The 56,837-nt window shown below is 64.3% G+C and carries 50 protein-coding genes and 3 pseudogenes (1 of these 53 running past the window's edge); 37 read left to right on the forward strand and 16 right to left on the reverse strand.

The window, feature by feature from the left end; genetic code table 11:
* The first annotated feature begins 157 nt into the window (after positions 1–157).
* The 7 genes from rbsK to ABQJ48_RS01785 all read left to right on the forward strand — a co-directional run bounded on the left by rbsK (position 158) and on the right by ABQJ48_RS01785 (position 12,196).
* Entirely contained in the window at positions 158–1,087 is a 930-nt protein-coding gene (rbsK, locus tag ABQJ48_RS01755) for a ribokinase (RefSeq protein ID WP_367835552.1), read from the forward strand.
* A 427-nt stretch (positions 1,088–1,514) separates the two neighbouring features.
* Positions 1,515–3,368 carry a methyl-accepting chemotaxis protein gene (locus ABQJ48_RS01760; RefSeq protein WP_367835553.1) on the forward strand — a complete coding sequence of 618 codons (1,854 nt, stop codon included), beginning with the start codon at positions 1,515–1,517 and terminating at the stop codon, positions 3,366–3,368.
* A 425-nt stretch (positions 3,369–3,793) separates the two neighbouring features.
* Positions 3,794–4,555: a 2-keto-4-pentenoate hydratase gene (locus tag ABQJ48_RS01765; RefSeq protein WP_367835554.1), complete on the forward strand. Its 762-nt coding sequence runs from the start codon at positions 3,794–3,796 to the stop codon at positions 4,553–4,555.
* Between the two features lie 777 nt (positions 4,556–5,332).
* The gene (locus ABQJ48_RS01770) at positions 5,333–7,255 is read left to right on the forward strand and encodes a PrkA family serine protein kinase (RefSeq protein WP_367835555.1); all 1,923 of its coding nucleotides are present in this window, start codon (positions 5,333–5,335) and stop codon (positions 7,253–7,255) included.
* A 372-nt stretch (positions 7,256–7,627) separates the two neighbouring features.
* A complete protein-coding gene (locus ABQJ48_RS01775; protein WP_367835556.1) occupies positions 7,628–8,899 on the forward strand; it encodes a YeaH/YhbH family protein in 1,272 nt (423 codons plus the stop codon).
* Positions 8,896–10,611, forward strand: coding sequence for a SpoVR family protein (locus tag ABQJ48_RS01780; protein ID WP_367835558.1), 1,716 nt, complete (start codon positions 8,896–8,898; stop codon positions 10,609–10,611). The genes ABQJ48_RS01775 and ABQJ48_RS01780 overlap by 4 nt, the downstream gene beginning before the upstream one ends.
* A 280-nt stretch (positions 10,612–10,891) precedes the next feature.
* Positions 10,892–12,196 (forward strand): MFS family transporter, encoded by a 1,305-nt coding sequence (locus ABQJ48_RS01785; RefSeq protein ID WP_367835559.1) that lies wholly within the window; start codon positions 10,892–10,894, stop codon positions 12,194–12,196.
* 367 nt (positions 12,197–12,563) lie between these two features.
* On the opposite strand, the gene ABQJ48_RS01790 is transcribed toward ABQJ48_RS01785, so the two are convergent.
* From ABQJ48_RS01790 to ABQJ48_RS01800, 3 genes and pseudogenes are all read right to left on the reverse strand, one after another.
* Positions 12,564–12,743 (reverse strand): hypothetical protein, encoded by a 180-nt coding sequence (locus ABQJ48_RS01790; protein ID WP_367835560.1) that lies wholly within the window; start codon positions 12,741–12,743, stop codon positions 12,564–12,566.
* 335 nt (positions 12,744–13,078) lie between these two features.
* Positions 13,079–13,567: pseudogene (locus tag ABQJ48_RS01795) on the reverse strand (LysR substrate-binding domain-containing protein); the annotation flags it as partial.
* Positions 13,450–13,887: a carboxymuconolactone decarboxylase family protein gene (locus ABQJ48_RS01800; RefSeq protein ID WP_367835561.1), complete on the reverse strand. Its 438-nt coding sequence runs from the start codon at positions 13,885–13,887 to the stop codon at positions 13,450–13,452. The pseudogene ABQJ48_RS01795 and the gene ABQJ48_RS01800, both read right to left, overlap by 118 nt.
* A gap of 233 nt (positions 13,888–14,120) precedes the next feature.
* Between ABQJ48_RS01800 and ABQJ48_RS01805 the strand changes: the two genes are divergently transcribed.
* The gene (locus tag ABQJ48_RS01805) at positions 14,121–15,182 is read left to right on the forward strand and encodes an NAD(P)/FAD-dependent oxidoreductase (RefSeq protein ID WP_367835562.1); all 1,062 of its coding nucleotides are present in this window, start codon (positions 14,121–14,123) and stop codon (positions 15,180–15,182) included.
* Between the two features lie 125 nt (positions 15,183–15,307).
* Here the strand turns inward: ABQJ48_RS01805 and ABQJ48_RS01810 are convergent, their stop codons facing one another.
* On the reverse strand, positions 15,308–15,523 hold the full coding sequence (locus ABQJ48_RS01810; protein ID WP_367835973.1) for a hypothetical protein: 216 nt from the start codon (positions 15,521–15,523) through the stop codon (positions 15,308–15,310).
* A 232-nt stretch (positions 15,524–15,755) separates the two neighbouring features.
* Here ABQJ48_RS01810 and ABQJ48_RS01815 point away from each other — a divergent pair, with 232 nt between their 5' ends.
* Positions 15,756–17,732 (forward strand): PAS domain-containing hybrid sensor histidine kinase/response regulator, encoded by a 1,977-nt coding sequence (locus tag ABQJ48_RS01815; RefSeq protein ID WP_367835563.1) that lies wholly within the window; start codon positions 15,756–15,758, stop codon positions 17,730–17,732.
* 459 nt (positions 17,733–18,191) lie between these two features.
* Here ABQJ48_RS01815 and ABQJ48_RS01820 read toward each other — a convergent pair whose 3' ends face one another.
* Positions 18,192–19,592, reverse strand: a complete 1,401-nt coding sequence (locus ABQJ48_RS01820) for an MFS transporter (RefSeq protein WP_367835565.1) — start codon at positions 19,590–19,592, stop codon at positions 18,192–18,194.
* Between the two features lie 222 nt (positions 19,593–19,814).
* On the opposite strand from ABQJ48_RS01820, the gene ABQJ48_RS01825 reads away from it, so the two are divergent.
* From ABQJ48_RS01825 to ABQJ48_RS01840, 4 genes are all read left to right on the forward strand, one after another.
* Positions 19,815–19,961, forward strand: a complete 147-nt coding sequence (locus ABQJ48_RS01825; RefSeq protein ID WP_367835567.1) for a hypothetical protein — start codon at positions 19,815–19,817, stop codon at positions 19,959–19,961.
* A 540-nt stretch (positions 19,962–20,501) separates the two neighbouring features.
* Positions 20,502–23,096 (forward strand): bifunctional lysylphosphatidylglycerol flippase/synthetase MprF, encoded by a 2,595-nt coding sequence (gene mprF / locus ABQJ48_RS01830; protein ID WP_367835568.1) that lies wholly within the window; start codon positions 20,502–20,504, stop codon positions 23,094–23,096.
* Positions 23,093–24,358, forward strand: a complete 1,266-nt coding sequence (locus tag ABQJ48_RS01835) for a virulence factor family protein (protein WP_367835569.1) — start codon at positions 23,093–23,095, stop codon at positions 24,356–24,358. Before mprF ends, ABQJ48_RS01835 begins: the two co-directional genes overlap by 4 nt.
* Positions 24,359–24,849: 491 nt before the next feature.
* The gene (locus tag ABQJ48_RS01840; protein ID WP_367835570.1) at positions 24,850–26,028 is read left to right on the forward strand and encodes a 4-hydroxybenzoate 3-monooxygenase; all 1,179 of its coding nucleotides are present in this window, start codon (positions 24,850–24,852) and stop codon (positions 26,026–26,028) included.
* 30 nt (positions 26,029–26,058) lie between these two features.
* Here the strand turns inward: ABQJ48_RS01840 and ABQJ48_RS01845 are convergent.
* Positions 26,059–26,672, reverse strand: a pseudogene (locus ABQJ48_RS01845) (AraC family transcriptional regulator); the annotation flags it as partial.
* Positions 26,673–26,873: 201 nt separating this feature from the next.
* Between ABQJ48_RS01845 and ABQJ48_RS37785 the strand changes: the two are divergent.
* From ABQJ48_RS37785 to ABQJ48_RS01860, 3 genes and pseudogenes are all read left to right on the forward strand, one after another.
* Positions 26,874–27,434, forward strand: a complete 561-nt coding sequence (locus ABQJ48_RS37785; protein WP_473094085.1) for an SDR family NAD(P)-dependent oxidoreductase — start codon at positions 26,874–26,876, stop codon at positions 27,432–27,434.
* Between the two features lie 72 nt (positions 27,435–27,506).
* A pseudogene (locus tag ABQJ48_RS01855) lies at positions 27,507–27,848 on the forward strand (MFS transporter); the annotation flags it as partial.
* Positions 27,849–28,033: 185 nt separating this feature from the next.
* A complete protein-coding gene (locus ABQJ48_RS01860; protein ID WP_367835571.1) occupies positions 28,034–28,291 on the forward strand; it encodes a hypothetical protein in 258 nt (85 codons plus the stop codon).
* A 95-nt stretch (positions 28,292–28,386) separates the two neighbouring features.
* On the opposite strand, the gene ABQJ48_RS01865 is transcribed toward ABQJ48_RS01860, so the two are convergent.
* From ABQJ48_RS01865 to ABQJ48_RS01875, 3 genes are all read right to left on the reverse strand, one after another.
* Positions 28,387–28,635 carry a hypothetical protein gene (locus tag ABQJ48_RS01865; protein WP_367835572.1) on the reverse strand — a complete coding sequence of 83 codons (249 nt, stop codon included), beginning with the start codon at positions 28,633–28,635 and terminating at the stop codon, positions 28,387–28,389.
* A 78-nt stretch (positions 28,636–28,713) separates the two neighbouring features.
* The gene (locus tag ABQJ48_RS01870) at positions 28,714–29,091 is read right to left on the reverse strand and encodes a hypothetical protein (protein ID WP_367835573.1); all 378 of its coding nucleotides are present in this window, start codon (positions 29,089–29,091) and stop codon (positions 28,714–28,716) included.
* Between the two features lie 53 nt (positions 29,092–29,144).
* Entirely contained in the window at positions 29,145–29,273 is a 129-nt protein-coding gene (locus ABQJ48_RS01875; RefSeq protein ID WP_367835575.1) for a hypothetical protein, read from the reverse strand.
* Between the two features lie 536 nt (positions 29,274–29,809).
* Between ABQJ48_RS01875 and ABQJ48_RS01880 the strand changes: the two genes are divergently transcribed.
* Positions 29,810–30,358 carry a cytochrome b gene (locus ABQJ48_RS01880; RefSeq protein ID WP_367835974.1) on the forward strand — a complete coding sequence of 183 codons (549 nt, stop codon included), beginning with the start codon at positions 29,810–29,812 and terminating at the stop codon, positions 30,356–30,358.
* A 245-nt stretch (positions 30,359–30,603) separates the two neighbouring features.
* Here ABQJ48_RS01880 and ABQJ48_RS01885 read toward each other — a convergent pair whose 3' ends face one another.
* Complete coding sequence (locus ABQJ48_RS01885) at positions 30,604–31,203, reverse strand: GNAT family N-acetyltransferase (RefSeq protein WP_367835576.1); 600 nt, start codon at positions 31,201–31,203, stop codon at positions 30,604–30,606.
* A 175-nt stretch (positions 31,204–31,378) separates the two neighbouring features.
* Entirely contained in the window at positions 31,379–32,824 is a 1,446-nt protein-coding gene (locus tag ABQJ48_RS01890) for an NAD-dependent succinate-semialdehyde dehydrogenase (protein ID WP_367835577.1), read from the reverse strand.
* Positions 32,825–33,236: 412 nt separating this feature from the next.
* Here ABQJ48_RS01890 and ABQJ48_RS01895 point away from each other — a divergent pair, with 412 nt between their 5' ends.
* From ABQJ48_RS01895 to ABQJ48_RS01915, 5 genes are all read left to right on the forward strand, one after another.
* Positions 33,237–33,440: a cold-shock protein gene (locus ABQJ48_RS01895; RefSeq protein WP_007181784.1), complete on the forward strand. Its 204-nt coding sequence runs from the start codon at positions 33,237–33,239 to the stop codon at positions 33,438–33,440.
* Positions 33,441–33,602: 162 nt separating this feature from the next.
* The gene (locus tag ABQJ48_RS01900) at positions 33,603–33,995 is read left to right on the forward strand and encodes a hypothetical protein (protein WP_367835579.1); all 393 of its coding nucleotides are present in this window, start codon (positions 33,603–33,605) and stop codon (positions 33,993–33,995) included.
* Between the two features lie 251 nt (positions 33,996–34,246).
* Complete coding sequence (hpnJ, locus tag ABQJ48_RS01905) at positions 34,247–35,668, forward strand: hopanoid biosynthesis associated radical SAM protein HpnJ (RefSeq protein ID WP_367835580.1); 1,422 nt, start codon at positions 34,247–34,249, stop codon at positions 35,666–35,668.
* Complete coding sequence (gene hpnI / locus ABQJ48_RS01910) at positions 35,665–36,825, forward strand: bacteriohopanetetrol glucosamine biosynthesis glycosyltransferase HpnI (RefSeq protein WP_367835582.1); 1,161 nt, start codon at positions 35,665–35,667, stop codon at positions 36,823–36,825. Before hpnJ ends, hpnI (ABQJ48_RS01910) begins: the two co-directional genes overlap by 4 nt.
* Positions 36,826–36,986: 161 nt before the next feature.
* Complete coding sequence (locus ABQJ48_RS01915; protein ID WP_367835584.1) at positions 36,987–38,033, forward strand: lysylphosphatidylglycerol synthase domain-containing protein; 1,047 nt, start codon at positions 36,987–36,989, stop codon at positions 38,031–38,033.
* A gap of 72 nt (positions 38,034–38,105) precedes the next feature.
* Here ABQJ48_RS01915 and ABQJ48_RS01920 read toward each other — a convergent pair whose 3' ends face one another.
* Together ABQJ48_RS01920 and ABQJ48_RS01925 are read right to left on the reverse strand one after the other, a co-directional pair.
* A complete protein-coding gene (locus tag ABQJ48_RS01920; RefSeq protein WP_367835586.1) occupies positions 38,106–39,521 on the reverse strand; it encodes an ATP-binding protein in 1,416 nt (471 codons plus the stop codon).
* A complete protein-coding gene (locus ABQJ48_RS01925) occupies positions 39,518–40,177 on the reverse strand; it encodes a response regulator (protein WP_367835588.1) in 660 nt (219 codons plus the stop codon). The genes ABQJ48_RS01920 and ABQJ48_RS01925 overlap by 4 nt, the downstream gene beginning before the upstream one ends.
* 335 nt (positions 40,178–40,512) lie before the next feature.
* Here ABQJ48_RS01925 and ABQJ48_RS01930 point away from each other — a divergent pair, with 335 nt between their 5' ends.
* The 4 genes from ABQJ48_RS01930 (at position 40,513) to ABQJ48_RS01945 (ending at position 44,336) form a co-directional block, all read left to right on the forward strand.
* The gene (locus tag ABQJ48_RS01930; RefSeq protein WP_367835590.1) at positions 40,513–40,854 is read left to right on the forward strand and encodes a hypothetical protein; all 342 of its coding nucleotides are present in this window, start codon (positions 40,513–40,515) and stop codon (positions 40,852–40,854) included.
* Positions 40,855–40,866: 12 nt separating this feature from the next.
* Positions 40,867–42,159: a bacteriohopanetetrol glucosamine biosynthesis glycosyltransferase HpnI gene (hpnI, locus tag ABQJ48_RS01935; RefSeq protein ID WP_367835592.1), complete on the forward strand. Its 1,293-nt coding sequence runs from the start codon at positions 40,867–40,869 to the stop codon at positions 42,157–42,159.
* On the forward strand, positions 42,149–42,970 hold the full coding sequence (gene hpnK, locus ABQJ48_RS01940; protein ID WP_367835593.1) for a hopanoid biosynthesis-associated protein HpnK: 822 nt from the start codon (positions 42,149–42,151) through the stop codon (positions 42,968–42,970). The genes hpnI (ABQJ48_RS01935) and hpnK overlap by 11 nt, the downstream gene beginning before the upstream one ends.
* Before the next feature lie 460 nt (positions 42,971–43,430).
* Positions 43,431–44,336, forward strand: a complete 906-nt coding sequence (locus ABQJ48_RS01945; RefSeq protein WP_367835595.1) for a ProQ/FinO family protein — start codon at positions 43,431–43,433, stop codon at positions 44,334–44,336.
* 16 nt (positions 44,337–44,352) lie between these two features.
* Here the strand turns inward: ABQJ48_RS01945 and ABQJ48_RS01950 are convergent, their stop codons facing one another.
* Entirely contained in the window at positions 44,353–45,705 is a 1,353-nt protein-coding gene (locus tag ABQJ48_RS01950) for a TAXI family TRAP transporter solute-binding subunit (RefSeq protein WP_367835596.1), read from the reverse strand.
* Positions 45,706–45,915: 210 nt separating this feature from the next.
* On the opposite strand from ABQJ48_RS01950, the gene ABQJ48_RS01955 reads away from it, so the two are divergent.
* From ABQJ48_RS01955 to ABQJ48_RS01965, 3 genes are all read left to right on the forward strand, one after another.
* Entirely contained in the window at positions 45,916–46,341 is a 426-nt protein-coding gene (locus tag ABQJ48_RS01955; RefSeq protein ID WP_367835976.1) for a DUF2946 domain-containing protein, read from the forward strand.
* Positions 46,342–46,446: 105 nt separating this feature from the next.
* Positions 46,447–47,343: a hypothetical protein gene (locus ABQJ48_RS01960; protein WP_367835597.1), complete on the forward strand. Its 897-nt coding sequence runs from the start codon at positions 46,447–46,449 to the stop codon at positions 47,341–47,343.
* A gap of 15 nt (positions 47,344–47,358) precedes the next feature.
* A complete protein-coding gene (locus ABQJ48_RS01965; protein ID WP_367835598.1) occupies positions 47,359–47,751 on the forward strand; it encodes a copper resistance CopC family protein in 393 nt (130 codons plus the stop codon).
* 184 nt (positions 47,752–47,935) lie between these two features.
* Here ABQJ48_RS01965 and ABQJ48_RS01970 read toward each other — a convergent pair whose 3' ends face one another.
* Positions 47,936–48,823, reverse strand: coding sequence for a LysR family transcriptional regulator (locus ABQJ48_RS01970; RefSeq protein ID WP_367835599.1), 888 nt, complete (start codon positions 48,821–48,823; stop codon positions 47,936–47,938).
* A gap of 251 nt (positions 48,824–49,074) precedes the next feature.
* Here ABQJ48_RS01970 and ABQJ48_RS01975 point away from each other — a divergent pair, with 251 nt between their 5' ends.
* The 8 genes from ABQJ48_RS01975 to ABQJ48_RS02010 all read left to right on the forward strand — a co-directional run bounded on the left by ABQJ48_RS01975 (position 49,075) and on the right by ABQJ48_RS02010 (position 56,500).
* The gene (locus ABQJ48_RS01975; protein ID WP_367835601.1) at positions 49,075–49,803 is read left to right on the forward strand and encodes a FadR/GntR family transcriptional regulator; all 729 of its coding nucleotides are present in this window, start codon (positions 49,075–49,077) and stop codon (positions 49,801–49,803) included.
* 486 nt (positions 49,804–50,289) lie between these two features.
* Entirely contained in the window at positions 50,290–51,378 is a 1,089-nt protein-coding gene (locus ABQJ48_RS01980) for a sugar ABC transporter substrate-binding protein (RefSeq protein ID WP_367835603.1), read from the forward strand.
* Entirely contained in the window at positions 51,375–52,376 is a 1,002-nt protein-coding gene (locus ABQJ48_RS01985; RefSeq protein WP_367835605.1) for an ABC transporter permease, read from the forward strand. The genes ABQJ48_RS01980 and ABQJ48_RS01985 overlap by 4 nt, the downstream gene beginning before the upstream one ends.
* The gene (locus ABQJ48_RS01990; protein ID WP_367835606.1) at positions 52,376–53,146 is read left to right on the forward strand and encodes an ATP-binding cassette domain-containing protein; all 771 of its coding nucleotides are present in this window, start codon (positions 52,376–52,378) and stop codon (positions 53,144–53,146) included. The genes ABQJ48_RS01985 and ABQJ48_RS01990 overlap by 1 nt, the downstream gene beginning before the upstream one ends.
* Before the next feature lie 312 nt (positions 53,147–53,458).
* Positions 53,459–54,616: a muconate/chloromuconate family cycloisomerase gene (locus ABQJ48_RS01995; protein ID WP_367835608.1), complete on the forward strand. Its 1,158-nt coding sequence runs from the start codon at positions 53,459–53,461 to the stop codon at positions 54,614–54,616.
* Positions 54,617–54,740: 124 nt separating this feature from the next.
* Complete coding sequence (catC, locus tag ABQJ48_RS02000; RefSeq protein ID WP_367835609.1) at positions 54,741–55,031, forward strand: muconolactone Delta-isomerase; 291 nt, start codon at positions 54,741–54,743, stop codon at positions 55,029–55,031.
* A 306-nt stretch (positions 55,032–55,337) separates the two neighbouring features.
* Entirely contained in the window at positions 55,338–55,466 is a 129-nt protein-coding gene (locus tag ABQJ48_RS02005; protein ID WP_367835610.1) for a hypothetical protein, read from the forward strand.
* 287 nt (positions 55,467–55,753) lie between these two features.
* Complete coding sequence (locus ABQJ48_RS02010) at positions 55,754–56,500, forward strand: glucose 1-dehydrogenase (RefSeq protein ID WP_367835611.1); 747 nt, start codon at positions 55,754–55,756, stop codon at positions 56,498–56,500.
* Between the two features lie 165 nt (positions 56,501–56,665).
* Here the strand turns inward: ABQJ48_RS02010 and ABQJ48_RS02015 are convergent, their stop codons facing one another.
* A protein-coding gene (locus ABQJ48_RS02015) for a LysR substrate-binding domain-containing protein (RefSeq protein ID WP_367835612.1) crosses the window boundary here: on the reverse strand, positions 56,666–56,837 show its final stretch. It continues 710 nt past the right edge of the window; 172 of the gene's 882 nt are visible here — the last part of the coding sequence; its start codon lies off the right edge, out of view; it ends in the stop codon at positions 56,666–56,668.

Raw genomic sequence — 56,837 nt, forward strand, 5'->3', positions numbered from 1 at the left:
CATGGACCCACGCCGCATGGAACCGCGCCGCATCGAGCCGCGCTGTAAACCGCGCTGGACGAACCGGCCTGCATCAACTGCGCGGCATGAGCCGCCACATCAGCCGTAGCATCAGCGCTGCGGCGCGACCACGCTGCGCGACATCAAGGAGAAGCAAGTGGCAAGTAACGAACCGCATTCGCGCGTGACCGTGGTCGGCAGTCTGAACATGGACCTCGTGGTGCGCGCACCGCGTCTGCCGCATCCCGGCGAAACGCTCGCCGGCCGCACCTTCACGCAGGTAGCGGGCGGCAAGGGCGGCAATCAGGCGGTCGCGGCGGCGCGGCTCGGCGCGCGCGTGTCGATGCTCGGCTGCGTCGGCGCCGATGCGAATGGCGCACAACTGCGCGCCGGGCTAGAAGCGCAAGGCATCGACTGCGCGGCGGTCGAAACCGGCAAAGAAGCGACCGGCGTGGCGCTGATCGTCGTCGACGACGCCAGCCAGAACGCGATCGTGATCGTGGCGGGCAGCAACGGCGAAGTCACGCCCGAAACGATCGCCCGTCACGAGGCGCTGCTGGCCGCCGCCAACGTCGTCGTCTGCCAGCTGGAAACGCCGCCGGCCACGGTGCGCGCGGCGCTCGCCGCAGCGCGGCGGCTCGGCAAGACGGTCATCCTTAATCCGGCGCCGGCCACCGGCCCATTGCCCGCCGACTGGTTGCCGCTCATCGACTACCTGATTCCGAACGAACTGGAAGCGGCCGCGCTGACCGGGCTGCCGGTCGACTCTCCCGAGGACGCGGCGCGCGCATGCGCGGCCTTGCGCGCGGCCGGCGCGCGCAACGTGCTGGTGACGCTCGGCGCACGCGGCGTGCAGGCGGCGCTCGATGGCGCGGTCGCGGCGCTGTATGAAGCGCCGCAAGTGAAAGCGATCGATACCACCGCGGCGGGCGATACGTTCATCGGCGGATTTGCGGCGCAATTGGCGCAGGGCGCGAGCGTCGATGCGGCGATCCGCTTCGCGCAGCGAGCCGCGGCGCTGTCGGTCACGCGCGCCGGTGCGCAGCCGTCGATTCCGACCAGGGCGGAGCTCGACGCATTGGACTGATTTCGACCGCGGCTCGGAGGACGGCGCCGATGCCGTCCCGATCGTCGTGCTCGCGCTGGACCAGGCTGTCGCGCAAATTCTTTCCCCGGCGCTACGCGTGGCCGGGTTTCCGGGTCCGTGAAGCCCGCCGCGGAGCGCGTCCAAACCATCTCTCAAACCGGCAACGCCCGCGCTCCTTGCGCGCGCGGCGATACGCAGCACCGGCGGTCAACGCCGCAAGCACAGCCGGCCGCCGCTTGGCTGTTCAGCGCTTTGTAATTTTTCCCAAATCCCTCGGCCGATATCGTCATAAATGCTTCAAGGATGCGCCGCCTGCGCCGTAAACGGATGAACTAGAGCGGCGCTTCCAAAAGCGCCGGAATGCCTTGCGGGCGAAGCTGCTTCACAGCGCGCAGGCAGCCTCTCATTCCCAGGCACAGGAACAAACATGTTGAACAAGGGCATTACGATCAAGGCGCGGATTGGCCTGACGATGGGTTTTCTCGCTGCACTGCTGGTCGCGATCGGCGTTTTCGGTCTCTTCGGCATGAGCCGCACCAACAACGCTTATAGGGACACCTTCACCGACGCGATGCCAAGCGCAGTCGATATCGGCAACGCGGAGCTGTACGCGGCCCGCGAACGCCTCACGCTCGACCGCGCCGCGTTCATGGCCGGCACGCCGGAAGCCACCTCGACGCTGGAGCGCGCACGCATGATGCGCGCGACGTCCGACGCCTGGTGGAAAAAGTATCTCGACCTGCCGCGCGACGCCGCCGAGGACCGGATTGCGCAGGATGTCGCCGCCAAACGCGAAACGCTGCATGGGCACCTGGACGCGTTCGCGGCGATCGTCTCCGCGAACGACCAGGGCAAGCTGATCGACGGGGCCAAGCTGCTGCAGTCGAGCTACAACGAGCTTGCCACCGCCGACGAAGCGCTGCGCAAGGTCCAGTTCGACTCGGCCCAGCAAGGCTATGACGCGGCGCAAAGCAGCTTCGAGGTGTTCCGCGCGGTCAGCATCGGCGCGCTGGCGCTTGGCATCCTGGCCGCCGCGCTGTCGTATCTGACGCTCAGCCGCGCGATTGCGAGGCCGCTCGGTGAAGCGCTCGGCCATTTCGACGCGATTGCCGCCGGCGATCTGCATCGTCCGGTCGTTGTCACGTCGCGCGACGAAATGGGGCAACTGCTGGACGGCATCGCCAAAATGCAGCGCAGTCTCACCGAAACGGTGCGCGCGGTGCGCGGCGGCACGGAGTCGATTGCGACCGCAACGCGCCAGATCGCCGCGGGCAATATCGATCTGTCCGCGCGCACCGAGGAACAGGCGTCGGCGCTGCAGGAAACCGCAGCGAGCATGGAAGAGCTGACGGGCACGGTCAAGCAGAACGCCGACAACGCCCGCCAGGCGAGTTCGCTCGCGGCCAACGCGTCGGAGATCGCCAACAAGGGCAGCGCGGTGGTCGGTCAGGTCGTGGGCACGATGGGCGAAATCAATCAGAGTTCGGCGAAGATCGCGGACATCATTTCGATCATCGAAGGCATTGCCTTTCAGACCAACATCCTGGCGCTCAATGCCGCCGTCGAAGCGGCGCGCGCCGGCGAGGACGGGCGCGGTTTCGCGGTCGTGGCGGGCGAGGTGCGCAGCCTCGCGCAACGCTCGTCGGCGGCGGCCAAGGAAATCAAGGAGTTGATCGACACCTCCGTCGAGCGGGTGCAGTCGGGCTCGGCGCTGGTCGACGAAGCGGGCCGGACAATGACCGAGATCATCGGCGCGGTGCAGCGGGTGACGGACATCATGGGCGAGATCGCGGCGGCATCGGAAGAGCAGAGCGGCGGCATCGACCAGGTGGCGCGCGCGGTCACGCAGATGGACGAAGCCACCCAGCAGAACGCGGCACTGGTCGAGCAAGCCGCAGCCGCGGCTTCCTCGCTCGAGGACCAGGCCGGCAAGCTGCGCACGGCGGTCGCCGTGTTTCACCTCGACGAGGGCGGTTACAACGCGTCGTCAAAGGTGCCCGCGAGGTTGGCCACGAAGTTGGTCCCTAACTTCCCCGCGGGGGCTTCGGCTGCGGCTCCGGTCAAGGCTCGCGCGAATGGCCGCGCAAGTGCAGCGCCCAAGCGCATGGCGGCGAGCGAACGGGCGCAGGGCGCCACCAGGCCTTCGACGGCAAGTTCCCAGCCGGCCGAGCCCGGGACCGCGGCGGCAAAGACGCACGTAGCCGGCGGGCCCGCGCGTGCTCCCGCCAAGGCGACAGCGACGGCGGGCGCAGGCGGCGATCACGATTGGGAGACCTTCTGATCCAGGTCGGGACCGCTTCTCAGGCAACCGTTGTTGCAACGTTCGTTCCCGGCGCTGCGGCGCTAGCGCCGCCAACGCGGTGGATGCGCGCATCATATGAAACAGCGCGGAAAAAGCGCGGCTGCGAGGCAGCCACGCTTTTTTTTCGTGCCGCGCGCATTGACTAACGTTTGCGCGCACACAGCGCACCCTGGCGCGCCTCGCGATCCGGTACATTGACGGGCGCGGCCATCACTCGTCGCGGCAGCATCGCTCTGGCGGCGTCGTTCAGGAGGCGTCGTTCAGGAGGCGTCCCTCAGGCAGCGTCGATCCAGGGTGCGCGGCGCGTACAGACCGGGCGCCTGCCTCCCGCGCCGCGCAACGCATGGCTTCCCCCAACCCTCGAGCCCGATGCACCGCTCACTGCGCCAGCCACAAGGACCGACATGACGCCACACGACCTCGCGCACCGCCTCGTCGAAGCCCGCCGGCAGCATCGCCCGATCGACGCGCCCCCGCCCGACAGCCTGCCGCCCGATGCGGCAACCGCCTACGCGATCCAGCAGGCGGTCATCGCGGGCCTGGGCGACTCGACGGGCGCGTGGAAGATCGGCGCGAGAACGCCGGGGGGCGCGGCCGCCGGTGCGCCGATCCCCGCGTCGCTGGTCGTGCCGTCGCCGGCGCGGCTCGCCCATGGCGGCTTCTTCCAGGTGTTGGTGGAGCTGGAGATCGCCTTCCGCTTCGCCGAGGCGATCGAGCCGCGAGACCACGCGTACGCGCGCGACGAAGTGCTCTCGAAGGTCGGCGTGGTACTGCCGGCCATCGAGATCGTCGACAGCCGTTTCAGCGAATGGCCGAATATCGCGCCGCTCGCGCAACTGGCCGATGCGCAGAACAACGGCGCATTGATCAGCGGGCACCCGCTCGCCTATGCGAGCCTCGCGCGCGGCTTCGACTTCGTTTCACCGGAACTGGAGCTAAGCTTCGACGGCGACTCGCTGGTGCCGGAAGTCACTGGCAATCCGGCGGGCGACCCGCGTGAGCTGCTGGTCTGGTTCGTCAACCATTGCGCCGCCATGGGCATCACGATCGAACCGCAATGGACGCTCACCACCGGTTCCTACGTGGGCGCGCACAGGATCGAAGGGCCGGGCATCGTGCGCGGCCATATCGACGGCTTGGGCGAAGTGGAGATCGAGCTGACCTGAGCGCACCACGGCGCGCTCATCAGCGCCGATGTAACAGCAAATTACGAAGCGTCTTTCCAAACGGCTGCCCACGGGCGGCCGTTTTGTTTTTGCCGCGTCCATGTCGTGTCAGCGGCTTTGCCGTATCTACCTATAAAAACGCGTCGGCATGCGGTCGCTATGCAGTGATGGACGGTCGTCGTCACCGCGACACCGTCGCCATGACGACGGCGCTCCTGCTGCGGCAAAAATTCAAAGTGTGGGTCCGTCGCAATCGTGCGGAACCAAACGCGCGATGCGTTGACGAATCGCGAGGACCCTGTTGAAGGAACATGTAACAGGTGCATGCGCAGGTAGACCGAACGCATGGGTCGCGCGTTGATGAAGAAAAAGCGCGAGCAGGCATGAAAACCGCATGACGTGCGCAGGTTCTGCGAGAAAGTGGGTGTGTGGATCGGGTATGTGGTGCAACAGTGGGACAGCTCGGTACACGTGCGGGTGCACTGCAACACGGTGGTGCGCAACGACGCGGAATTGACAATGCCGTCGCATGAGGAACGCGCAGCGAAGCGTGCGACACGAGCCTCATGAACGGCAGAGGGTGCGACGTGCGTGCAAGATTGTAGGTGGTGGTAAGGTGCTTTCCAAGTGATGAATATCGCGAGCCCCTCACGGCGCGATTTTCGCAACGTAGTTCGTGAAAAAAGATTTAAAAGGGTTTAGGATGAATTCGAGCGATGTCGTTTCCTAATAGCGCGCCGCGCACGACATCGGTCTAGACTTAGGCGAGGAGGTAGCATGGATATCTACAGCAGTTTCGCGACCCGCTTCGAGAAAACGCGAGAAGATGAGTTCTCGCTCGAGGAGTATCTCGCGCTCTGCAAAGACAATCCCGCCGCGTACGCCACGGCTGGCGAACGCATGTTGACGGCAATTGGAGAACCCGAACAGATCGACACTCGCAACGATCCGCGCTTGTCGCGCATCTTCGCGAACAAGGTCATCAAGGTATACCCCGCGTTCCGTGAGTTCTACGGAATGGAAGAGGTGATCGAGCAGGTGGTCGCATACTTCCGGCACTCGGCCCAGGGGCTCGAGGAAAAGAAGCAGATCCTCTATCTGTTGGGTCCGGTCGGCGGCGGTAAATCGTCGATCGCGGAACGTTTGAAGCAGCTCATGGAGCGCGTGCCGTTCTACGCGATCAAGGGCTCACCCGTGAACGAGTCGCCGCTCGGTCTGTTCGACTACGAGGAAGACGGCCCGATTCTCGAAGAACAATATGGCATTCCACGCCGCTACCTGAAAAGCATTTTGAGTCCGTGGGCGGTGAAGCGCCTGCACGAATACAACGGCGACATCCGCAAGTTCCGCGTGGTGCGCCGCTACCCGTCCATCCTTCGCCAGATCGGTATCGCCAAGACCGAGCCGGGCGACGAGAACAATCAGGACATCTCGTCACTGGTAGGCAAGGTGGACATCCGCAAGCTCGAACAGTACGCGCAAGACGACGCCGATGCCTACAGCTACTCGGGTGGTCTGTGTCTCGCCAACCAGGGCCTGCTCGAATTCGTGGAAATGTTCAAGGCCCCGATCAAGGTGCTGCACCCGCTGCTCACCGCGACCCAGGAAGGCAACTTCAAGGGCACGGAAGGCTTCGGCGCGATCCCGTTCGACGGCGTGATCCTTGCGCACTCGAACGAGTCGGAATGGAAGGCGTTCCGCAACAACCGCAACAACGAAGCACTGCTCGACCGGATCTTCGTCGTCAAGGTGCCTTACTGTCTGCGCTACGGTGAAGAGATCAAGATCTACGAGAAGTTGCTGCGCAATTCGTCGCTCGCCAATGCGGTGTGCGCGCCCGGCACCTTGAAGATGATGGCGCAGATGTCCGTGCTCACGCGTTTGCAGGAGCCGGAGAATTCGAGCCTGTTCTCGAAGATGCAGGTGTACGACGGCGAGAACCTGAAGGACACCGATCCGAAGGCCAAGTCGTACCAGGAGTACCGCGACTTCGCGGGCGTCGATGAAGGGATGACCGGGGTGTCGACCCGCTTCGCGTTCAAGATTCTCTCGCGCGTGTTCAACTTCGACTCGACCGAGGTCGCGGCCAATCCGGTGCACCTGATGTATGTGCTCGAACAGCAGATCGAGCGCGAGCAGTTTCCGCCGGAAACCGAGCAGAAGTATCTGTCCTTCATCAAGGACGTGCTCGCGTCGCGCTATGCGGAGTTCATCGGCAAGGAGATTCAGACAGCGTATCTCGAGTCGTATTCGGAGTACGGTCAGAACATTTTCGATCGCTACGTGACGTACGCGGATTTCTGGATTCAGGATCAGGAGTTCCGCGACCACGACACCGGCGAGAGTTTCGACCGCGCGGCGCTGAACGCGGAGTTGGAGAAGATCGAGAAGCCGGCAGGCATCAGCAACCCGAAGGACTTCCGCAACGAGATCGTGAACTTCGTGCTGCGCGCGCGCGCGGCCAACGCGGGGAAAAATCCCGCGTGGATCAGCTACGAGAAGCTGCGCGTGGTGATCGAGAAGAAAATGTTCTCGAACACGGAGGAACTGCTGCCGGTGATTTCGTTCAACGCGAAGGGCTCGGCGGAAGAGCAACGCAAGCACGAAGACTTCGTCAACCGGATGGTGACGAAGGGCTATACGCCGAAGCAGGTGCGCTTGCTGTGTGACTGGTATCTGCGCGTGCGCAAGTCGTCGTAATGCGCAGTGTGTGCGGCCCGCGTGGTTCGGCCGCGCGGGCATCTTGCGAGGGGCAGGCTGTCTGGAGATAGCGTTGCTTGTGTTGCGCCAGGCAGCGGGCGTCTCGCGCATTTGCAGGCTGCGTGGAAGGGCTCGGCGCTGCAGTGCTAACGTCCATTGAGATGCTCTGCATGTGCTCGACGTCAGCACCCAAGCGCTAACGCCATTCGACGTGCGCTGCATGGGACCGGAGTAAGCGCCAGGCGCAAACTCTGGCCGGCATGCTCTGCATGGGCCGGCATAGGCGCTAAAGCGCAAACTCTGGCCGACATGCTCTGCATGTGGCCGGCGTAGCGCTAAAGCGCCAACGCCGGCCGACACTGGAGACCAGGTGTGCTTCATCAAATCATCGACCGCAGGTTGGCGGGCAAGAACAAGAGCATTGCGAATCGCGAGCGTTTTTTGCGCCGCGTCAAGAACTACATTCGTCGCGCGGTTTCGGATGCCGTGCGCGACCGCAGTATCAAAGACATTCAAAACACCCAGAGCATCACGATTCCGCGCAAGGACATCGCGGAGCCATCGTTTCGCCACGGCCCCGGCGGCAGGCGCGAAATGGTGCATCCGGGCAACTCGGACTACATCCGCGGCGACAAGATCCAGCGGCCGCAAGGTGGCGGCGGCGGAGGCGGCGGCAATCAGGCCAGCAACGAAGGCGAAGGTCAGGACGACTTCGTGTTCGAGCTGAGCCGCGAAGAATTCATGCAGTATTTCTTCGACGATCTCGAACTGCCGCGTCTCGTCAAAACCCATCTGCTGGCGGTGCCCACATGGAAAAGCATCCGCGCGGGGTGGGCGGCCGAAGGCACGCCCAACAATATCGACGTGGTGCGCTCGCTGCGCAGCGCGCTCGGCCGGCGCATCGCGCTGGGTGCACCGCTCGTCAACCAGTTGCACGAGATGGAGCGGCAACTCGAGGCCCTCAAGGCCGATCCCGCGGACCGCCGCGAAGAGATCAAAGTGCTCGAAGAGGAAATCCACCATCTGCGCGGGCGCATCTGGCGTATCCCGTTCATCGATCCGTTCGACCTGCGTTACGTGAATCGCGTAAAGCAGCCCACGCCTTCTAGCCAGGCGGTGATGTTCTGTCTGATGGATGTGTCCGGTTCCATGGACGAGCAGCGCAAGGATCTCGCCAAGCGCTTCTTTATCCTGCTGTATTTGTTCCTCAAACGTAACTACGAACGCATCGAAGTGGTGTTCATTCGCCACCATACGCGCGCGGAGGAAGTCGACGAAGACACCTTCTTCCATTCGACCGAAAGCGGCGGCACGGTGGTGTCGAGCGCGCTCGAACTGATGCAGAAAGTGATGGACGAGCGCTACTCGCCCACTGAATGGAACATTTACGGGGCGCAGGCTTCGGACGGCGACAACTGGACCGACGACTCGCCCAAGTGCCGCAAGATACTCGCGGATGACATCCTGCAGAAGGTGCGGTATTTTGCGTATATCCAGGTCACACCGGAAGAGCAGAACCTGTGGCTCGAGTATGCGCAACTGGCACTGAGCCAGCCGCATATGGCGATGAAGAAGGTCGAAACCGCGGCCGACATTTATCCGGTGTTTCGTGAACTGTTCGAAAAGCAGGTGGCGTCGTCATGACGACCAGACATTTGCATAACGAAGCGCGCGGCTATCAGCCCGAGCGCGAAAAAGGCGTGCCGCAGCAACAGTCAGGGCATGCCGGGGCCGGGGCGGATGATGTTGAACCCGCCGCGGCCGGAGCGCTCGAGAGTGATGCAGCACGGGGACACGCCGGAACGCCCGCTGAGGGGCAAAGGGAAGTCCGTATGAACGTAGCCGATAATCGGCCTCTGCCGTGCCCGTCCGACTGGACCTTCGAGTTGATCGAAGAATACGACTCGCATATTGCCCGTGTCGCAGAGCAGTATGAGCTCGACGTGTATCCCATCCAGCTGGAACTCATCAGTGCCGAACAGATGATGGATGCTTACGCGTCCGTCGGCATGCCGGTGAACTACCGTCATTGGTCGTTCGGCAAGCATTTTCTCTCCACCGAAAAAAGCTACCGTCGCGGGCAGATGGGGCTCGCGTATGAGATCGTCATCAATTCGAACCCCTGCATCGCGTATCTGATGGAAGAGAACACGATGACGATGCAGGCGCTCGTCATCGCGCATGCGGCCTACGGGCACAACTCGTTCTTCAAGGGCAACTATCTGTTCCGGCTGTGGACGGACGCCCACGCGATCATCGACTACCTCGTCTACGCAAAGAACTACATCGCGGAGTGCGAGGAGCGCTATGGGCTCGACCGCGTCGAGGAATTGCTCGATTCGTGCCACGCGCTGATGAACTACGGCGTGGATCGTTACAAGCGGCCGCAAAAGCTATCGCTCGAAAAAGAATTCGCCGCGCGCCGCGAGCGCGAGGCGTATCTGCAATCGCAGGTGAACGAACTGTGGCGCACGTTGCCGACCCGGCATACGCCATTGCCGGAGGAAATCGAGGAGCGCTATCCGCCGGAGCCGCAAGAAAATCTGCTGTATTTCGCGGAAAAGAACGCGCCGCTGCTGGAGCCCTGGGAGCGCGAAGTGATCCGCATCGTGCGCAAGGTCGGGCAGTATTTCTATCCGCAACGGCAAACCCAGGTAATGAACGAAGGGTGGGCGACGTTCTGGCACTACACGCTGCTCAACACCATGTACCACCAGGGCAAGCTGGAAGACGGCTTCATGATGGAGTTTCTCCATTCGCACAGCAACGTGGTCTATCAGCCGCCGGTCACCAAGCCGTACTACAGCGGCATCAATCCGTACGCGCTCGGTTTTTCGATGATGCGCGACATTCGCCGAATCTGCGAAGCGCCGACCGAGGAAGACCGCAAGTGGTTTCCGGAGCTGGCTGGCAGTCCGTGGCTGCCGGCGATGCACTACGCAATGCGCAACTTCAAGGACGAGAGTTTCGTCGCGCAGTACCTGTCGCCGCATCTCATTCGCGAAATGCGGCTGTTCTCCGTGCTCGACGACGACATGCGCGACGCGCTGGAAGTCTCGGCAATTCACGACGACAGCGGCTACCAGTACGTGCGCCAGGCATTGTCGCGGCAATACGACATGCACCATCGGGAGCCGAACATTCAGGTGTGGGCCGTCAACACGCGCGGCGACCGGAGCCTGACGCTGCGACACTTCATGAGCGACAACCGGCATCTGTCGTCCGACAGCGACGAAGTGCTCAAGCACATGGCGCGCCTCTGGCAGTTCGACGTGTACCTGGAAAGCGTCGACGAGAACGGCACCGTGCGCAAGCGCTACGAATGCCGATATGTCCCGCCTGCAGTGAGAGTGTGAAGCCGCGCGGACGCGCGTCCGGTTGATGAAGGGCGGCGTTATGAGCGTCAAAGCTGTTCAAGCCCCTGACAGTCGCACGACTGGCAGGGGCTTTTTCTCGTGCCGGACCGGCCGCAACCACGCGAATGCGCCGATCCGCGACACGCGATGTCTGACAAACCTCCATGTTGTCCTTGCGATTCTGTAAAATTCGCGCACGCGCGCGGCGGGCCCCTCGCTGCCCGCACTGTAAAGGCGGCGCACGACCGCATCTTCGTTTCACGACAAGGACAGACACCGCATGACCGACCTGACAGACCAAACCGTCGCCTCAGCCCACGACACCCGGCGCCGCATCTTCGCGATCGTTGGCGCTTCGTCGGGCAATCTCGTCGAGTGGTTCGACTTTTATGTGTATTCGTTCACGGCGCTCTATTTCGCGCCGGCGTTCTTCCCGAGCGGCAACACCACTACGCAATTGCTCAATACGGCGGGCGTGTTCGCCGCCGGCTTCCTGATGCGTCCGATCGGCGGCTGGTTCTTCGGCCGCCTCGCCGACAAGCACGGCCGCCGCACCGCGATGATGGTGTCGGTGTTCATGATGTGCGGCGGCTCGCTCGTGATCGCCTTACTGCCCACCTATGCGCAGATCGGCGCGCTCGCGCCGGCGCTGCTGCTGGTCGCGCGGCTCTTCCAGGGCTTGTCGGTGGGCGGCGAATACGGCACCAGCGCGACCTACATGAGTGAAGTCGCGCTCAAGGGCCGGCGCGGCTTCTTTGCGTCGTTCCAGTACGTGACGCTGATCGGTGGGCAGTTGTGCGCGCTGCTGGTGATCGTGATCCTGCAGCAGACGCTTTCGCCGGCGGAACTCAAGGCGTGGGGCTGGCGCGTGCCGTTCGTGATCGGCGCGATAGCCGCGTTGATCGCGCTCTATCTGCGCAAATCGCTCGACGAAACCACCACCGCCGCGACCCGTCAGCGCAAGGAAGCCGGCACGCTGCGCGGCATGTGGATGCATAAAGGCGCGTTCATGACCGTGCTCGGCTTCACGGCCGGCGGCTCGCTGATTTTCTACACATTCACCACTTACATGCAGAAGTACCTGGTCAACACAGCGGGCATGCCCGCCAAGACAGCCAGCTCGGTGATGACCGCGGCGCTGTTCGTCTACATGGCGATGCAGCCGGCGTTCGGCGCGCTGTCGGACCGGATTGGCCGCCGTCGTTCGATGCTGCTGTTCGGTTTCTTCGCGACCGTCGGCACGGTGCCGCTGCTGCATGCACTGAGAGACGTGACGAGCCCGTATGCGGCGTTCGGGCTCGTCGTGCTTGCGCTTGCGATCGTCAGCTTCTATACGTCGATCAGCGGCCTGATCAAGGCGGAAATGTTCCCGCCGGAAGTGCGTGCGCTGGGTGTGGGGCTTTCGTACGCGGTAGCCAATGCGGTGTTCGGCGGCTCCGCTGAGTACGTCGCGCTCTGGCTAAAGTCGATCGGCATCGAAACGGCGTTCTTCTGGTATGTCACGGCGATGTGCGCGATTGCCGGCATCGTGTCGCTGCGCATGCGCGATCCGTCGACGGAAGGCTATTTGCGTCACGAGCCCTGAGGTTTGCGGCGTCTTGCACGTGTTTGTGCTTTGCGCGTGCGAGCGGGGTTGAAGAACGGCGGCCGGGAGCAAACCGGTCGCCGTTTTTCGTCATGGACTATGAGACGCGCTTCCTTGCGTACGCGCTCAGCTTACCTCGATGTCCGTGCCCCAGGCGTGCAGCAGATCGCGCAGCGTTTCGGCTAGCGCCATCGGTTCGCTTCACGAGTACATCGCTGCAAGGCAGAAAAATAGTCCAATGCGAGTCCAATGCGCGAAGAAAATGATCGGTAGACATCAGGAAGAAATGTTTGGCTTCCGAAAGCCGATAGAGCATGCGGCTTAGCTGTTCGAACACGGCAAAGCCGCTTGCACGCGCGCTCATTTTTCAACCGACCGGCGGCTCGCCTTCACCGGGCTTCTTCTCGGGACGGTCTGCCGGCGACTGATCGCGGCCTTTATCGCCGCGTTCGGGCATCTTGCTCTTTTCGCTGTCGCTGTGAGTAGTCGGCTGCGGGTGCTCCATGTCGGCCGGGTTGTCCTTGGTCGATTCGTTGCTAGCGCTCATTACGGCTCTCCTGAGGTGGATGACGCTTTCTGTGCAGCAAGGCGCACGCCTGACAAAGTACGAAGAGCTGCACGCGCCCGCAGAACGCACAAGGGCGCTCTCGACGCGCTCAGCCGCCGTGGCGCGCTGCGCACGAATGCCGACATGCTGGCATGCGAAGGGTATGAGGCGGAAATCGTGCTTCTGCGGCATGGTCGTACTAGTCGCGCACAAGAAAACCGCACCGCAGAAGCGGCTATCGACCAGCCGCTGCACGCCGCGAACCGTCCCATTTTGCCGACAACGAGCGCGCACAGCCAAGCCGTTCGATCGGCCCGAGCCGCGGCTTCATGCAGCGCACCGCCGGTCAGCGAGACAATGAATTCGAAGAACGCGCGCACCTTGGCCCGCCGATGATGCCGCGATGGCTGGAGCGCATACAGCAGATAAACCTGGTCGGCCCAGTCCGGAAACAACTCCACCAGCTTGCCGCTTGCGAGCAGCGACTCCGCGCCGAGCGACAGGATCTGCGCGACGCCGTGGGCCGCCGCGCACACGCTGTGCAAGGTGCCCACAGCGTTCACGGTCATGCGACCTTGCAGCGCCTGGGAATTACAGCGCGGGGCGCAAGAACTCGTGACCGCCGGCCTGGTCCTGTTCGGATGCCGCTTCGAACAGCGGCCGTGCCGGTGAGCTTGATGCCTGCGTTCAGGTCGATGGCGCGCGTTCAGGCGGGCATCTTGCGAAACGAGATCGCGAAGCGGTTCCACGCGTTGATCGCGGAGATGAGTAGCGTGAGGTCGACCAGTTCCTCGTCGCTGAAATGCGGGCGCACGGCGTGCCATACTGCGTCGGGCACGTGCTCGTGCGACACCAGGGTCAGCGCTTCGGTCCATTCGAGCGCGGCGCGTTCCCGGTCCGTGAAGAACGGCGTTTCGCGCCACACGACCACGGTGGCGAGCCGCCGCTCGGTTTCGCCGCCCTTGCGGGCGTCGCTCGTGTGCATGTCGACACAGAAAGCACAGCCATTGATCTGCGAGGCGCGCAGGCGGACCAGTTCGGTCAGCGATTTTTCGAGCGCCGATTTGCCGATGCGCTCTTCGACGCCGAGCAATGCTTTGATCGCTGCGGGGTTGGCTTTGTAGAAGTCGAGACGCTGTTCCATGGTTCACTCCTGAGTCGGTTGGACGCATGCCGTGGTGCGATGCGATGGATCAAGCTTAGGCGCGCGATTGGATTGCGGAAATATCCGGTTTCGGCGATTTTCAGGTGACCACTTTGCCGCGCGCAGCCGCCGCGTCGGTGACCCGCCGAGCGGCCTTACCGCCTGTAATGGCATCGTTGACGGGCTTCCGGCGATTCGGTATGGTGGATCATCGCCTTCCCGCAGAGACCGCCATGACGCCCGCCACCGACCCGCCAGCCGATTCCCTCGCGCCCGCGATCCGTTGCGACGTGCTGATCGTCGGCGCCGGCCCCGTTGGCCTGTTCGCGGCGTTCGAGGCGGGCGTGATCGGCCTGTCGTGCCAGATCGTCGACGCGCTCGACAAGATCGGCGGTCAATGCACCGAGCTGTACCCGGACAAGCCGATCTACGACATCCCCGCCATTGCGTCGTGCACCGCACGCGATCTGGTCGAGCGTTTGCTGGTCCAATGCAAGCCGTTCGACGTGCCGATCCATCTGGAGCAGCGCGTCGAGTCGGTCGAACAGCGCGAGGACGGACGCTGGACTGTACGCACCGGGCGCGGCCTCGTGTTCGACGTCGCGGCCATCCTGCTCGCGGCGGGCAACGGCGCATTCGTGCCGCAAAAACTGACGCTGCCGGAGGCGGTGCCGCTCGAGTCGCGCCACGTCCACTACAGCGTGCCGCGTCTCGCCGATTTCGCCGGCAAGACGGTGGTCGTGGCAGGCGGCGGCGACTCCGCGCTCGACTGGGCGCTCGCGCTGCGCAAGGTCGCGCGCCGGGTGACGCTGGTGCATCGGCGCAGCGGCTTCAGCGCGGCCGATTCGAGCGTCGCGTCGATGCGGCGCGCGGTAGAGGCGGGCGAGATGGATTTCGTCGTGGGCGCGATCGCGGGCCTCATCGTCGAAGGCGATGCATTGAAGGCGCTGACGTTGCGGCGAATCGAGGGCGAGACGCGGCTCGAGGCCGAGCACCTGGTCGCGCTATATGGGCTCGTCGCCGATCTCGGACCGATCGCGCAATGGGGCATGACGATTCACGGCGGCCGTGTCGATGTCGATACGTCGAACTATGAGAGTTCGCGCGCGGGCATTTTCGCGGTCGGCGACATCGCAAACTATCCGAACAAGCAGAAGCTGATTCTGTCAGGATTCCACGAGGCGTCGCTGGCGCTGCGCAAAGCGTATTCGTACGCGTATCCGGATAAAAAACGCGTGCACATCCATTCGAGTTACGACGCGAAGCTCGCGGAAAAGGTCGCCGCGGCCGGCTGAGCGAGCGCCATCGAAGATTGACGGCGAGCGCAGCGAGCCGATAGCGCGGTTGCGCGAATCGCGTGAGCCAGGCGGTCGTGACCGGGATATGTCATGACCGCCTGTCGATCATGTGCGGGCAAGCGCTATTGTTTCGCGGGTTCGCTCGCCGCGGCGGCCGCGCTCGCCGCTTTGTCCTTCTTCTTCGCCTCATGATGGCCGATTGCGCAGCCCGCGGCCGCGCCCGCCATGCCGTGGTGTCCGGCGACGTGCCCGGCGGCGCCGCCCACGACCGCGCCTTTGGTGCAGCCTTCAGCGTGAGCCGCGGCAGGGGCGAGCGCGAGCGCTGCGGCGAGCGCCAGGGTACTGAGTGCCTGTCTGGTTCGTTTCAATTGGGGCTCCGATTTTCTATGAACGATCACGATTGTCCAGCAGTTGTCGGGTAGCAAAACAGGGGCCCGGGCCGATCGCTTTATGCGGAGCCCGCCACGCGGCGGCGCATCGGCCCGCAACGCGTTTATCGGTGAAATCATGGGCAAAGGGACTGCCATGCGCGGTGTATCCTTTGACGCGGAACCTTTATACTTGCGCGTCATGAACCCGCTCGATGCTCCTTGCGCCCACGACGACGGCGAGCCCGGCCGAGACACCGCCGCAATGCGTGCGACGCCCACCGTCGGCGTCGACTACTCGTCGCTCGTGCAGGCGATCGAAGACTACGCAATCTATCTTATCGATGCGACCGGACACATCGTCAGCTGGAATGTCGGCGCGCAGAAGCTCAAGGGCTACACTGCGCAGGAAATCATCGGCCAGCATTTCTCGCGCTTCTATACCGACGAAGCCGTGGCGCGCGGCTGGCCGACCTATGAGCTGCAACAGGCGTCGCTCACGGGCCGCTTCGAGGATGAAGGCTGGCGCGTGCGCAAAGACGGCACCATGTTCTGGTCTAACGTCGTGATCACGGCAATCCGCAACGAGGAGGGCGTGCTCACCGGCTTCGCCAAGATCACGCGCGACCTGAGCGCGCAACGCGAATACCTCGAAGCGTTGCGGCAAAGCGAGGAGCGCTTTCGACTGCTGGTCGATTGCGTCAAGGATTACGCGATCTTCATGCTCGATCCGCAAGGCTATGTGGTGAGCTGGAATGCGGGCGCGGCGCGCATCAAGGGCTATACGCGCGAAGAGATCATCGGCCGGCATTTCTCGCTGTTCTATTTGCCCGAGGAAGCCGCAGCCGGCAAACCCGCGCGCGAACTCGCCATCGCACGGCAGATCGGCCATGTGGAAGACGAAGGCTGGCGCGTGCGCAAGGACGGCTCCACCTTCTGGGCCAACGTCAACATCACGGCCGTGCACGATGAATCGAACCGCTTGCGCGGCTTCGCAAAGGTCACGCGCGATCTGACCGAGCGGCGTCAGCGTGAAGAACTGGAGCGCTCGGGCGAGCGCATGCGCGAGTTTCTCGCGACGCTTGCGCATGAGCTGCGCAATCCGCTCGCGCCGGTGCGCAACGCCGTCGGCGTGATGCAGCTCGAAACCGGGCTGAGTCCGGCCATGGTGCATTCGCGCGATCTCATCGACCGCCAGGTGAGCCATTTGACACGGCTGGTCGACGATCTGCTCGACGTGGGCCGCATCATGTCGGACAAGGTCGAGTTGCGCGTTGGCCGCGTCGATCTGGGCGAAGTGGTGGCGCGCGCAATCGAAGCGGCGCGGCCGTTCACCGACGCGCAGGAGCAGATCATCGTGCCGCACGTGCCGGACGCACCCGTATTCGTTCGCGGCGACATGACCCGGCTCATACAGGTCTTGCAAAACCTGCTGCACAACGCGTCGAAATTCTCTCCGGCGGGCAGCCGTATCGACGTGACTGGCCGCATCGACTACCGCATGGCGGTGCTCGAAGTGCGCGATTCGGGATGCGGCATTCCCGTGCAATCGCTCGACAAGATTTTCCAACTGTTCGCGCAGGAAAAAACCAGCCAGAACTCGGGCGAGGGCGGACTGGGGATCGGGCTCACGCTCTGCAAATCGCTGGTCGAGATGCATGGCGGCAGTATCTTCGCAAGCAGCGAAGGGCTCGGCTGCGGCAGCACGTTCACGCTGAGTTTGCCGCTCATCGGTGCATCGTCGGAAGTCGCCGCGGCCGCGACCGCGCAGCCCGCGGCGCCCGAGGTGGCGCCATTGCGGATCCTGCTGGTCGACGACAATCACGACTCCGCGGACAGCCTCGCGATGCTGCTGGAACTGAAGGGCCACGAAGTGCGCATCGGCTACGGCGGCGAACAGGCGCTGGAGATCGCGCCGCACTTTGCACCTCAGTTGGCGGTGATCGACATAGCGATGCCGAAAATGGATGGCTACGCGACGCTCGTCGCACTTCGGAAGATGCCACAACTGGCCGGCACGATGTTCGTCGCGATGACCGGCTTCGGCCACGCCAGCGACCGCGAGCGGACTCGCGCCGCAGGTTTTCATGCACACCTGGTGAAGCCGGTGGAACTCGCGCAATTCGATGCGCTGCTCGCGCAGGCGGAAGCGCGGCGCGGCAACGGCGGGGCCGACTGAGCATTAAAGCGGCGGGCTCGTCCTATCGTTGTGCTGATCGTTTTCGCCGCAGACCGGAACGCTGCCCGGCTTCTTCGCGTGATTCTTCCATCTGGCTGAAACCTGGCGGCGTGGAGCCGGCGACCGCCTGCATCGGGTGGCGGGGCGCGCATGTTACCAGGCGTTTGCCTATCCTGCGGCTTTGCACGGTCAGCAGACGGCCGATCGGCACCGCTTCACGCAGCCGCGATGCCCGGCGCGCATCACGATGTGGCCAGCCGCCAATGCGCGGCGCCTGCCAGGCGCCGCAAACCCGGCCGCCGCGCTTCGGATGCGGCGCGCGCGCAAGGCAGACAAGTACCCATCGAAAGCAATCACGGCCGCGTTCATCGCGCCGCTCCCGCAACGTCGTGTTGGGCCCGGACTTCCCCGTCGAGCGCTCGTCATGGCATGGCACGAGGAACAGCCGGTATGTGTCGCTCAACCGCGCCCGCCGCGCGAAATGTCTTCCCCCGCGCTACGCGGCATGCGCAGCGTGACCGGAATCGACGCGAACGAACACAGGCCGACCACCAGAAACGCCGGCCAGAAGTCTGACCACGTGATGCCCGGGTGCCCGTGCAGCACGCGCGAAACCTGCAGCACGATGCCGCCCACCGTCACGCCGAGTCCGAGCGACATCTGCTGTACGACACTGCCGAGACTCGTTGCGCGTCCCACGTCGCGACTGGCGATCTCAGCATACGTGAGCGAATTCAGACTGGTGAATTGCAACGCAGGGAAAAAGCCGCCGAGCAGCACGACCACCCAGATGATCCAGGTCGGTGTGCTCGGGAAAAACAGCCCGCACGCCGCGATCGACAGGCCCGATAGCGCGGCATTGACCACCAGCACCGAGCGAAAGCCGAATTGCCGCAGCACGCGCGAGGCGACCGTGCGCATGAACATGCCGCCAAACGCCGAGGCGCACGTGATGAGGCCGGATTGGAACGCGCTCATGCCATGGCCTTCCTGCAGCATCAGCGGCAGCAGGAACGGCAACGCGCCGAGCCCGATGCGAAATAGCGAACCCCCGAGCACGCTCGCCTGGAACGTCGGCACCTTGAAAAAGCGCAGATCCAGGAGCGGGAGTTCGACGCGCTGCGCGTAAGCGACATAGACCGCGAGCAGTGCTGCGCCGCTCGCGCACATGCCGAATGCGTCGTCGATGGGGATCAGTTCGCCGCCCACCAGCGACAGCCCGAGCAGAAGCAGCACCGCGCCCGCCGCCGACAGCAGAAAGCCGATCCAGTCGAGCGGGCCCGGATGCGGCTCGCGCGTGTTGGCGATGTACTTGCTGGTCAGATAGATGCCGAGCATGCCAATCGGCACGTTGATGAAGAAGATCAGACGCCAATGCAGATACGTGGTGATGAAGCCGCCGAGCAGTGGGCCTGCCGCGGGGCCGAGCATCGCGGGCACACTCAGGTAGTTCATCGCGCGGATAAAGTCGGACTTGTCGACCACGCGAAAGATGATGATTCGGCCGACCGGCACCATCATCGCGCCGCCGACGCCCTGTACGAAGCGCGCGAGCGTGAACGTGGCGAGCGAGTTGGACGCCGCGCACAGGAGCGAACCTGCTACGAAGACGCCGATCGCCGTGCGAAAGATGGTGCGCGCGCCAAATCGGTCGGCCAGCCAGCCGCACACCGGAATGAACACGCCCAGTCCCAGCACGTAGCTCGTGACCGCGATCTTCAGCGTGACCGGATCGCGGCCGAAGTCGCGCGCCATCGCGGGCAGGGCGGTGACGATCACGTTGGCGTCGACGCTTTCCATGAACATCGCGCAGGCAACGATCAGGGGCGCAATCAGAGCTTTCTGGAGGGCGGCGGTCATGGAGGCGGAACTGCGGCGGAGGAGCGCAGGCAAAGGGGGCATTATTGCACCTGTACGGTGCGGATTGTTAATAGTGTTCGGCGGGGAAGTGACCCTTTGCGTTTCGGGGCGGGGTGAGGGTAGTGCGCCGCCCATGCGGTGCGTGATTAGTTGTTGCAGTGCGGCATAAGTAGACTATAATCGGGTTATTGCCTAGGTATAAACCCTATACAGGAGTCCATCATGAGCACCGCTTCCAACACCACCGCCCATTCCACCACCGCCAACGTGGGTCTGTTGGGCAAGTTGCGCGCCCTGGCGCTGCATGCGCTGAATCTGCATCTGCAAAACTGTGCGATTATCGCGGAAGCTTATCGCCGTCCTCAGTAAGGCCCGGCGCATCGTTGGTCTGGCCGGGAAGCCGGAGCCGCGCGCAATGCGCTGAGCCGGCGAGTCGGTGACCCGCATGGTCGCGGCTGTTCCGGCGGCGCCCCTCGTGATTTGCAGTACAACGCCCGCTCGCGTAGCGGGCGTTGTGCTATCTGGCAGACCAGATAAATGCCCGGTGCAGCGAAAACCTCAACCGGCGCCTCGCCGTCCCTTTCAACTCCATGACGTCGCCGGGAAATAGGTCGGGAACTCGACTACGGCCCCATGCGAAAACAAGCACGGTCAGCGAGAGGCAGTCACAACCGCACGGCCTGCGCAGTCCTGCCCAATGACGGTGAAGGGAAGACCGAACCGGCTCCCCAGCAGACAATCTGACCGCCCATATCGACCGCTGCCGGCTGTTAAATAGCGGCGAAATAGCCCCCGCTGTCAACCTTTTACACAATTTGCCGTTATCCCTTTGTAAGCGCCCACTCAGACGACGCAGCGACCGACGCTCCCGTCGTCGCGACAGTTCCACGCAAGGCCCCCGCATCGACCATGTTCCATCGACATAACAACGAATTCGACCGGCTACGCGCAACGTTCACCCGCCTCTCAAAGACGCTCGGCAGTCGGAAAATCCTCTCGCCGTTGCTGGCGCTCGTGATCTGCGGGCTGCTGCTGGTCGTGTTGCAGCATGTGTCGCAAGCGGTCGACTACCGCTTGGTGATCCGTCAGTTGCGCCAACTGCGGGCAGGCGAGTGGAGCGCCGCGCTCGGCGCCACCGCGCTCAGCTACGTGGCGCTGATCGGACGCGATGCGGTCGGCCTGCGCTACCTGGGCGCAGCCGTGCCGCGCGTGGCGCTGTGGATCGGCGCGACCGCGGGTTCGGCGCTCGGCAACGCCACCGGTTTCGGCGCATTGACGGGCGGCGCCGTGCGCGCGCGCGTCTATGGCGTCGCCAACATCACGCCCGCGCAGATCGGCCGCATGACCGTGTTCACGAGCGTATCGCTCGCGCTCGCGCTCGTGCTGATGTCGGCACTCGGCATGCTCGGCCTGTCCGCCCAGCTCGCGCCGATGCTGCACCTGCCGCCCGTCGCACTGCGCTGGAGCGGCGCCGCGCTACTGCTCGCGCTCACGCTCGCGGCTGCCGCATGCCGCCGTGAAACGCGCCCGGTCCGCACGCGCTGGCAGTGGCTCTCGTTCGACATTCCGGCGCGCCGCGATCTGCTCGCCCAAGTGGCGCTCGCGGTCCTCGACGTGGTGGCCGCGGGCCTCGCGCTGTGGGCGCTGCTGCCGCATACGAACGTGAGCTTCGTGACTTTCATCACGGTCTATGCGGCAGCCATGCTGCTCGGCCTGATCGGCCACACGCCCGGCGGGGTCGGCGTGTTCGAGGCGGCGATGGTGTTCACGCTGAGCGGCAGCGTGCAAACGCATCAGATGGTTGCCGCGCTGCTGGCTTATCGCGCGATCTATTTCGGTGTCCCGTTGATCGTTTCCGCAGCGCTGCTCGCCGGCTTCGAAGGCCGCGCGCTGAAAAACCACCTGCCGTTGCTGCGCGCGAAGCGCGCGTCGGAACTCGCGCCGCTGTTTCTGAGCCTCGTCACGTTCGTGGTCGGCGGCATGCTGGTGATTTCCAGCGCGACGCCCGCGTTCTGGCAACGCATTTACGTCTTGCGTGACCTCGTCCCACTGTGGGTGCTCGAAAGCTCGCAGATGCTCTGCAGTGTCGTCGGCGTGCTGCTGCTGTTCGTCGCGCGCGGTTTGCTGCGGCGTCTGGACGCCGCCTGGTGGATGACGCTGCTGCTCGCGGTGCTGAGCCTCGCGCTGTCTTTGACAAAAGGTCTCGCGTTCGTCGAAGCGGGTGTGCTCGGCACGCTGATCGTATTGCTGCTGTCCACCCGCGGGCGTTTCAGCCGGCATTCGTCGCTGTTCGCGGAGCGCTTTACGGCGGGCTGGCTGGTCTCGGTCGCGATGGTGCTGATGCTCGCCACGTGGGTGATGCTGTTCGCGTTCCGCGACGTGCCCTACACGCGCGACCTGTGGTGGCAATTCGCATTCGACGAGCGCGCACCGCGTGCGCTGCGCGCTACGCTCGCCGCGAGCGTGTTCGCGGCGACGTTTTCGTTCTGGCAGTTGCTGCGGCCGGCGGCGGGCCGCTTCGTCAAACCCGCGCCGGAAGATCTGCGCGACGCGGCCCGCATCGTGCGCGCGCAAGAGCGCAGCGACGCCGGCCTCGCGCTGATGGGCGACAAGAGCTTCCTGTTCTCCGAGTCACGCGAGGCGTTCCTGATGTACGCGAAGAACGGTCGCACGTGGGCCGCGCTGCATGATCCGGTGGGACCGCGCGAAGAGTGGGCGGGCCTCATCCGCAAGTTCGTCGCGCTCGCGCATGCCCATGGCGGGCGCGCGGCGTTCTATCAGGTTCGCGCCAACGCTTTGCCGCTCTATCTCGACGCCGGGCTCACGCTGATGAAGCTCGGCGAGGAAGCGCACGTCGTGCTGGACGATTTCGATCTGAAGGGCTCGCATCGTGCGCATCTGCGCTACGCGCTCAAGCGCGGCGAGCGCGACGGCTTCACGGTCGAAGTGATCGATCAGCCGAACGTGCCTGCGTCGCTCGAAACGCTGCGCGAGATTTCCGACGGCTGGCTCGACAGTCGCGACGCGCGCGAGAAGAGCTTTTCGGTGGCGGCGTTCAACGACGAATATCTCGCGGCGCAATCGGTGATGCTGGTGCGCAAGAACGGCGAGCCCGTGGCGTTCGTCACCTTCATGACGACCGATATGAACACCGAGGCGACGGTCGGCGTGATGCGGCACGTAGAAAGCGCGTCGGCGTATGCAATGGAGTATCTGTTCACCCAGCTGGCGCTGCATCTGAAGCAGGCCGGCTTCCGCTCGCTGAGTCTCGGCATTGCGCCGCTCTCCGGCATGCAGCCGACGCCCCTCGCGTCGCGCTGGCACCGGCTGGCCGGCATCGTGTGGCGCTTCGGCGGCCGCTTCTATAACTTCCGCGGCCTGCGTGCTTTCAAGAGCAAGTTCCAGCCGCATTGGGAGCCGCGCTATCTTGCGGCGTCGGGCTCGGTGGGCGTGTTCTTCACGCTCGCAGACCTGTCATTGCTGGCAGGAGGCCGGCGTTCATGACTTTGCATTCGATCTTCAGGCTCGCCGTCGTGGCCGGCTTCGTGACCGGTGGCGCGCTTGCGCAAGCGGCGACCTCCACGGTACCCGGCGGCCGCTACGGTGACGTCACTGTCACCCAGCCGAGCGGCCCGTTGCGCGGCTTCGTGGTGCTGTACTCGCAGGCGAGCGGCTGGAACGCGGCCGACCAGCAGACCGCCGATGCCCTCGCAAAAGCCGGCGCCTTGACCGTCGGCGTGGACACCGCGCGTTACGCCGCCAGGCTGAGCGGCAAGAAGGAAAGCTGCCATCAGCTGGTCGGCGACGCCGAAGCGTTGAGCCACCAGCTAGAACGGCAATCGCACTCGAATCACTATTTCGCGCCGATCGTGGCGGGCACGGGCCAAGGCGCGACGCTCGCGATGCACGTCCTCGAACAGGCGCCGTCGAACACGATTGCCGGTGCGGTCTCGGTCGATGCCGAGCATGCGCTCGATACGCGCTTTCGGCCTTGTCCGCCGGACCCGACGGTGATCCGCGACAAGGTGCCGGGCTTCGTCGAAACGGCGAGCACCGGCAACGGAGATCGTGCGCGCATCGTCGCCTTGCTCACGCCGCATCTGCAGGCCGTGTCGACCAGCGATGACGACCTCTCCGATCTGCCGTTGATCGAGCTGCCGGCCGCGCATCCGAGCGGCCTGATGGCGATCGTCATTTCCGGCGACGGGGGCTGGCGCGATCTCGACAAGACCATCGCGCAGGCCTTGCAGAAAGACGGCGTGTCGGTGGTGGGCTGGGACAGCCTGCGCTACTTCTGGAGCGAGAAGCCGCCCGCGCAAACGAGCCGCGATCTCGCTCGCGTGATGCAGACCTACGGCGCGCGCTGGCATGTGGAGCACATTGCGCTCATCGGCTATTCGTTTGGCGCCGACGTGATGCCGTTCGCGTACAACCGTCTGCCGCAAGCGCAGCGCGCGCAGGTCTCGCTGATCGCTTTGCTCGGCTTTGCGCCAGACGCCGATTTCCAGATCCGGGTAGGCGGTTGGCTGGGCATGCCGGCGAGCGACAAGGCCTTGAGGGTGCAGCCGGAATTGAAGAAGGTGCCTCCCGCGATCGTGCAGTGTTTCTACGGCGCGCAAGAGCAGGACACGCTGTGTCCGGCGCTGGATAAAACCGGTATCGCGGTAATTCGCACGGGCGGTGATCACCACTTCGGCGGCGACTACAACGCGATCGAAAGGCGCATTCTTGGCGCTTTCAAACAGCAGAGCGGCGTACGTGACTGATTGGCGCGGCGCGTGATGCAGGTCCGGGCAACGTGGATGCCGCGCGACAAGGCTGCATGATCGACACCGTCGTTACGTGATCGCGGTCATCGCAACGAGGGCCGAGCAATACCGCTCGATATACTCATCGGCATCCGGGTGCTTACGACCGAGGCCAGCGCGTCAGAGCGCTTTCTCGCGACTCGGCTATCCGGTTCCGAATCCGAAACGACACACGACCCTGCGTATCGCCTGTTTCTCGCGCCGCAGATCCGGTCGGGGTTTACCTTGATGCCGTGCCACACTGAATGAGTGCCTGGTGCGCCTGATCGAGGCGCGACAAGCTCGGCCAGCTCGGCGTTAGCGCGCGTTGCCACCCTTCGGCGCAGCCGTTGCAGATAAGCCGTCTATCGCGAGAAGCGATACAGCCTATCCACGATATCGCGTTGCGCCATAGAGCCCGTGATCGTCACACTGAGCGCAATTCAATCGCCGCATTCAGGAGACAACTCATGCGCACCCAAGTGGGCATCATCGGTGCCGGGCCCGCGGGCCTGCTTCTTTCCCATCTTCTTCACCTGCGTGGCATCGAGTCGGTCGTGCTCGAAACGCGCACTCGCGACCAGATCGAATCCACCATCCGCGCCGGCGTGCTCGAACAGGGCACGACGGACCTGCTGAGCGAAGCCGGCGTCGGCGCACGGATGAAAGCCGAAGGCGCGCTGCATCATGGTTTCGAGCTCTCCTTCGAAGGCAAGCGGCGGCGTATCGATCTGACCGGACTCACCGGCCATTCGATCACGGTCTACGCGCAGCACGAAGTGATCAAGGACCTGGTCGCCGCGCGCGTGGCCGCCAACGGCGCGCTGCGTTTCGGCGTGTCCGAAACGTCGTTGCACGGCATCGATACCGCGCAGCCGTCGATCCGCTATCGCCACGAAGGGCAAGCATGCGAGCTGCAATGCGACTTCGTGATCGGCTGTGACGGATCGCAGGGCGTGTCGCGCGCTTCGATTCCGCAGGCGCTGCGCAAGGACTATGAACGCGTCTACCCGTTCGGTTGGTTCGGTATCCTATGCGAAGGGCGCCCGTCATCGGACGAATTGATCTATGCGCGCCATGAACGTGGCTTCGCGCTCATCAGCACGCGTTCGCCGAACGTGCAACGCATGTACTTCCAATGCGATCCGAAGGACTCGGTCGAGAACTGGTCCGACGACCGGATCTGGGCCGAGTTGCACGCACGCGTCGATTCGCACGACGGCCAAAAGATCGTCGACGGCAAGATCTTCCAGAAAAACATTGTCGGCATGCGCAGTTTCGTGTCGGCCACGATGCAGCACGGCCGGCTGTTTCTCGCCGGCGACGCCGCGCATATCGTGCCGCCGACCGGCGCGAAAGGCATGAACCTGGCGGTTGCGGACGTGCGTGTGCTGACCCGGGCGCTCGATGCGTTCTACGTTGAAAACCGCACCGATCTGCTCGACAGCTATACCGAAACCGCGCTCAAACGCATCTGGCGCGCCGAGCACTTCTCGTACTGGATGACGAGCATGATGCACCGCATCGAGGGCGCGTCGCCGTTCGAGCAGCAATTGCAGGTGGCCGAGCTGGAATACGTGACCACGTCGCGCGCAGCGGCCACCGCGATGGCGGAAAACTACGTCGGCGTGGCCGTGCCCCAGGCGTAATGACCGCGCAGCACGCGGCGCGACGGGTGCCTAGTTCAGCGATAGGTCCCGATGCGCCGCGGTTTGAAACTCTGTAGGCGTAACGCCCGTCTGCTTGCGGAAATAGCGGCTGAAATAAGCCGCATCTTCGAATCCGAGCGCATGGGCGATCTGTTTGATGGTCAAGCCGGAATAAACCAGATCGCGCTGCGCCTCGCGGATCAGAGATCATTGACGAGCGACAGCGGCGAATGCCCGAGTTCGTCGCGGCATATGCGGCCCAGATGCGCGGCCGTGACGCCTAGTTTGCCCGCATAGAATTCAATAGGCCGATGTTCGCGAGCGTGCGCGGCGACGAGTTCGCGCAGCCGTTTGATCTGCGCCGCACGCCGGTCGTTCACCGTCGCGCCGGCTGCGGACGCGGCATCGGTCAGACGCGCCACTTGCACAAAAAGTGCCATCATCAACGCCATGCCCGCGGCGGTATGACCGCGCGCGATGCGGCAAAATTCCTGCTCCAGCAAGCCGAACAAAGGCATCAACGTGCCATCGCCGATCTCGCGCCGCACGGAGATCAGCGCGGGCCGCTGCAGCACCGGTAACAGACCTGGCGACACCGCCTTCGAGATCGACTCCAGCGCCCGCTGCGCAGCGGTGATCACGAGTCACTTTGTCCAATTTCGGCGGCACTCGCATGGCTATACTTTTTTCCATGAAAGGCGCGTTCGCATAGCGCGGCGGCGAGGCCGGCCAGCGCATCGTGCCGATGATCAAAACCATGGAGATTCGGATGACTAACGAAATCAAACGCGAGTCATGGCCGGGCAGGCGCGCAGCAGTGGCTCGCGCTCGAAGGCAAGATTTGCGTGGTAAGCGGCGCGGCTGGCGGTATCGGCAGCGCTATCGCGCAGGTGCTCGGCAACGCGGGAGCGCGCCTCGCGTTGCTCGATCGTGACGACGACAAGTGCCTTGCACTCGCGAGCAGCCTCAATGCGAACGGCGTCGAGGCGCTCGCGCTCGCTTGCGATATCGGCGACATCGACAGCGTGCGCGGTGCGGTGAACGGCGTCGAGTCGGCATTCGGCGTGGCCGATGTACTGGTGAACAACGCCGGACTGCTGCGGCCAGGCGGCATCGAGGAGATCGCGCTGGAGGCGTGGAACGCGATGCTGCGCGTGAACCTGACCGGCTACATGCTGTGCTCGCAGCAGTTCGGCCACGGCAGTGCTTCGCTAGCGCACGCGAGCGATATCAACACGCGCGCCGTTCTGACATCTCGCGCCCAATCGCCTCGCGTCGGACGCGTCGGACGCGGCGAGGCGAGGATCGGGTCCGCCACGGACGCCATTATTCGCATGATCAGTAGGAATACGAACAATAAAAATCGTCTTAAACAGTCATGGAGACATCGCAATGAAACAGTGTGAACCAGGCAGAGCGAAAGCTTTGAGTCCGTACGACCCCGCAATCGCTGCGCGCGACGCGCAAGGAGAAGTGCAATGACTCGCGCCGAACGCAGCGTGGACGTGCAAGCTTTTATCGACGAACAGCGTTTCTCGCCATTTCAATGGACGATCCTGGTGCTGTGCTTTCTGGTCGTCGCGGCGGATGGCTTCGACACGGCCGCGGTCGGTTTCATTGCGCCGTCGCTGGTGCAGCAGTGGGGGGGCGCGCGAAGTTCGCTGGGCCCGGTGATGAGCGCGGCGCTGGTCGGTCTCGGCATCGGTGCGCTCGCGGCCGGTCCCTGCGCGGATCGGATCGGACGCAAGATGGTGCTGGTGGTGTCGGTGTTCTTCTTCGGCATGTGGAGTCTCGCGCCGCTCGACGAACCGTCGTTGGATCGAGCGGTTGCCGCCGTTGCCGTCGAATAGCGAATGCGCACGCTTTCATTGTGCGTCGGCGAGACAACAGTGAATTCGGGATTAGCGGATTTATCCCGCCGCATTGGGCACCTACACTGGCTGCATTGCTGCGACCCAAGTCCCGTCAGCAGCGCATGTCGAGACAGTCCGCAAGAGGTGGTTTCATGAAGTCGCTCATTCAAGCCGTTGCTGTTGCTGTGGCTCTCGCCGGGCCCATTGCATCGTTCGCGCAGTCGGCGGGTCAGCCTGTTTCACAGGATTCGCAGGCTGCACAGACGCCGGCGCAGGCCGAAGGTCAGCGCAATGCGGCTCAGGCCGATAGCAGCGGGTATGGAGTGGGCAGCCATGGTCGCGGGCAGTCGGGCCGCGGCAGTGATATGACGGTCAGTTCCTATTCGCCGCCCATCTACAACGCGCGTTAAGCGCTCAACATGCAATTGATGACGAAGCTTGCGACGAACAATTCGTCGCGCGCTTCGCATTCAGCTTTGCATCGAGCTTCGCATCCGTTCAAGGGCTAGGGCGCGCGCAACAAGGTCATCTCATTGCGCACCAACGCGCGCAGGTCATCGTCGCTAGGCCGCGTGCCCCAATGCCGCGCGCCCGCCACCGACGCAATCGCCATCCACGAATGCGGCGGAAACCATTCGCGCAACAACGCGCCGTCCTGACGCAAGCACAACTGGCCGGTCTGTTCGCTGTATTCGGCGCAGATCAGCACGCCATCGACGCGAGCCGTCACTCGCCGTGTATCGCTGCGTAGCAAATCGTCGCTCCTTATCAAGCGGTGGCGCGAATGCCAGCACGGCACGGCGGCGTCAGCGACACCGCCGTGGTCCATGCATCAATGATCGCCGTGCCTACGGTCGTCGTCGTGGCCGTGCCAGCCGTTGTCGTGGCCGCGCCAGCCGTTGTCATGGCCGCGCGCGTCGCGCCATTCGTGCCGGTCGTGACGATGCTCTTCCCATTCCCGGCGTTCCCAGTAGCGGTGGCCGTCGTAGTAGCGCTCGCCGTACCACCCCGGGCTCACGACCACCACCGGCGGCGCCGGCGCGTAGACCGGCGGCGGAGGCGGCGCATACACCGGCTCGGGCGCATAAGCGAAGCCCGGCACGCCGATGTTGACACCCACGTCGACATGGGCCAGTGCGGCCGACGATGCACTGATCGCAAGGCCTGCGACGATCCCCAACGACATCCAGCGGTTGCGCGAATTGTTCATTTTGTGTTCTCTGGTTCTACGTTGGTGAGGAAGCACTCTTGCGCCCGACGCACTTAGTAGTGGTCGTGGTCGTGATGATGCTCGTGAGCGTGATAGCCGCCGTCGTCAGGGACCACGATGCAGCCGCCCAAAGCGCTGCCGAGCGTTGCTGCGAGAATGACGAGTGCGAAGATTTTTTTCATGAGGTTGCTCCCTTTTTGCTTGTGAACCGAACTCTACTGAGCCCCGGGATTTCGGTTGTGTTTGTGTGTAACAGGACGTGTCGCGACGCTCACATACCGCTCATGAGCCAAGGGCAGGGAAGAAGCCGGGCGGGTGGGTGGTGTGGTTCAATTGGCAGAGGGCCGCGCCGGCGGCCAAGCCATTGAACACGCTATGGAAAAGACGCAGCCGTCGAACAGCGCGTGAGCGCGCCGGTGCGTGACGATCGACGCTGGAACAGCGCATCACTGCACGGCATCGTGTTGCGGCAAAAGTACATCAGGCGGAAACATTCGGTTGCAGACTGCTTACGGTCAGCGCCGCCGCGGACGTCCGCTCGCACCTCGGGGCTGGTCATTCGGCATTTGAAGCCAGGTGACGCAGGAACGCGTAGCGGTGCGTCAGCTTCTGTTAAGGTTCGATGCGTAGCATCCGCGATATGTCGCCCGGCCCTCTGTTCCCTGATGCGGCGATGCGTTTCCAATCGACAACCCTCTATGCTCAAACAACTCTGATGATGCAAACCGACGAAGGCGCCTGGCGCCGGGACGAAGCGGGCTACGGCGGCGTCGCGCGCTTTTTGCACTGGCTGGTGGCCGCATTGATCGCGGCTCAGTTCGTAATCGGCTGGACCATGCCGGACATCCACAAGGGCACGCGTCCTGAGGGGCTCATTGCGTGGCATCTCGGTGTCGGCGCCACACTGATCGCCGTGGTGCTGCTGCGGATCCTCTGGCGAGTCGGGCACCGGCCCGGAGCGGCGAATGTGTCGCCGTTTTTGCGCGCAGTGTCGCATGTCACGCACGGTCTGCTCTATCTGGCGCTAGTAGTCGTGCCCGTGCTGGGGTGGGCGAACGCGTCCTCGCGCGGGTGGACCGTCCGGATCCTTGGCGTGGTGCCGATGCCGTCTATCGCGCCGACCGGGTCGTCCATCGGTCACGCCATGGGCGACATCCACGGCTACCTGGCCTGGGTGCTGTTCGCGCTCATCGTGCTGCATATTGCCGGCGCGCTGTTTCACCGGTTCGTACTGAAGGATCGCGTGCTGCAGCGGATGCTGCCGTGACGGCCGCGTGGCCCTAAGGCACGCGGCTGAGCGTGCGCCGCTATATAACCGCCGGACGATCAGGCGCCGTCGTTTCACGCTTCGCAAGCGTTGTCGAGATGGTTGGTCCGGACTGCTCGAGCCGCAAGACGAGGGCGGGTCGACGTCGCTCGTCGAGATGGACACGCGGGTTCGACGTTGTGCCGGGTGGCCCGATTGCGGGCGATAGCAGACGGTAACCGCCCATGCCAATGACGGCGTGCTCGTTACGGAGCGAGCTTTGCTGCCAGCATTGCCTTCACCGCTGGCCACTCATGATCGACGATGCTAAAGCGCACCGAGTTGCGCTTGCGCCCATCCGGCATGATCCGTTCATGCCGGACCACTCCTTCCTGTTTTGCGCCCAGGCGCAGAATGGATGCGCGTGACTTTGCGTTGAGTTCATCGGTTGTGAACTGCACGCGAACACATTGCAGCACGTCGAACGCGTAGCTCAACAGCAGGTGCTTCGCTTCTGTATTCACGGCGGTGCGTTGCATCGACTCGCTCAACCACGTGTGACCGATTTCGAGCTTGCGGTTCGCACGGTCGATCTTCCAGAAGCGGGTGCTGCCGACAATTGCACCGTTTTCGCGCAGCGCGATCACGAATGGCATCACGGTGCCGGCCATGCGTGTGTCGAGCGCGGTCGCGATATAGTCTCCTATGGTGTCGGGTCCTGGCACCACTGTATGCTTCAGATTCCATAATTGGCCGTCCGCGGCGGCGCCGACCAGCGCTTGCGCGTGTGCATGCTGAAGCGGGCGGAGTTCGACGGTCGTGCCGGTCAGCGTGGGCTGCATGGTGCGAGAAGCCGTGTCGTTCATTGCAATAAAAAAGTCCGCGAGCGAGGCTCGCGGACCGATGTGATGGTTCGTTGGAAACAGCGCGGTCCAAAGGGCTGTCCTGAAGGACTCGCCTGACGGACTTGCCTGACGGACTTGCGTCAGGGGGCGTGCCTTGGAGACTTGCCTGAGCCAGCGTCAGCCGCGCTTGCAGGTTTCAAGCCGACATCACCGACACCGACTTCGTGACGAGATACGCTTCCATCGCTTCGGGGCCGCCTTCCGAGCCGTAGCCGGAGTCCTTCACGCCGCCGAACGGCATTTCCGGCCATGGAGTGGCCGGCTGGTTGATCCACAGCATGCCGACTTCCAGTTGCTGCGACAGCAGATGCACGTTGCTAAACGACTTCGTGAACGCATATCCCGCGAGGCCAAACGGCAGTCGGTTGGCTTCGGCGATCGCTTCTTCGAGCTTGTCGAAGCCGCGGATCGCGGCGACCGGGCCGAACGGCTCGTTGTTGAACACGTCGGCTTCCAGCGACACGTTGCTCAGCACGGTCGGCGCAAAGAAGTTGCCTTCCGAGCCCACCCGCTCGCCGCCCGTCTCGACCTTCGCGCCGGTCTTGCGCGCGTCGTCGAGCACCTTGCTCATTGCGCTCAGGCGGCGTGCGTTGGCGAGCGGACCGAGGGTCGTGCCTTCCGCGAGGCCGTCACCGAGCTTCAGGCTTTCGGCGTGCCTGACGAGCGCCGCGGCGAATTCCTCGCGGATGCTGTTGTGCACCAGAAAGCGCGTCGGCGAGATACAGACCTGCCCCGCGTTGCGGAACTTGGCGCCGCCAGCCGCCTTGACGGCGAGCGCCACGTCGGCGTCGTCGGCCACGATGACGGGTGCATGGCCGCCCAGTTCCATCGTCGCGCGCTTCATATGCGAGCCGGCCAGCGCGGCCAGTTGTTTGCCGACCGGCGTCGAGCCGGTGAACGTCACCTTGCGGATCACCGGATGCGGAATCAGATAGCTGGATATCTCAGCCGGATCGCCGAACACGAGGCCGACGGTGCCCGCCGGCACGCCCGCCTCGACGAATGCGCGCAGCAGCGCCGCCGGCGAGGCCGGGGTCTCTTCCGGCGCCTTCACGAGGAACGAGCAGCCGCAGGCGAGCGCGGCGCTCAGCTTGCGCACCACCTGGTTGACCGGGAAATTCCACGGCGTGAACGCCGCCACCGGGCCGATCGGCTCCTTGAGCACCTGTTGCTGCACCGCGAGGTTGCGCGACGGCACGATGCGGCCGTACACGCGGCGGCCTTCGTCCGCGAACCATTCGATGATGTCGGCGGCCGACAGCACTTCGACGCGCGCTTCGGCGAACGGCTTGCCTTGTTCCTGCGTCATCAGGCGGGCGACGTCGGCGGCACGCTCGCGCACCAGCGCGGCAGCCTTGCGCATGATTGCGGCGCGCTCGTTCGCGGGCACCTTGCGCCATGCTTCGAAGCCGCGCTGCGCGGCTTGCAGCGCCCGATCGAGGTCGGCAATGCCGGCGTGGGCCACTTTGCCGATGGCCTGGCCGGTGGCCGGGTTGATGACGTCGAGGGTCTTGCCGCTGGCGGCGTCGCACCATTCGCCGTTGATCAGAAGTCGGGTATCGGTATAGCTCGAAGTGGCCATGCTGGGTTCCTGTGAATGGGAGAAACGACAGGCCGCGCGTTCGTCGTACCAGCCGACGAACATGCGCGGCCATGGATGGACTGCGGATAGCAATCATCTTATCTGATTGCGCGCGATCGCATCGGCCGCGGCCCCGGTTGCGAGGCCCCGCTTTCGAGGCCCGGCACGCGGCTTGCGGGACGGCTGTCACGGCGCTGGAAAATCGGTCGAAGCGGCGTTGCGCAAAGAGGCGTACAGTCAAGCAGCAGTAGCAGTGGCGGTGATGGCAACAGGGCCGGCGGCCACGGATCAGGCCGCAGCCGCTTCCGGCAGATCCTGCTGACTCGATCGAAGCGCGACGCAAGGTTCGAAAGCGGCGGCCAGAAGACAGCGACTGCGACTCAATCAACCCAGATCCACACGAGGAATCGACATGCCTACCGGTACAGTGAAGTGGTTTAACGACGCGAAGGGCTTTGGCTTCATCACACCCGACGACGGCGGCGAAGATCTGTTTGCGCATTTCTCGGAGATCCGCTCCGAGGGTTTCAAGTCGCTGCAGGAAAACCAGAAGGTCAGCTTTGAAATCAAGCAGGGACCAAAGGGTAAGCAGGCGGCGGATATCAAGCCGGTCTGACGAACGAGGAGTGGCCGACCCGTGCGCGATGCGGCGCGGGTCGGCCGCGATGCGATGGGTTAGGCGAATTGCCGCGAGGTTCGCCGCGCAAGTTGCTGCACAAGCTGCCGTGAATCATCCGAACGGCCGCGGGGCGCGCGGCCTGCCGAAAGCGAGGCCTTCGTGGACAAGGAGAGCGCATACCAGCAGATCACCGACAACGGCGGCGAAGCTTATGCGAGATACTTCGCCGCGCAGAACCCCGATCATCCACTCACACCATTCTGCTATCGTTATCTGTTCGAAAAGGATCTGCAAGCACGCACGGCGAACCATGACGAAGAGCGCGGCTTCGCCCTAAAGTCGCTCGCGCAGATGGAGTCGTCGTCGCACATCGCGCAGGCCGCGGCAAGCGCGTCGCGCGATGCGGCCACGGCCGCCCATACGTCGGCGCAGAGTGCGCGGCGCTCCGCGTTCTGGACCATGATTGCGGCTATCGCGTCGGCACTCGGCGTAGTGGTAAACGCGGCCCTCAACCTCGGCTGGCTCGAATGGGCCAGACACCTCGTCCCTTGAGCGTGGCTACGGCCGGGGAGGGCGCGGCAGCCCGTTTGCCGTCGTTACCACATACGGGCGACACGCGCGTGTCACGCGAAACTAAAGATGAGAACAATGCCGCAAGGGGCGGGAACGCAGTATTATTCTTCAGGTTTCCTTCAGCTTTGCTCCGTACTATTTGCGCCAGGACTCGCGCCCACGCGACTCATGGTCCCAATAGCTCTCCCGATTAAATACTGAAAGCGCCCTTCAGGCTCGCTGGAGCACTCATGAAAACTTTGTTCTTGCAGGCGCCATCTTTCGACGGTTTCGACGGCGGCGCGGGTTCACGCTATCAGGCCAAACGTGAGGTGAAGTCGTTCTGGTACCCCACGTGGCTCGCACAGCCGGCCGCTCTGATTCCGGGCAGCCGCGTCTTCGACGCGACCGCGAATGGCGCATCGGTGGACGAGACTCTCGAACTCGCCGAGCAATACGATCTCGTCATCATCCACACGAGCACGCCTTCCTTTCCGACGGACGCGATGTTCGCGCAGCATCTCAAGGAACGTAAGCCCTCGCTGTTGATCGGCATGGTCGGTGCGAAGGTCGCGGTCGACCCGCACAACTCGCTCACCGCGACCGAGGCGATCGACTTCGTTTGCCGCGAAGAATTCGATTTCACCTGCAAGGAAGTCGCCGAGGGCGTGCCGTTCACGCAGATCCAGGGCTTGAGCTACCGCGCGCCTGATGGCTCGATCGAGCACAACGAAGCACGCCCGATCCTCGAGAACATGGACGAATTGCCGTTCGTCGCGCCGGTCTACAAGCGCGATCTGAAGATCGAAAACTACTTCAACGGCTATCTGAAGCATCCGTACGTGTCGCTCTACACGGGCCGCGGCTGCCGTTCCAAGTGCACGTTCTGCCTGTGGCCGCACACCGTCGGCGGCCATCGCTATCGCACGCGTTCGGTCGAGCACGTGCTTGAAGAAGTGAAGTGGATTCGCGACAACATGCCTGAAGTCAAGGAGATCATGTTCGACGACGACACCTTCACCGACTTCAAGCCGCGCGCGGAAGAAATTGCGCGCGGCATGGGCAAGCTGGGCGTGACGTGGTCCTGCAACGCCAAGGCGAACGTGCCTTTCGCGACGCTGAAGATCATGAAAGAAAACGGCCTGCGCCTCCTGCTGGTCGGCTACGAGTCCGGCGACGACCAGATACTCGTCAACGTCAAGAAGGGCTTGCGCACGGACATGGCGCGGCGCTTCGCCAAAGACTGTCGCACGCTTGGCATCAAGGTTCACGGCACCTTCATCCTGGGCTTGCCGGGCGAGACGCCGGAAACGATTCAAAAGACCATCGAGTACGCGAAAGAGGTCAATCCGCTAACCATCCAGGTGTCGCTCGCCGCACCGTATCCCGGCACCGTGCTCTATAACCAGGCGGTCGAGAACGGCTGGCTCGCGGAGAACAAGGTCATCAATCTCGTCAGCAAGGAAGGGGTGCAGCTGGCGGCGATCGGCTATCCGCATCTGTCGCGCGACGAGATGTATCACCAGCTCGAAAACTTCTACAAGCGCTTCTATTTCCGGCCGTCCAAGATCTGGGAAATATTGCGCGAAATGCTCACCAGTTGGGACATGATGAAACGGCGCTTGCGTGAAGGCGTCGAATTCTTCCGCTTCTTGCGCGCCCATCAAGCGTGAGTACCGCACATCTGCTCGCCGTCACGCTAGGCTGCGCGTGTGCGGCAGCGGCTGTGTTCGGCATCGGCTATACCGTGCTGGCGGGCGCGCTGATCGGCCGTTTCTTTGCCCGGCCGCTGGCAGAACCGGCCAGTTTTCCGCCGGTCACGATCATCAAGCCGCTGCACGGCAGCGAACGCGCGCTGCTCGCGAATCTGTCGAGCTGCTGCTTGCAGGATTACGCCGGGCCGGTGCAATTCGTGTTCGGCGTGCACGACTCGGCCGACCCGGCGCTGCAAGCCGTCGACCAGCTGCGGCTGCTGCATCCGCAAGCCGATATCACCGTGGTGGCCGATGCGCGTCTGTACGGCCCGAACCGCAAGATCAGCAACATCCTCAACATGCTGCCGCACGCGCGGCACGACGTGCTGGTATTCGCCGACAGCGACGTGAGCGTGGCGCCCGACTATCTGCGCAACGTGATCGGCGAATTGCAAAAGCCGGATGTCGGACTGGTCACGTGCGCGTATCGCGGGCAACCCGATCCGGGCTTCTGGCCGCGGCTGTCGGTCAAGGCCACCAACTACCAGTTCCTGCCCAGCGTGGTGACCGGACTGACGCTCGGGCTCGCGCGGCCGTGCTTCGGACAGACCATCGCGATGCGGCGCGCCACGTACGACAAAATCGGCGGCTTCGCGCCGTTCGTGCGGCATCTCGCCGAAGATTACGAGATCGGCGAGGCGGTGCGCAGGATCGGCGAGAAGGTGGTGATTCCGCCGTTTCCGATCGCGCATGCGTGCGTGGAAGCCAGTGCGAAGCAGCTGGTCGCGCATGAACTGCGCTGGAGCCGCACGATTCGCCATATCGATCCGCTCGGGCATCTGGGCTCGGCGCTGATTCATCCGCTCGCGTTCGCGCTGCTTGCGCTCGCGCTTTCTGGCGGCGCGATCTGGGCGTGGCTGCTCGCGCTCGTCGCCCTCTGTGCGCGGCTCGCGCTGCAACGGCTCACCGAGCGGGCATTGCACCTCGAGTCGCGCGACACGTGGTTGCTGCCGTTATGGGATATCGTATCCTTTGCGATCTTTATCGCGAGTTTCCTGTCGTCGCGGGTGATCTGGCGGGGCTTCAGCTTCAAGGTGGACGGCGACGGTCTGCTGTCGGCTGCGCGCGACGAATGACGAATTAAACGGCGGGCTGGATCGGTAATGATGCAAGGGATGAAGCAAGCGTTTTTCGAACCGCGAGACGGTGGCAGGAAAGCGGCAGTGGCAGTGCCAACCGCAGCAACGGCAGCAACGGCAGGAGCGTGGGGCCCCGAGCGCGCCCGTGAGGTGGCCGCATGATGAAACATCTCGGCCGCGTCGCGGCATTGGTGGGCTTGCTGCTGTCGCTGTGGCTCGTCTGGCGCGGCAATCCCGGTGCCGTGCTCGGCGCGCTGCGGGCCGCCGGCGCGGGCCTCGTGCTGGCGGCGCTGGTCCACGTACTGCCTATGCTCGCCAACGCATGCGACTGGCGCTCGCTGATTCGCGGCGCGAACCGGCCCAGCGTCCTGAACATGCTGCATGTGGTGTGGGTGCGCGAATCGGTCAACAGCATGCTGCCAGTGGCGCGGGTCGGCGGCGAAGTGATCGCGTTTCGCATGCTCAGAGGCTGGGGCGTGCGGCCGTCAACGGCGGTGGGCAGCATCATCGTCGACATGCAACTCACGGTCATCAGCCAGTTGCTGTTCACGATGGTCGGCATCGGCTTCCTGTTCGCGCACGCACAGTCGGGTACGCTGCGGCTCGCGGGGCAACTGGCGTGGGGCGTCGCGGCGCTGGCGCCGCTGCTGCTGCTGTTCGCGCTCGTGCAGCATGCCAACCCGTTCGAGCGCATTACGCGCGTGCTCAATCGTGTGACGAGCGGCAAGCTCGCGGCGCTAGTCGGACAGTCGGCGCAGATCGACCGGTCTATCAAGCTGATCTGGCGGCGGCGCGCGGTGGTGCTGCGCTATCTGCTGTTCTGGCAGCCGCTGCAGTGCTTCCTGACATCGCTGGAAATCTGGCTCGCGCTGCATTTTCTCGGCGTGCCTGTCACGCTTGTCGAAGCGGTCGTGATCGAGTCGCTCATCCAGGCGATCAGCAGCGCAGCGTTCTTCGTGCCCGGTGGGCTGGGCGTGCAGGAAGGCGGGTTCATCCTGGTCGGCGGCGCGCTCGGACTGGAGCCGTCCACTTGCCTTGCGCTCGCCGCCGCGCGGCGCATTCGCGATCTGATGGTGTTCGTGCCTGGGCTGATCGCGTGGCAGTTCGCCGAGTCGTCCAGCCGCATCCGCGAGCGCGGGCAGCGGCGCGCCCGCGCAGTGGCGCGATCGCGCTCGGCCGGCGCGCACCAGACGAGCCGACGCTAGCATCGCGTGCGGGGCCGTGCCGGGCGTGCCGGGCGTGGGGGCCATGCAAACGGTGCAAGCCCTGCTAGCGCGTTAGTGGGCGGGTGCCCGCGCTGGCGCATACGCGGGAAACGACAGCTCGACCGCAAGGCCCCTGTTCCCGATGCCCGTGCCAAGATGCAGCCGCGCGCCGAAGTGCTCGGCGATGCGCGCGACGATCGACAAGCCCAGCCCGCTGCCGGTCGCGTGTTGGCCGGTCGCGCGAAAAAACCGGTGGGTCAGGCGCGCGAGATCGTCGGGCGCGACGCCAGGGCCGTCGTCGCGTACGGTGAGTTCCACCCGGTCTTCGGCACGTCGCACCGCGACTTCGATGCGGCCGCCGTCGCGTCCGTACTTGATCGCATTGTCCAGCAGATTGTCGAGCAGGATGCCGATCAGCACCGGCTCCGCATAAATCTCCGCATGCGTGTCGCCCAGCAGACTCACGCTGATGTTCTTCTGCTGCGCGCTGCGCTCGTTGGCGAGCAATGCGTTCTTCGCCACGCTTGCCGGTTTGAGCGGCACGGTCGACAACTTCTCGTGCATATCCAGACGCGCGAGGAGCAGCAACTGCTCCGCGAGCCGCGCGCTGCGATCCACCCCTTGCACGACGCGTTCCATCGCGAGCCGCTGTAGCGCCGCGTCGTGCTCGCCCAGCGCGACCTGCGCCTGTACCTTGATCGCGGCAAGCGGTGTCTTCAGTTCGTGAGCGGCGTCGGCGGTAAACGCGCGTTCGCGCTCGAGCGAACTCTGCAAACGCGCCAGCATCAGGTTGATCGCGTCGACGAGCGGCCGCACTTCGGTGGGCGCGCGGCCGATCTCGACCGGCTCCATCCGGTTGATGTCGCGTGAGCGGATCGCGTTGGACAGCACCTTGAGCGGCGCGAGACTCCAGCCGATGCTGAACCACACCAGCAGCGCGAGCACCGGTAGGGCCACGAGCGTAGGCCGCGCGATCCGGCTCGCCACGCCGCTCACCAGGTCACTGCGCGTATTGGCCGGTTCGAACACGCGCACCGTGTGACCGAGTGCGGTGTCGCGCAGCGTGAACGTGTGATACATCTGGCGGCCCAGCGTGATGTCGTGCCCGCCGCTCGCGGCCGGCAGCGGCAGATCCCACGCACCCAGCGCGCGCAATTGCGGGCTGCCCGCCAGTACGTCGCCGTTCGCGCGACGCACCTGGAACAGGGCGTCGCGCGGCAGCGTGTCGTCGTCGTCGAGATCGTTCGCGCCGGGGCCGCCGCCTTTTTCTTCCTCACGCACGTCGATGCGCGCGTTGGCAAGCACGCTCAGATTGTGCTGATCGAGCAGCGCGAGGATTTGCGCGAGTTCCGCGAGGCGCGCCTCTTCCCATTCGCCGACTTCGCGCGACGCCTGACGATAGCTCGACAACAACGCGACGCCCCAGACCAGCGCGATGCTCGCCAGTACCAGCAGCGACAGGCGCCGGCGGATCGACGGGCCCATCACGCTTTCTCCATCACGTAGCCGATATTGCGCACGGTCTTGATCAAGCCCGCGCCGAGTTTCTTGCGCAGGTTCGACACGTGTACTTCGATCGCGTTGCTTTCGATTTCTTCCTGCCAGCCGTACAGGCTTTCTTCGAGCCGCGAGCGCGACTGCGGAATGCCCTGATTGGTCAGCAACTGCAGCAGAATCGCCCATTCGCGCGAGGTGAGCGGCACGCGCCTCGCGCCCACTTCGACCGTTTGCGCGGCGGGGTTGACCGTCAGGTCCTGATAGTGGATCAACTCGACGCTGCGGCCTTGCGCACGGCGCAGCAAGACGCGGCAACGCGCAATCAGCTCGGTCAGGTCGAAGGGTTTGCCGAGGTAGTCGTCCGCGCCGGCTTCAAGACCGCTGACACGGTCGACCACCGTACTCTTCGCGGTCAGGATCAGCACCGGCACGTCCTTGCCCGCGTCGCGCAGTTGCTTGAGCAGTTCCATGCCGGACACGCGCGGCAAGCCGAGGTCGAGGATCACGAGCGCATACGCGGTGGTGTCGAGCGCGAGGCCGGCCTTGTGGCCGTCGCGCGCCCAGTCGACCGTGAAGCCTGCCTGCTTCAGTCCTGCTTCGACGCCGTAGCCGATCAGTTCGTCGTCTTCTATGAGGAGTACACGCATGGGAGTTCAGTGGTGAATGTTTGATTGCGCAACGGTAGGCGTTGTTATCGAGGTCCCCGGTTGGTCAGGCGAAGTTTAACCAGCGTCCCGATCATCTGCTTCGTACCTTGCGAATACTTAAGGTTTCCTTCAGCTTGAATCGATAGTATCGCCCCTGAGCCGCGCGGTTCGAGTGATGAGCGAACAGTAAAGCGCCAACAGTAAAGCGCCGTTGCTGTCGGCCGATATTGTCAGGCTTCTGAAGCCAGATCGTAAGTAGTTCGATGTATTTTTTCGCCCGGTGTTTGTATACCGATGAATGCGCCATGCGTTCCATCAGGTCGCGAGGCAACGTTATGAAGCCAGTCACCGTCGACATGCTGAGACCCCATCTGCTGGTCGCATCGCTGACAGCCGCGGGCGCCGAGGCCGTGCTTGGCATCGCGCTGCTGCTTGTGCCGGTGTCGCAGCAGTTCTTCTCGAGCGCACCGTTCCGCCTGCTCGCAATCGTGGTGATCATCGGCGGCGCGATCGCGACGCGCGAATTCGCGCACGCGGCATTCCAGGTCGCGATCAAAAGACGGCACACCATGACTGCCGGGTGCTCGGGGCAGGTGGCGCCGGACTGTCCGCGCCGATGGCTCGTCATTCTCCATCTACGGCTGACGGGTCGACCGTTCGTGCTGGCCGCGCCCTGACGGATACGGACGATGGCGGCGCACGTATGGACCATATGCCAGTGGATCGTGATAAGCGGCTGCGCCGGCGCCGCGCTTTACACGATGGCCGCGGCGCTGGCAATGCCGTTCTTCGGCACGTGCCGCTACGGCGCGCCCGGGCAGGCCGGCTCGTCTGATCTTCCGCATGCCGGCGCGAGCGCGCCGCAGCCGGCGCAGCGCTTCGCGCGGGTCGGCGTGAGCGTGCTCAAACCCTTGTGCGGCGCCGAGCCGCGTCTCTACGAAAACCTGCGGACCTTCTGCGAACAACGCCATGAGCATTTCCAGCTCGTGCTCGGCGTATCGTCGCCGGACGATCCCGCGATCGCGGTGGTACGGCGTCTGCAGAAGGCCTACCCGACGCACGACATCGAGCTTGCAATCGATACGCGCGTGCACGGCAGCAATCTGAAAGTCAGTAATCTGATGAATATGGCCGGGCGCGCCCGGCACGACGTCATCGTCATCGCCGACAGCGACATCGCCGTGCAAGCCGATTATCTCGACAGCGTTGCCGCGCCGCTCGCCGACTCGCGCGTGGGTGTCGTCACGTGTCTGTATCTCGCGCGCGGCGTCGGCGGCTTCTGGCCGCGCGTGGGTGCGCTGTTCATCAACGAATGGTTCGCGCCGTCGGTGCGCGTCGCGCATGCGGCCGGTTCGCGCCGGTTCGGGTTTGGCGCGACGCTGGCATTGCGCCGAGCGACGCTGGAGCGCATTGGCGGATTCGACGCGCTCAAAAACTGTCTCGCGGACGACTACTGGCTGGCCGAGCACGTGCGCGCGCTCGGGCTGCAGACCGTGCTCTCGCGCGTGATGGTCGCCACCGACGTGATCGAGCCGACCTTCCGCGCCCTATGGCAGCGCGAAACGCGCTGGCTGCGCACGATCCGTTCGGTGAGTCCGTTGGGTTTCGCGTCGCTGGTCATCACGTTTCCGACGCCGTGGCTCTTGACCGGCGCGTGGCTGAGCGCATTTCTCGCGAGCGGCGCATACCACGGCGCGCCCTCCGCAGCCGCGCTCGCGAGCGCAGCGAGCACGGGGGCCGGCCTCGGCGCGCGTCTGCTGCTACATCTGCGCGCCGCACGTCGCGAGCGCACCTTCTGGCGCGACCTGCCGCTCGTCCCGTTGCGCGATATGCTGCTGGCGTTGCAATGGTGCGTCGGCGCATTCGGCTCGCACGTGACGTGGCGCGGCGCGCGCGTGCCGCTGGAAACATCGGCTGCGTCGCTCGCGCGCAGAAGGCGCCTGAACGTGATGGATGCGATGGAGGTGTCGGATGGCGGTTAGGCCGCGCGGGCTGATCGTGACCGCGGACGATTTCGGCCTGCATTCACGCGTGAATCTGGCGGTCGAATGCGCGCATCAACACGGCGTGCTGAGCGCGGCGAGCCTCATGATCGGCGCGCCGGCCGCACGCGATGCCGTCGCGCGCGCCCGCGCGTTGCCGCAGTTGCGGGTCGGTCTGCATCTCGTTCTGGCCGATGGCGCGGCGCTCCTGCCGCGCGCAGCGATCCGCGCGCTGCTCGACGAGCGTGGCCGTTTCGGCGACAACATGGTGCGCGACGGCATGCGTTTTTTCTTCCTGCCGCACGTGCGCAAGCAGCTCGCGCGTGAAATTCGCGCGCAGTTCGACGCGTTTGCGCAAACCGGCTTGACGCTCGATCACGTGAACACGCACAAGCATTTTCATCTGCACCCGACGGTGCTCGGGCTGATTCTCGCGATCGGCCGCGAGTACGGGATGAAGGCGATGCGCCTGCCGTTCGAGGCGAACGCGCCGCTGTGGCTCAGGCCGTGGATCGTGCAGGTGAGGGCGCGCCTCGACCGGGCGGGGGTGGCGCACAACGACTACGTGGTCGGGGTTGCGCGCAGCGGGCGCATGGACGAGGCAGCGTGGCTCGCTGCGCTGGCCGATCTGCCGCACGGCGTCGGCGAGATCTACTGCCATCCCGCACTGGCCGGCGAGCATGCGCTAAGCGACGGGATGCGCGACTACCGGCATGCCGATGAACTGCAGGCGCTGCTTTCGCCGAAGGTGGCCGCCGCGATCAGCGCGTCGGGCGCGCGGGTCGGCGGATTCGCGGACGTGCTGGCGTAGCGGCTCGTGCATCTGCATCTGATGAGCGCGACGAGCGCAGCGGCTCGGTCTCGCCATCGTGGCGCGGATCGCCGGGCCAGATTCGCTTCGAGTCTGGCTGCACGATATAACGCCGGTGCCCCGGCTCCCGCGTCGTGGGTCCGGTCCGACGGCGCTCGGCGCGCAAACGTCCCGGCCGTCGAAAGCGATTCGCCGGGGCGGCCCGGATTGCGTCGAGCGGCGCACCGCGGGCGCGCCGTGCCTCGGTGCAGTGATCCCCTGCGACTGCATTCGCCGATCAAACCGCGCGGCGGCAGGCGGCTGTGTCGGCGATTTACCGAGCGCACACTAGCGGCGCGGCGGGGCTGAAGAGGGTCGGCCGGCGTGATCGGCACGGTATCTGAATCGGCGCGCGGACCATTGTCGCGAGCGCGCCTGCGCACGCTGCTACAATCTTCTCTTTCTCCACCGATTGTGCGCTATGGGTTTCGAACAACTCGCTGAACTGAAGAAGCAACTGGCCGCTGCACGCGCCGAAGCCGCGCCTGCCGCCAAGCCCGGTGGCGGACCGGCATCCAAGTCTGCTTCAAAGCCGGCTTCAAAGCCCGCTGCGAAGCCTGCTCCGAGGCCTGCGTCCAAGGCCGGCTCGAGGCCAGGCGGCAAGCCTGGCCGCGGCCCTGCGGAGCCGCGCCGCGATGCGCAAGCGCGTCGCGACGCGCCGGCGGCCCCCGCGCAAGCGACGCCAGTAGCAGTGGATGCGAGGCCGGTGGACCCGGTCGTCAAGTCGATCGGGCGTTTGCAGAAGCGCTTCCCGATCGCGTTCCCGAAGAATCCCGCGCCCAAGCTGCCGTTGAAGATCGGCATCTTCGAAGACCTCCTTGCGCATTCGAAGGAGCTGTCGCTAAGCGAAGCAGAGCTGCGCGACGCGATCAAAACCTGGTGCCGGGGCAGCCGCTACTGGAAGTGCCTCGTAGAAGGCGCGGCGCGAGTCGACCTGAGCGGCGTCGAAGCCGGCAAGGTCACCGCACAGGAAGCGGCGGGCGCGCAGCGCCTGCAAGCGCACCGCGCGGGCAAGGGCACGCCTAAGGCCGCGGGTGCGCCCGCCGCCGAAGCGCCGGCGGCGGCGCAAGATCCAGTGGCGGCAGCGTCGGCCGAAACACCAGGGGCAGCGGGAGCGGCCGATGCTCCAGGGGCAGCGGGAGCGGCCCAAGGTTCAGTGGCGGCAGCAGCGCCCGCACCAGCGGCCGACGAAGCCGCCGCCGATTCCCCAGCGCCGGGCGAATCCGCCACGCCGCGTGAGGCCAGCCCGACGGAACCGTGCGCAGACAACGCGGCCGTTGTGCACCCGCCAGCTTCGCCGACCGCGCCGGTCGCACCTTCAGCCTGAGGCTCGCGGCACCGCGCTACGCGGTGCCGTTTTGCCGCTCGGCAGCCGTCAGCCGGCTGCGCACGAAGCCGACGTGTTGGCGCAGCACGTAGAACGCGTCGGCATAAGCGAGCGGCATGCGCAGCCGATTCAACGACGCCTCGATCTCATCCAGTTGTGCGAAGAGCTGCTTGCGCTCGTTGCCGGTGGAATGACTGAGCGCGGCGCGTTCGATCGCAATCAGCGAACCGTAATAACGATAGATCCGCGAACGTATCCGCCAGCGATAAAGCGCGGGAATCACCCGCATGGTCGGAAACAGCAGCACGGCCACCGGCAGCAACAGCACGAGCGCGCGGTCGCCGATGCTTGCCAGCCAGAACGGCAGCGTGCGGTAGAGGAAACTCTTGCCGCTCCGGTAGTAGCGCTGCGCGTCCTCGCTGATCTGATATTCGTGGGCGACCGGATTCGGAAACTGTCCCGCGTACTGCAACAAACCGGGCATGCCATGTACTTCCTGGGCAGCTTCGATCAACAGATCCGAGATGGCCGGGTGCAGATGGGTCCGCGCGAGCAGTTCCACCGTGGGGCTGATCAGATGCACCGTTTCGGGCGGAATCCGGTGCTTCAGATCGAGCACGCCGGGCGGCAGGTCGATCCGGTCCAGGTACGGGAAGACGCGCGTATAGGCGCTCGCTTCGTCGAAGTTGATGACCGAGATGCCGGGCACCCTCAGCAGACGCAGCATCAGATCACGGGTTGCCGAGTCGCCGCTCAGAATCGCCGCGTCCGCCTGGCCCGCGACCAGTTGTGTCGCGGCCTGCAGACCGTCGCTCGGCAGCAGCACCGTGGCGCCGCCAGGCTCGATGCCGTTCGCGTCCAGCAGCTTGAGCGCGAGCCGGCGCGTGCCGCTGCCTTCGCGGCCGATGGCGATCCGCTTGCCTTCCAGCTGCGACAGGCGCGTGACGCCTGTGCCGCGATAAAACACCACCACCGGCACATAGAACATGCTGCCGAGCGACATCAGCGACGACGTGTCGAGTCCGTCGGCGAGACCGCCTTGCACCAGCGCCACGTCGACGTGCTGCTTCGGGTCCAGCAGACGCTGCAGATTCTGCTCCGAGCCGTCGGACTCCAGCACATTCAGCCGGACGCCGTTGCGCGCGAGAATCTTCTTGTACTGATTCGCGAAGCTGAGAAACGAGCTGTCGCGCGGACCGGCGCTGATCGTGATGGATCTGGGCGGCGCGGGATCGGCCACCCATACGAGCAGTGTGATCACCAGCACGACGAGGACCGCCACGATCACATACGGCAGCGTGTGATCGCGCCATTCGGCATGCGGATGGCTGCCGGGAAATCGTGGGGGACGTTGACGCAGCGCTTTCATGGAGACTCCGTGGGCGCAATCCGGGGTGGGGCAATTGTCTACTGTAAGCGCCTGGTTTGTCGTCGGCAGTTTGCTCCAGGGAGCTGGCAGCATGACTCGATCGCTGTCGGTCGTGATAAGCCATGCATCGATCCGCCCCATTGCTGGGGCTGGCATGCGCCAATTAGCGTGGCATAATCCGCGACAGCTTTTCATCGCATCGGTGGGCGAATCTTGAGGCGTTTCCAGCGGAAAATCGGCAGTTGGCTCGGATTGATTGCGATCCTGATGGCCTCGCTCGCGCCGACGATTTCGCATACGCTCGCTGCGCACGCGGATCGCGACCCGATGTCGGCAGTTCTCTGCTCCGCAGCATCGATCGGGTCGATGGACGCAATCTCGTCGGTCTCTGACCAACCGGCGCATGTGCCCGCCGCGCCCGACGATTCCACCCACAAGCCCGCGCAGATGTCCGACGGCGACGCCTGCGGCTATTGCAGCCTGCTCGTCCATCTGCCGGTCATGCCGAGCGTCGAGGCGCTATTTCTGGTCGTCGTCCGGGTGACGCAGCACACCGTTGCTACGCGCTTTGACAGCACGCGCCGCGTCGAACCGCTCACCTTTGCGCGGCCGCGCGCGCCACCGTCCGCATCCTGAACCGAGTCACCCAAGCGCGGTGCGTTCAAGCGCATCGCGTCTGCCGCCGCGTGCCCGTTCGAACGTGCGCGCCGGCATTTCACGACCGATCTGACAGGATGAACCATGGCAACCTCACTCACGCGCGGCGGCCGGCCGCTGCGCGCCGCGCCGCTCGTCGCATTGTCCGCGAGCCTCGTGTTCTGCACGCCGTCGCTCGTCCAGGCCCACGCGATCGCGGGCAACCGCGTATTCCCGTCGACGATGGCAGTCGACGACCCCGGCGTCGGCGACGAAGCCAACTTCGAGTACGGCCATCAGCGCGTGCCCGGCGATGATGGCGACCAAAGCATCAACACCTTTAGCTTCGAATACGACAAGCTGATCACGCCTCGCCTTGCGGTGTCCGTCGACGGCACTTATGCGATGCAAAACAATCCGACTGCGCGCGGCTTCGACAACTTCGGCGTCGGCCTGAAGTACCTGCTGTACGTCAACGACGCGCACGAATTCATGTCCTCGATCGGCGTGCACGCCGAACTCGGCGGCACAGGCAGCCGCGCCATCGCCGATAATTTCTCGACGATCTCGCCGACGGTGTACGTCGGCAAGGGCATGGGCGATCTGCCGGACTCGCTCGCTTATCTGCGGCCCGTAGCGATCACCGCCGAAGCGGGCCCGGCGCTGACCACCGGCGCGGGTCAGCCGAACGCGTTCAACTACGGCTTCACCGTGCAATACAGCTTGCCGTATCTCCAGCAGCACGTGCACGACGCCGGTCTGCCGCAGCCGTTCGCGAACCTGATCCCGCTGGTGGAGATTCCGCTATCGAGGAGCCAGGGGCAAACCACTGGCACGGTCAATCCGGGCTTCATCTGGATCAACCGCTATGGGCAGTTCGGTGTCGAGGCGCAAATTCCGATCAATCGGGCGAGCGGATCGCACGTCGGCATTCTGGTGCAGGCACACATTTTCTTCGACGACGTGGCGCCCACCACCCTCGGCAAACCGCTGTTTCCCTAAAGCAGGAGAGAGACGATGGATAAGGTGCTGAACAGATCGGAGCGCATCGGCAGGCGCGCGGTCGCGAAACTGACGGCGCTTGCCGCCGGTCTCGCGTTCGCGAGCGCCGCGTTTGCACATGTGTTTCCGCAAAAGCAGGAGCCGGGCGCCGGCGCGACGGTGGCGTCGCCGGCGCAGGTCCGCGTGACGTTCGACGGGCCGCTCGAGCCGGCATTCAGTTCGCTCACGGTCACCGACGCGAGCGGCAAGCAGCTCACCACTGAAAAGGCTTCGGTCGACCCGCATCAGCCGCGCACGATGACCGTGCGCCTGCCGTCGCTCGCGGCGGGTCACTATACGGTGCACTGGGTCGCAGTGGCATCGGACGGGCATCGCACGCAAGGCGATTATGGCTTCAACGTGAAGTAGCGTGAGCAGCTAGCAGGTCCTCGTGCGCGCATCGTCTACGGCTGTCCGGTTGGCTTGCCGACCGCGGCCTTGACGATGCACTCGCACGCGCATGTCCACGAGGAACGACGCAACGTCTGCTTGCTTGCTCGATCGGGTCGCGGCAATCGTGCGGCGCTTGAACGAGCATTCACACGACAGGGGATCACCCCCGCTTGAACAGCTGGCGGGCGAGCGAACACATCAGCGTAGTGGCGGGCGATTCGTCCTGCAAACGGCGGCTCATGATGATCGGCGACGCGATGTTGGCCGCCGGAATGGGCCGATAAGTGACGCCGTGCGCGCGCAAGCCTTCCACGCTTTCCGGCACGAGGCACACGCCCACTTGCGCGGCCACCAGACCCAGCGCGGTCTGCAATTCCCTCACTTCATGAATCGCCTTGGGCTCGAGCGCGTGATCGTGCAGCGCGGAGAGTTGCTGGTCGGCGTAGCTCGGGCGCGGCGTGCTCGGATAGACGATCAGCGTCTCCTGCGCGAGCGCGGCCAGCGTCAGCGGCTTTTTCTGGCGGGCGAGGGGATGATCCTGCGGCAGCGCTGCGATCAACCGTTCCTCGACGAGCACTTCGCGCGCCAGTTGCGCATCGTCAAAACGCAGACGGCCAAAGCCGACGTCGATACGGCCGCCTTTGAGCGCGCCCAGTTGTTCGATCGTGGACATTTCGATCAGCGACAGCTCGATATGCGGCGCCGCTTCGCGAAACGCGCGGATCACGGCAGGCAGCGCGCCGTACAGTGTCGACGGCACGAAGCCGATCACGATGCGCTCGGCCAGTTGCGCGAGCCGGCGTGTGAGCGGCGCGAGCTCATCGGCATCGTCGATCAGGCGCTTGGCCTGAGCGTAGAAGATGCGGCCGGCTTCGGTCAGGCGCAGCGGACGCGAGCCACGTTCGAACAGCGGCAGCCCGACGCTTTCCTCGATCTGCTGAATCTGCCGGCTCAGCGGCGGCTGCGTCATGTGCAGGCGATTGGCGGCCCGCGTGATGTTCATCTCTTCGGCGACCGCAATGAAATAGCGGAGCTGGCGAAGTTCCATGCATGCCTCTGGTCGTATAAAGATTCTTGTTGGTGCTGGACGTTGCCTCGAACGCGATGATGGTGCGCAGCGCGCCGACCACGCCCAGCATCCGCAACCTGCAATGCGGCCCGATAGCGCGTGCTATGCTTGACCAAGCATCGGCGCTCCATGCAGCAGAAGCCTGTCCGAGTCGACAACGGAGTCAGTGCCGTGTCAAACGCCGAACAGATCGGAGCAAACCGAACGGTGCACGACCGCGAGCTCCGAGCATGGACTATCGTCATCTGCAACAGCGCAAGAGCATGCATGGCCGCATCGTGCAGGAGCTGGGCATGGGTATCGTCAGTGGCAAGCTGCAACCGGGTCAGCGCTTGCCGGCAGAAACGGTGCTGTGCGAACGCTATGGCGTGAGCCGCCCGGTATTGCGCGAGGCGACGCGCGTGCTGGCCGCCAAAGGCCTCGTCGTGTCGAAGCCGCGGGTGGGCAGTGTGGTCAGGCCGCGCGCGGACTGGCATATGCTCGATCCGGATGTATTGTACTGGACCATCAGAAGCGTTCCCGAAGGCGAATTCTTCAACTCGCTTCTGACGGTGCGCCGCGTCATCGAGCCCGCGGCGGCGGCGCTCGCCGCCGGCGCGGCGACGAGCGACGACCTCGCGCGTATCGCATCCGCGTATGACCGGATGGAACGCGCCGCAACGGCGAGTGAGCTGCTGGAGCCGGACCTCGAATTTCATCGCGCGATCATGGCGGCCACTCACAACGACATGCTGGCTTATATCGGCAATATGCTGTCGCTCGCGTTGTCGGAGTCGATCAGGCTGACGAGCCGCCATCCCGACACGCATGCCTTGTCGCTGCCGCGGCACAAGGCCATCCTCACCGCCATCCAGAACCGCGACCCGCTCGGCGCGCGGCACGCGAGTCTCGTCCAACTCGAAAACGCCCGCGCCGACGCGGAGAGCATCCTGGAGCTCGGCAGCCATCACCCGGCGTGACGGCGCGCGCGTGAGGCCGGCGCTTCTCATGGTCTGCTTAGATAGTCTTACTATTGATGTGGCGTGCCCGACCATCTTTCAGTAGTTGCACTGAAGCGAGACCGGCGAATCTGTGATTGTGGTGGCACCCATTGCTCGCCGCCAGCGGATCGCCAGCTAGCGCCACACTGGTGCACCGAGATTGAAACATAGACACGCTATCGCAGCGCCGCCCGAACCATCGCATCGTTTGAATAGGCAAGCGCCGCGCTACGAGCGCATCGCCGCAATTCAATTCGCGGGCGCGTGAAATAGTCGGACTAGTTAAGGGTATACATTGATTGAGGCTAAAAGCGCGTGATATAGGATTTTCCTCAGGGTCGTCTGGCGCACGCGCATGCACACGCGTTGTCTATTCGCGTGTGGTGGCGCCCGGCACTGGCGCTTTGCTGGCCTGCGCCGTCATGCACAGCCGGTTGTTCAATAAGTGACACACGGGAGACTGACATGGCGCAAGAGCAGGAAGGGCAGGACGGCGAGGAGCAGGTGCAGCGTACGCGCCGCGGATTACTGCAAGGCGCGGGTCTCGGCGCAGCGCTCGCCATGTTCGGTGGAGCGTTGACGCCCGCGCAAGCCGCGGAGGGAAGTCCATTTCCGCCGCACAAGCGCTGGAAAATCGTCTTCGTCAACCACGTCACGACCAATCCATTCTTCGTTCCAACGCAATACGGTATTCAGGACTCCACAGCTTTGCTCGGGATGGACTATCAGTGGACGGGCTCGGCCAATGCCGACATTGCCGAGATGGTGAATGCGGTCAACGCGGCGATTGCGGGCAAAGCCGATGCCATAGCGGTGCCGATCGTCGATCCGAAGGCGTTCGACAAACCGATCCAGGCGGCCCTCGACGCCGGCATCCCGGTCTTCGCCTACAACGCCGATGCGCCGCAAGGCACCGCCAATCCGCGCCTCGCGTATATCGGCCAGGATCTGTATCTGTCCGGGTATCAGATGGGCGAGCGCATCGTCGGCCTGATCGATAGCGGTCTGGTCGCGATCTTCATCGCGACGCCGGGGCAGTTGAACATTCAGCCGCGGTTGGACGGCGCGGTCGCCGCCATCAAGAAGTCGGGCAAGAAGATCGATGTGCAGACCATCGCGACGGGCGCGACCGTCAACGAAGAGCTTTCGAAGATCAAGTCGTTCTACCTGGGCCACCAGGACGTGAAGGGCATGTTTGCGGTCGACGCCGGCAGCACCCAGGGCGTGGCCGAAGTCATGAAGGCGTCCAACTTGCCTTCGAAGGGCGTGCACGGCGGCGGCTTCGACCTGTTGCCGCGCACGGTCCAACTGATCCATGAAGGCTTCCTGGACTTCACGATCGATCAGCAGCCCTATGTGCAGGGTTTTTACACTGTGGTTCAGGCATTCGTGTTCCTGTCGTCCGGCGGACTCGTCGGCCCGGCGAACGTCAACACGGGCTTGAAATTCGTCACTAAAGACACGGTCGAGCCTTACCTGAACACGTCGACGCGTTATGAAGGCAAGAGCACGAAGCCGCAGATCGTGCCGCACTCGGGCGCAATCAAGGGATGACGTCTTCCGTGGCGGACAAACCGAAACCTCGCGAGCGCCGGCGCTTAGGGTCCAGACCGGTCTGGCGTTCGAGCGAGATTCGCATCCTCGCGGTTGCGCTGATTCTGTGCGCCTATTTCGAAACCGCGAATCGTGATTTCCTGCTAACGCGTGCGAGTCTCGAGAACCTGTCGCAGTTCATCGCACCGGTTGCGATCATTGCGTTCGGAGAAATCATGCTGATGATCGGCGGGGAGATCGATCTCTCCGCCGGCATGGTGTTCGCGTTCGCGCCGTTCGTCATGTATTTCGCCAACGAAGCCGGCATGCCGGTATGGCTCGCCGTTCTCGCCGGTCTGCTCGCGGCGGCCATAGTCGGCTTCGTCAACGGCGCGGTGACGGTGTATCTGCGTATTCCGTCGTTCGTCACCACGCTCGGCACGCTCTTTTTCGTCAACGGTTTCACGCTGACGATTTCCAGAGGCACGCCGGTCTCGCCGCCGGAAGGCACGGAGTTTTCGGCGATCATGGGCGCTTGGGGCTACAGCGAGATCATCTGGGCGCTTGCGATCGCGCTCGTCATGCACATTCTGCTGCGCCATACGCGCTGGGGCTTGCATACCATCGCAGGCGGAGCGAATCCGCTCGGCGCGAGCGAAGCCGGCATTCATGTCAAACGCCTGAAACTCGGCAACTTCATTCTTGCGGCGGTGCTGGCGGGCTTGACCGGCATTCTCGAAGCCTTCCGGATCAGCTCGATCGACCCGCAAGCAGGCGGCAACCAGATCATGTTTCTCGCGGTGGCCGCAGCGGTGATCGGCGGCACGCCGCTCGCCGGCGGATCGGGCACGATCATCGGCGGTCTGATCGGCGCGGCGGTCCTCGGCATTCTCAACGACGGCTTCACGCTGATCGGCATCAACGCGTTCACTTTCAACATGATTCTCGGCGCCGCCATTCTCGCGGCGATGATTTTCAACATTCATGTGGTTCGCCTCGCACGCAAGGGAGAGCTTTGATGTCCGAGCCTGCCGAAGCCCTGCGCGGCGAGGATATCGTCAAGCGCTTCGGCGCGGTGACGGCGCTCGATGGTGTGTCGCTGACGCTCAAGCCCGGCGAAATACTCGGCGTGCTCGGCGACAACGGCGCGGGCAAGTCGACGTTGATCAAGATTCTGACGGGGTTTCACCAGCAGACGAGCGGCAAGCTCTTCGTACACGGCGTGGAAACCATGCTTCGTTCCGTGGATCATGCACGATCGCTCGGAATCGAATGCGTGTACCAGGATCTCGCACTCGCGAACTCGCTGAGCATTTATCACAACATGTTCCTCAATCGCGAGATCATTCGCCGCGGCCCGTTCCGTTTGCTGGACAACCGCGCGATGCGCAAGCGCGCGGCGGAATGTCTTGAAGAGATCGGCGTGCACGTGCCCTCGGTCGAACTGCCCGTCGAGCAGCTTTCCGGGGGACAGCGCCAGGCGATCGCCGTCGCGCGCGCGGTCAATTCCAATGCGAGGATTCTGCTGCTCGACGAACCGCTTGCGGCAATGGGTGCCCGCGAAGCCGGGCTCATCATCGATCTGGTCTTGCGTCTGAAGGAGAAGGGCGGGCTGTCCATCATCATGATCATGCACAACTACGCGCAGACGCTCGATATCGCGGATCGCGTGATGCTGATGCAGCGCGGCCGCGTGACCTATCAACGCGAAGCCGCGAGCACGTCGGTCGCGGAGTTGATGGATATCGTGCGGCGCGAGTATCGGGCGATGCGAACCTCGGCGCAGTGACGGCGGTTCATCGGCGGGGCGGCCCGCCACGGCCTGGAAAAAACCCGCACGGCGCAAACGCTCGTCACTCCCCATCCTCATTCACGGTCCAGCGCGCTTCGAAGACCGTGAGGGACGTCGTCCATCGGTTCTCAGAGCGGGCGTAACCCGATCCGCTGCCTCTATCACAGCCCGCCGCAACGCGCCGCCGCGCGCGCCTGACGGCGCTTCATACCGCCAAAGTATGGAAACAGTCTGAATCGGTGTTGGACCGCGTCGACGGTTTGTTTCTAATATGAGCGCTCCCAGTATCGCAGTTCAGGAGTGCAAGCAATGACAGCAACACCCGTGAAGATCGACAGCGTGGAGACGATACTCGTCGACGTACCGACGATCCGTCCGCACCGGCTCTCGGTCGCGACGATGAACTGCCAGACACTCGTGCTGGTGCGCGTGCGTTGCGCGGACGGCGTGATCGGCGTGGGCGAGGGCACCACCATCGGCGGGCTCGCGTATGGCGAGGAAAGCCCGGAAAGCATCAAGGTGAACGTCGACACCTATTTCGCGCCGTTGCTCGAAGGTATGGACGCGACCCGTCCCGGCGCCGCGATGGCAAAACTGCGCGAGCTGTTTCAAGGCAACCGGTTCGCTAAATCGGCGCTGGAAACCGCGTTGTTCGATGCGCAGGCGCAGCGCGTCGGCGTGCCTTTGTCCGAGCTGTTCGGCGGGCGCGTGCGCGAGTCGATGGAGGTGGCGTGGACGCTCGCGAGCGGCGATACGAAGCGCGATATCGATGAAGCGCAACGCGTGTATGAGGGGAAACGTCATCGCGTGTTCAAGCTGAAGATCGGTTCGCGCGCGGTGGCCGACGATGTCGCGCATGTCGTCGCGATCAGCCAGGCAGTGCAAGGCTATGGCGAAGTCCGCGTCGACGTGAACCAGGCATGGACCGAATCCGAAGCGATCCGGGCCGGCCGCCGTCTCGCCGATGCCGGGGTCACGCTGATCGAACAGCCGATCGCCGCGAACAATCGCGCCGGTCTGCAACGCCTGAGCGCGCTGGCCGATGTGCCGATCATGGCCGACGAGGCGCTGCACGGCCCAGCCGACGCGTTTGCGATCGCCAGCGCGCGCGGCGCCGATGTGTTCGCGGTGAAGATCGCGCAAGCGGGCGGCCTGAGCGGCGCAGCGCAACTGGCGGCGATCGCCTCGGCCGCCAACGTCGACCTCTACGGCGGCACCATGCTCGAAGGTGCGGTGGGCACGATCGCGTCGGCGCAACTCTTCAGTACTTTCGGCGAATTGAAGTGGGGCACCGAACTGTTCGGCCCCTTGCTGTTGACCGAAGAGATTCTCACCGAGCCGCTGCGCTACGAGAACTTTGCGCTGCATTTGCCGCAAGGTGCGGGTCTTGGCATCGCGCTCGACTGGGACAAGATCGACCGTCTGCGACGTGACACGCGCAAAGGCGCAAGTGTCGCAACTGCTTGAAAGACCCGTTCTCCGAAGACTGATTGACGTGCCCGAGCTTGATGCCTTGGGCGCGGCCAGCGAGAACGCCTGAACGTCCTGCACGAATTCAATCCATCACATCACTCGCACGAGGAGAGCAAGCATGCTGTTTCACGTTGAAATGACCGTCAATCTGCCGTCCGATATGGACGCCGAGCGCGCCGCGCGCCTTAAGGCCGATGAGAAGGCGATGTCGCAAAAGCTGCAGCAGGAAGGCGTCTGGCGGCACTTGTGGCGTATCGCGGGACGCTACGCGAATATCAGCGTGTTCGACGTCGACAGCCCCGCGCATCTGCACGACGTGCTGAGCCAGTTGCCGCTGTTTCCGTATATGGATGTCGAGGTGCGTGCGCTGTGCCGTCACGCGTCGTCGATTCGCGACGACGACCGCTGAGGACACCAGGGGAGAAAAAGACGCCCCGAGCGCGTCGTCTTTGCTGTTGGATCGAGCCGTTATTTCCGTAAAGCCGAAACGCGACGCAATGCGGCGCGTCACAATAACAAGAAATCGCAGATCCACGCGCGTGAGTTGGCCAAGCTGGCTCAAACCCTTGGCATAGCGTGATTCACGGTACGTATCGTGCGTGCCGTGAAGTGCAAGGCACGATTGAAAATCGCTACATCAGTTCAATGAAATCTCCAGATGATCTTTCCGCCCGCAGCCTGGCGCCGGGATTGAACTGATGGCACGCGGGTTCGTTTGATCGGAAGGGCGATCGCAGCGAACCAGGGGGGCGACATCGTGTTGCAGGTCATTCTCGAAACGCTCGGTGCGCTGGCGGTGTTGGCCAGCGTGGGCGCGCAGGTCGCGCTGCTGTGTAAGCACTGACTTCACACGCGGCGTTAGTCTGCTTTCGCGAGACCGCCAGGCGTTCTCGCGCGGGAACGTCTGCGTTTGCGCCGGCATCGGTGCGCGCCTCGATCACCCGCCGCGTCGTCCCAGTCGGGATTGTTCGTCGCAACCGACCTATCTATTCGCCATCAGCCGCTTGATCCAACCGGCTCCGATGCCTACATTGTGTCCAGTGACAGCGCCACTGGATCTCCAGCTTCATCGGCGCGACCCCGAATCGTCGGGACAGCGTGTCGGCGCGAAACGATCTAAAGGACATGATGATGAGCAAGCTCACAGGCAAGGTTGCGGTTGTAACGGGCGCATCGAAAGGCATCGGCGCGGCCATTGCGAAAGCATTGGCGGCGCACGGCGCATCGGTGGTGGTGAACTACGCGTCGAGCAAAGCGGGCGCGGACAGCGTAGTCGACGCGATCACCAGCGCGGGCGGCAAGGCGATCGCGGTGGCAGGCGACGTCTCCAAGGCAACGGACGCGAAAGGCATCGTCGATACCGCAGTTGAAACCTATGGCCGCCTCGACATTCTCGTCAACAACTCGGGCGTGTATGAATTCGCGCCGATCGAAGAGATCACTGAGGCGCATTTCCACAAGCACTTCAATGTGAACGTGCTCGGTCTGCTATTGACCACGCAGGCGGCGGTCAAGCACCTGGGCGAAGGCGGCAGCATCGTCAACGTCAGCTCGGTGGTGAGCCGGATCACGCCGCCGGGCAGCTCGGTCTATACGGCGACCAAAAGCGCGGTGGACGGTATCACCGGCGTGCTCGCGAAGGAGCTCGGGCCGCGCAAGATTCGCGTGAACTCCGTGAACCCGGGCATGGTCGCCACGGAAGGCACGCACAGCGGGGGCATCATCGGTTCGGACTTCGAAACGTGGGCGGTCAGCACGACGCCGCTCGGACGCATCGGCCAGCCTGACGATATCGCGGATGTCGTCGTGTTCCTCGCATCCGACGACTCGCGCTGGATGACCGGCGAGAGCCTGATTGCGAGCGGCGGATCGCGTTGAGCGTGGTTGCCTGGTGCTGAGCGATCGCAAGCGGCGCGGCTACGTTGACGATGAAGCCGTGCTGCGTGCGATGCAAAGTGAAAGCGGCACAACGGGCACAGAAGTGACGAAGTGATGTGGGCCGCTGCGCCGGCTCTGCCAGCGCCTCTGCAGCGGCTCGCTTTTCTATCCGGCAGTCCCCCTAACGGACGCCGTCAACTCCACCGCGAACAGCGCATCGAGCAGATTCGATCCGGGCCGCTCGGCAAGCCGCGTCAGCGATTCGATCATCTGCACCCGGCAATCCTGCAGCGGAATCATCTTGATGCGCCGCGACTCCTTGAATTCGGCGCGCGCA

The sequence above is a fragment of the Paraburkholderia suaedae genome, assembly GCF_040812055.1.
Lineage (GTDB): Bacteria > Pseudomonadota > Gammaproteobacteria > Burkholderiales > Burkholderiaceae > Paraburkholderia.

What these genes read in the sequence shown, in the direction of transcription:
- ABQJ48_RS01885 (WP_367835576.1), bottom strand. Translation starts at nt 31,203, where the DNA reads ATGAACGACACGGCTTCTCGCACCATGCAGCCCACGCTGACCGGCACG.
- ABQJ48_RS01800 (WP_367835561.1), bottom strand. Translation starts at nt 13,887, where the DNA reads ATGGAACAGCGTCTCGACTTCTACAAAGCCAACCCCGCAGCGATCAAA.
- ABQJ48_RS01835 (WP_367835569.1), top strand. Translation starts at nt 23,093, where the DNA reads ATGACTTTGCATTCGATCTTCAGGCTCGCCGTCGTGGCCGGCTTCGTG.
- ABQJ48_RS01915 (WP_367835584.1), top strand. Translation starts at nt 36,987, where the DNA reads ATGATGAAACATCTCGGCCGCGTCGCGGCATTGGTGGGCTTGCTGCTG.
- ABQJ48_RS01965 (WP_367835598.1), top strand. Translation starts at nt 47,359, where the DNA reads ATGGATAAGGTGCTGAACAGATCGGAGCGCATCGGCAGGCGCGCGGTC.
- ABQJ48_RS01790 (WP_367835560.1), bottom strand. Translation starts at nt 12,743, where the DNA reads ATGAGCGCTAGCAACGAATCGACCAAGGACAACCCGGCCGACATGGAG.
- ABQJ48_RS01870 (WP_367835573.1), bottom strand. Translation starts at nt 29,091, where the DNA reads ATGAACAATTCGCGCAACCGCTGGATGTCGTTGGGGATCGTCGCAGGC.
- ABQJ48_RS01985 (WP_367835605.1), top strand. Translation starts at nt 51,375, where the DNA reads ATGACGTCTTCCGTGGCGGACAAACCGAAACCTCGCGAGCGCCGGCGC.
- hpnK (WP_367835593.1), top strand. Translation starts at nt 42,149, where the DNA reads ATGGCGGTTAGGCCGCGCGGGCTGATCGTGACCGCGGACGATTTCGGC.
- hpnJ (WP_367835580.1), top strand. Translation starts at nt 34,247, where the DNA reads ATGAAAACTTTGTTCTTGCAGGCGCCATCTTTCGACGGTTTCGACGGC.
- ABQJ48_RS01765 (WP_367835554.1), top strand. Translation starts at nt 3,794, where the DNA reads ATGACGCCACACGACCTCGCGCACCGCCTCGTCGAAGCCCGCCGGCAG.
- ABQJ48_RS02010 (WP_367835611.1), top strand. Translation starts at nt 55,754, where the DNA reads ATGAGCAAGCTCACAGGCAAGGTTGCGGTTGTAACGGGCGCATCGAAA.
- ABQJ48_RS01980 (WP_367835603.1), top strand. Translation starts at nt 50,290, where the DNA reads ATGGCGCAAGAGCAGGAAGGGCAGGACGGCGAGGAGCAGGTGCAGCGT.
- ABQJ48_RS01820 (WP_367835565.1), bottom strand. Translation starts at nt 19,592, where the DNA reads ATGACCGCCGCCCTCCAGAAAGCTCTGATTGCGCCCCTGATCGTTGCC.
- ABQJ48_RS01770 (WP_367835555.1), top strand. Translation starts at nt 5,333, where the DNA reads ATGGATATCTACAGCAGTTTCGCGACCCGCTTCGAGAAAACGCGAGAA.
- ABQJ48_RS01995 (WP_367835608.1), top strand. Translation starts at nt 53,459, where the DNA reads ATGACAGCAACACCCGTGAAGATCGACAGCGTGGAGACGATACTCGTC.
- ABQJ48_RS01785 (WP_367835559.1), top strand. Translation starts at nt 10,892, where the DNA reads ATGACCGACCTGACAGACCAAACCGTCGCCTCAGCCCACGACACCCGG.
- ABQJ48_RS01880 (WP_367835974.1), top strand. Translation starts at nt 29,810, where the DNA reads ATGCAAACCGACGAAGGCGCCTGGCGCCGGGACGAAGCGGGCTACGGC.
- hpnI (WP_367835592.1), top strand. Translation starts at nt 40,867, where the DNA reads ATGGCGGCGCACGTATGGACCATATGCCAGTGGATCGTGATAAGCGGC.
- ABQJ48_RS01950 (WP_367835596.1), bottom strand. Translation starts at nt 45,705, where the DNA reads ATGAAAGCGCTGCGTCAACGTCCCCCACGATTTCCCGGCAGCCATCCG.
- ABQJ48_RS01860 (WP_367835571.1), top strand. Translation starts at nt 28,034, where the DNA reads ATGAAGTCGCTCATTCAAGCCGTTGCTGTTGCTGTGGCTCTCGCCGGG.
- ABQJ48_RS01815 (WP_367835563.1), top strand. Translation starts at nt 15,756, where the DNA reads ATGAACCCGCTCGATGCTCCTTGCGCCCACGACGACGGCGAGCCCGGC.
- ABQJ48_RS01825 (WP_367835567.1), top strand. Translation starts at nt 19,815, where the DNA reads ATGAGCACCGCTTCCAACACCACCGCCCATTCCACCACCGCCAACGTG.
- ABQJ48_RS01805 (WP_367835562.1), top strand. Translation starts at nt 14,121, where the DNA reads ATGACGCCCGCCACCGACCCGCCAGCCGATTCCCTCGCGCCCGCGATC.
- ABQJ48_RS01975 (WP_367835601.1), top strand. Translation starts at nt 49,075, where the DNA reads ATGGACTATCGTCATCTGCAACAGCGCAAGAGCATGCATGGCCGCATC.
- mprF (WP_367835568.1), top strand. Translation starts at nt 20,502, where the DNA reads ATGTTCCATCGACATAACAACGAATTCGACCGGCTACGCGCAACGTTC.
- catC (WP_367835609.1), top strand. Translation starts at nt 54,741, where the DNA reads ATGCTGTTTCACGTTGAAATGACCGTCAATCTGCCGTCCGATATGGAC.
- ABQJ48_RS01930 (WP_367835590.1), top strand. Translation starts at nt 40,513, where the DNA reads ATGAAGCCAGTCACCGTCGACATGCTGAGACCCCATCTGCTGGTCGCA.
- ABQJ48_RS01780 (WP_367835558.1), top strand. Translation starts at nt 8,896, where the DNA reads ATGACGACCAGACATTTGCATAACGAAGCGCGCGGCTATCAGCCCGAG.
- ABQJ48_RS01960 (WP_367835597.1), top strand. Translation starts at nt 46,447, where the DNA reads ATGGCAACCTCACTCACGCGCGGCGGCCGGCCGCTGCGCGCCGCGCCG.
- ABQJ48_RS01970 (WP_367835599.1), bottom strand. Translation starts at nt 48,823, where the DNA reads ATGGAACTTCGCCAGCTCCGCTATTTCATTGCGGTCGCCGAAGAGATG.
- ABQJ48_RS01840 (WP_367835570.1), top strand. Translation starts at nt 24,850, where the DNA reads ATGCGCACCCAAGTGGGCATCATCGGTGCCGGGCCCGCGGGCCTGCTT.
- ABQJ48_RS01945 (WP_367835595.1), top strand. Translation starts at nt 43,431, where the DNA reads ATGGGTTTCGAACAACTCGCTGAACTGAAGAAGCAACTGGCCGCTGCA.
- ABQJ48_RS01925 (WP_367835588.1), bottom strand. Translation starts at nt 40,177, where the DNA reads ATGCGTGTACTCCTCATAGAAGACGACGAACTGATCGGCTACGGCGTC.
- ABQJ48_RS01895 (WP_007181784.1), top strand. Translation starts at nt 33,237, where the DNA reads ATGCCTACCGGTACAGTGAAGTGGTTTAACGACGCGAAGGGCTTTGGC.
- ABQJ48_RS01875 (WP_367835575.1), bottom strand. Translation starts at nt 29,273, where the DNA reads ATGAAAAAAATCTTCGCACTCGTCATTCTCGCAGCAACGCTCGGCAGC.
- ABQJ48_RS01990 (WP_367835606.1), top strand. Translation starts at nt 52,376, where the DNA reads ATGTCCGAGCCTGCCGAAGCCCTGCGCGGCGAGGATATCGTCAAGCGC.
- ABQJ48_RS01760 (WP_367835553.1), top strand. Translation starts at nt 1,515, where the DNA reads ATGTTGAACAAGGGCATTACGATCAAGGCGCGGATTGGCCTGACGATG.
- ABQJ48_RS01890 (WP_367835577.1), bottom strand. Translation starts at nt 32,824, where the DNA reads ATGGCCACTTCGAGCTATACCGATACCCGACTTCTGATCAACGGCGAA.